Source organism: Shewanella japonica (assembly GCF_002075795.1).
GTDB lineage: Bacteria > Pseudomonadota > Gammaproteobacteria > Enterobacterales > Shewanellaceae > Shewanella > Shewanella japonica.
Genome location: NZ_CP020472.1, coordinates 910071 through 967741 on the forward strand (window position 1 = coordinate 910071; position 57671 = coordinate 967741).

At 41.6% G+C, this 57671-nt stretch carries 51 protein-coding genes and 1 other RNA gene (2 of these 52 cut by a window edge); 30 read left to right on the forward strand and 22 right to left on the reverse strand.

The genetic code is table 11. The features are described from left to right. The 8 genes from SJ2017_RS03865 to SJ2017_RS03900 all read right to left on the reverse strand — a co-directional run. On the reverse strand, positions 1-792 hold the 5' portion of the coding sequence (locus SJ2017_RS03865) for an ion transporter (protein WP_080914919.1). The gene continues 33 nt to the left of window position 1, outside the view; the window shows 792 of its 825 coding nt (coding positions 1-792); it begins with the start codon at positions 790-792; its stop codon lies beyond the left edge, outside the window. A 124-nt stretch (positions 793-916) separates the two neighbouring features. Next, complete coding sequence (locus tag SJ2017_RS03870) at positions 917-1240, reverse strand: hypothetical protein (RefSeq protein ID WP_055022628.1); 324 nt, start codon at positions 1238-1240, stop codon at positions 917-919. Between the two features lie 30 nt (positions 1241-1270). Next, complete coding sequence (locus tag SJ2017_RS03875; RefSeq protein WP_080914920.1) at positions 1271-1927, reverse strand: hypothetical protein; 657 nt, start codon at positions 1925-1927, stop codon at positions 1271-1273. A gap of 7 nt (positions 1928-1934) precedes the next feature. Continuing rightward, positions 1935-2624, reverse strand: a complete 690-nt coding sequence (locus SJ2017_RS03880) for a PspA/IM30 family protein (RefSeq protein ID WP_065109827.1) — start codon at positions 2622-2624, stop codon at positions 1935-1937. Positions 2625-2634: 10 nt separating this feature from the next. After that, complete coding sequence (locus SJ2017_RS03885; protein WP_055022625.1) at positions 2635-3048, reverse strand: YjfI family protein; 414 nt, start codon at positions 3046-3048, stop codon at positions 2635-2637. Between the two features lie 81 nt (positions 3049-3129). Beyond that, positions 3130-4878: a polyamine aminopropyltransferase gene (locus SJ2017_RS03890; protein WP_080914921.1), complete on the reverse strand. Its 1749-nt coding sequence runs from the start codon at positions 4876-4878 to the stop codon at positions 3130-3132. Positions 4879-4882: 4 nt separating this feature from the next. Further along, positions 4883-5782: a DUF350 domain-containing protein gene (locus SJ2017_RS03895; protein ID WP_080914922.1), complete on the reverse strand. Its 900-nt coding sequence runs from the start codon at positions 5780-5782 to the stop codon at positions 4883-4885. A gap of 9 nt (positions 5783-5791) precedes the next feature. Beyond that, entirely contained in the window at positions 5792-6760 is a 969-nt protein-coding gene (locus tag SJ2017_RS03900) for a hypothetical protein (RefSeq protein ID WP_080914923.1), read from the reverse strand. A 238-nt stretch (positions 6761-6998) separates the two neighbouring features. Here SJ2017_RS03900 and glnE point away from each other — a divergent pair, with 238 nt between their 5' ends. The 3 genes from glnE to SJ2017_RS03915 all read left to right on the forward strand — a co-directional run bounded on the left by glnE (position 6999) and on the right by SJ2017_RS03915 (position 11500). After that, the gene (glnE, locus tag SJ2017_RS03905; RefSeq protein WP_080914924.1) at positions 6999-9860 is read left to right on the forward strand and encodes a bifunctional [glutamate--ammonia ligase]-adenylyl-L-tyrosine phosphorylase/[glutamate--ammonia-ligase] adenylyltransferase; all 2862 of its coding nucleotides are present in this window, start codon (positions 6999-7001) and stop codon (positions 9858-9860) included. A gap of 210 nt (positions 9861-10070) precedes the next feature. After that, complete coding sequence (locus SJ2017_RS03910) at positions 10071-11039, forward strand: sensor domain-containing diguanylate cyclase (protein WP_080914925.1); 969 nt, start codon at positions 10071-10073, stop codon at positions 11037-11039. Positions 11040-11218: 179 nt separating this feature from the next. Beyond that, positions 11219-11500, forward strand: coding sequence for a DUF3081 family protein (locus SJ2017_RS03915; RefSeq protein ID WP_055022620.1), 282 nt, complete (start codon positions 11219-11221; stop codon positions 11498-11500). Between the two features lie 70 nt (positions 11501-11570). Here the strand turns inward: SJ2017_RS03915 and zapE are convergent, their stop codons facing one another. Together zapE and SJ2017_RS03925 are read right to left on the reverse strand one after the other, a co-directional pair. Beyond that, complete coding sequence (zapE, locus tag SJ2017_RS03920; protein ID WP_156003144.1) at positions 11571-12767, reverse strand: cell division protein ZapE; 1197 nt, start codon at positions 12765-12767, stop codon at positions 11571-11573. A gap of 293 nt (positions 12768-13060) precedes the next feature. After that, on the reverse strand, positions 13061-13681 hold the full coding sequence (locus tag SJ2017_RS03925; RefSeq protein WP_080914927.1) for a helix-turn-helix transcriptional regulator: 621 nt from the start codon (positions 13679-13681) through the stop codon (positions 13061-13063). A 226-nt stretch (positions 13682-13907) separates the two neighbouring features. Here SJ2017_RS03925 and SJ2017_RS03930 point away from each other — a divergent pair, with 226 nt between their 5' ends. The 6 genes from SJ2017_RS03930 (at position 13908) to aroG (ending at position 20637) form a co-directional block, all read left to right on the forward strand. Continuing rightward, the gene (locus SJ2017_RS03930; RefSeq protein WP_080914928.1) at positions 13908-15266 is read left to right on the forward strand and encodes a polymer-forming cytoskeletal protein; all 1359 of its coding nucleotides are present in this window, start codon (positions 13908-13910) and stop codon (positions 15264-15266) included. A gap of 450 nt (positions 15267-15716) precedes the next feature. Further along, positions 15717-16055, forward strand: coding sequence for a P-II family nitrogen regulator (locus SJ2017_RS03935; RefSeq protein ID WP_055022618.1), 339 nt, complete (start codon positions 15717-15719; stop codon positions 16053-16055). Positions 16056-16065: 10 nt separating this feature from the next. Beyond that, positions 16066-17316 (forward strand): ammonium transporter, encoded by a 1251-nt coding sequence (locus SJ2017_RS03940; protein WP_080914929.1) that lies wholly within the window; start codon positions 16066-16068, stop codon positions 17314-17316. Between the two features lie 191 nt (positions 17317-17507). After that, entirely contained in the window at positions 17508-17792 is a 285-nt protein-coding gene (locus SJ2017_RS03945; RefSeq protein ID WP_225442173.1) for a hypothetical protein, read from the forward strand. Positions 17793-17978: 186 nt separating this feature from the next. Next, on the forward strand, positions 17979-19199 hold the full coding sequence (locus SJ2017_RS03950) for a tetratricopeptide repeat protein (protein WP_080914931.1): 1221 nt from the start codon (positions 17979-17981) through the stop codon (positions 19197-19199). Positions 19200-19584: 385 nt separating this feature from the next. Next, complete coding sequence (gene aroG / locus SJ2017_RS03955; RefSeq protein ID WP_080914932.1) at positions 19585-20637, forward strand: 3-deoxy-7-phosphoheptulonate synthase AroG; 1053 nt, start codon at positions 19585-19587, stop codon at positions 20635-20637. A 41-nt stretch (positions 20638-20678) separates the two neighbouring features. On the opposite strand, the gene SJ2017_RS21400 is transcribed toward aroG, so the two are convergent. Continuing rightward, a complete protein-coding gene (locus tag SJ2017_RS21400) occupies positions 20679-20852 on the reverse strand; it encodes a hypothetical protein (protein WP_119967651.1) in 174 nt (57 codons plus the stop codon). 367 nt (positions 20853-21219) lie between these two features. Between SJ2017_RS21400 and SJ2017_RS03960 the strand changes: the two genes are divergently transcribed. Together SJ2017_RS03960 and SJ2017_RS03965 are read left to right on the forward strand one after the other, a co-directional pair. Beyond that, a complete protein-coding gene (locus SJ2017_RS03960) occupies positions 21220-23007 on the forward strand; it encodes an ABCB family ABC transporter ATP-binding protein/permease (protein ID WP_080914933.1) in 1788 nt (595 codons plus the stop codon). Positions 23008-23145: 138 nt separating this feature from the next. Continuing rightward, positions 23146-23394: a hypothetical protein gene (locus tag SJ2017_RS03965; protein ID WP_055022612.1), complete on the forward strand. Its 249-nt coding sequence runs from the start codon at positions 23146-23148 to the stop codon at positions 23392-23394. Positions 23395-23491: 97 nt separating this feature from the next. Here the strand turns inward: SJ2017_RS03965 and SJ2017_RS03970 are convergent, their stop codons facing one another. Further along, on the reverse strand, positions 23492-23692 hold the full coding sequence (locus SJ2017_RS03970; RefSeq protein WP_225442174.1) for a hypothetical protein: 201 nt from the start codon (positions 23690-23692) through the stop codon (positions 23492-23494). A gap of 212 nt (positions 23693-23904) precedes the next feature. Further along, a complete protein-coding gene (locus SJ2017_RS03975) occupies positions 23905-25386 on the reverse strand; it encodes an FMN-binding glutamate synthase family protein (protein ID WP_080914935.1) in 1482 nt (493 codons plus the stop codon). A 292-nt stretch (positions 25387-25678) separates the two neighbouring features. Here SJ2017_RS03975 and SJ2017_RS03980 point away from each other — a divergent pair, with 292 nt between their 5' ends. The 6 genes from SJ2017_RS03980 (at position 25679) to SJ2017_RS04005 (ending at position 32195) form a co-directional block, all read left to right on the forward strand. Further along, on the forward strand, positions 25679-26281 hold the full coding sequence (locus tag SJ2017_RS03980) for a DUF5610 domain-containing protein (RefSeq protein ID WP_080914936.1): 603 nt from the start codon (positions 25679-25681) through the stop codon (positions 26279-26281). 58 nt (positions 26282-26339) lie between these two features. Next, the gene (locus SJ2017_RS03985; RefSeq protein WP_080914937.1) at positions 26340-27089 is read left to right on the forward strand and encodes a ferredoxin--NADP reductase; all 750 of its coding nucleotides are present in this window, start codon (positions 26340-26342) and stop codon (positions 27087-27089) included. A gap of 323 nt (positions 27090-27412) precedes the next feature. Beyond that, on the forward strand, positions 27413-28432 hold the full coding sequence (locus tag SJ2017_RS03990; RefSeq protein WP_080914938.1) for a Fe(3+) ABC transporter substrate-binding protein: 1020 nt from the start codon (positions 27413-27415) through the stop codon (positions 28430-28432). A 53-nt stretch (positions 28433-28485) separates the two neighbouring features. Beyond that, the gene (locus SJ2017_RS03995) at positions 28486-30117 is read left to right on the forward strand and encodes an ABC transporter permease (protein ID WP_080914939.1); all 1632 of its coding nucleotides are present in this window, start codon (positions 28486-28488) and stop codon (positions 30115-30117) included. Between the two features lies 1 nt (position 30118). After that, positions 30119-31147: an ABC transporter ATP-binding protein gene (locus SJ2017_RS04000; RefSeq protein ID WP_055022605.1), complete on the forward strand. Its 1029-nt coding sequence runs from the start codon at positions 30119-30121 to the stop codon at positions 31145-31147. Between the two features lie 109 nt (positions 31148-31256). Beyond that, positions 31257-32195: a Dyp-type peroxidase gene (locus tag SJ2017_RS04005; protein ID WP_055022604.1), complete on the forward strand. Its 939-nt coding sequence runs from the start codon at positions 31257-31259 to the stop codon at positions 32193-32195. Between the two features lie 118 nt (positions 32196-32313). Here SJ2017_RS04005 and argR read toward each other — a convergent pair whose 3' ends face one another. Further along, positions 32314-32784 (reverse strand): transcriptional regulator ArgR, encoded by a 471-nt coding sequence (gene argR / locus SJ2017_RS04010; RefSeq protein ID WP_055022603.1) that lies wholly within the window; start codon positions 32782-32784, stop codon positions 32314-32316. A 316-nt stretch (positions 32785-33100) separates the two neighbouring features. Here argR and mdh point away from each other — a divergent pair, with 316 nt between their 5' ends. Next, the gene (mdh, locus tag SJ2017_RS04015) at positions 33101-34036 is read left to right on the forward strand and encodes a malate dehydrogenase (protein ID WP_055022602.1); all 936 of its coding nucleotides are present in this window, start codon (positions 33101-33103) and stop codon (positions 34034-34036) included. Positions 34037-34098: 62 nt separating this feature from the next. Here the strand turns inward: mdh and SJ2017_RS04020 are convergent, their stop codons facing one another. Both SJ2017_RS04020 and SJ2017_RS04025 read right to left on the reverse strand, forming a co-directional pair. After that, the gene (locus tag SJ2017_RS04020) at positions 34099-34959 is read right to left on the reverse strand and encodes an SDR family NAD(P)-dependent oxidoreductase (RefSeq protein ID WP_080914940.1); all 861 of its coding nucleotides are present in this window, start codon (positions 34957-34959) and stop codon (positions 34099-34101) included. A 3-nt stretch (positions 34960-34962) separates the two neighbouring features. Continuing rightward, positions 34963-35352 carry a thiol-disulfide oxidoreductase DCC family protein gene (locus tag SJ2017_RS04025; RefSeq protein WP_065109844.1) on the reverse strand — a complete coding sequence of 130 codons (390 nt, stop codon included), beginning with the start codon at positions 35350-35352 and terminating at the stop codon, positions 34963-34965. 141 nt (positions 35353-35493) lie between these two features. On the opposite strand from SJ2017_RS04025, the gene SJ2017_RS04030 reads away from it, so the two are divergent. The 7 genes from SJ2017_RS04030 (at position 35494) to SJ2017_RS04060 (ending at position 44350) form a co-directional block, all read left to right on the forward strand. Beyond that, complete coding sequence (locus SJ2017_RS04030) at positions 35494-36579, forward strand: efflux RND transporter periplasmic adaptor subunit (RefSeq protein WP_055022599.1); 1086 nt, start codon at positions 35494-35496, stop codon at positions 36577-36579. Position 36580: 1 nt separating this feature from the next. Then, positions 36581-37696, forward strand: coding sequence for an efflux RND transporter periplasmic adaptor subunit (locus tag SJ2017_RS04035; protein ID WP_244899768.1), 1116 nt, complete (start codon positions 36581-36583; stop codon positions 37694-37696). 67 nt (positions 37697-37763) lie between these two features. Next, complete coding sequence (locus SJ2017_RS04040; RefSeq protein WP_080914941.1) at positions 37764-40832, forward strand: efflux RND transporter permease subunit; 3069 nt, start codon at positions 37764-37766, stop codon at positions 40830-40832. A 129-nt stretch (positions 40833-40961) separates the two neighbouring features. Next, positions 40962-41318, forward strand: a complete 357-nt coding sequence (gene folX, locus SJ2017_RS04045) for a dihydroneopterin triphosphate 2'-epimerase (protein WP_055022743.1) — start codon at positions 40962-40964, stop codon at positions 41316-41318. Positions 41319-41385: 67 nt separating this feature from the next. Beyond that, the gene (gene folE, locus SJ2017_RS04050) at positions 41386-42030 is read left to right on the forward strand and encodes a GTP cyclohydrolase I FolE (protein WP_055022597.1); all 645 of its coding nucleotides are present in this window, start codon (positions 41386-41388) and stop codon (positions 42028-42030) included. Between the two features lie 115 nt (positions 42031-42145). Beyond that, positions 42146-42871 carry a dihydromonapterin reductase gene (folM, locus tag SJ2017_RS04055; RefSeq protein ID WP_080914942.1) on the forward strand — a complete coding sequence of 242 codons (726 nt, stop codon included), beginning with the start codon at positions 42146-42148 and terminating at the stop codon, positions 42869-42871. A gap of 186 nt (positions 42872-43057) precedes the next feature. Beyond that, the gene (locus SJ2017_RS04060; protein WP_080917391.1) at positions 43058-44350 is read left to right on the forward strand and encodes an O-acetylhomoserine aminocarboxypropyltransferase/cysteine synthase family protein; all 1293 of its coding nucleotides are present in this window, start codon (positions 43058-43060) and stop codon (positions 44348-44350) included. Positions 44351-44445: 95 nt separating this feature from the next. Here SJ2017_RS04060 and SJ2017_RS04065 read toward each other — a convergent pair whose 3' ends face one another. The 6 genes from SJ2017_RS04065 to SJ2017_RS04090 all read right to left on the reverse strand — a co-directional run bounded on the left by SJ2017_RS04065 (position 44446) and on the right by SJ2017_RS04090 (position 52291). Then, entirely contained in the window at positions 44446-45021 is a 576-nt protein-coding gene (locus SJ2017_RS04065; protein ID WP_372038079.1) for a 5-formyltetrahydrofolate cyclo-ligase, read from the reverse strand. A 461-nt stretch (positions 45022-45482) separates the two neighbouring features. Continuing rightward, entirely contained in the window at positions 45483-47369 is a 1887-nt protein-coding gene (locus tag SJ2017_RS04070; protein WP_080914944.1) for a hypothetical protein, read from the reverse strand. Positions 47370-47423: 54 nt separating this feature from the next. Then, positions 47424-49907 (reverse strand): hypothetical protein, encoded by a 2484-nt coding sequence (locus SJ2017_RS04075; protein ID WP_080914945.1) that lies wholly within the window; start codon positions 49905-49907, stop codon positions 47424-47426. 58 nt (positions 49908-49965) lie between these two features. Next, positions 49966-51417 (reverse strand): glycerophosphodiester phosphodiesterase, encoded by a 1452-nt coding sequence (locus SJ2017_RS04080; protein WP_080917392.1) that lies wholly within the window; start codon positions 51415-51417, stop codon positions 49966-49968. A 328-nt stretch (positions 51418-51745) separates the two neighbouring features. Next, positions 51746-51928: non-coding RNA, 6S RNA (gene ssrS / locus SJ2017_RS04085), on the reverse strand. Between the two features lie 57 nt (positions 51929-51985). After that, positions 51986-52291 (reverse strand): cell division protein ZapA, encoded by a 306-nt coding sequence (locus SJ2017_RS04090; RefSeq protein WP_055022592.1) that lies wholly within the window; start codon positions 52289-52291, stop codon positions 51986-51988. 542 nt (positions 52292-52833) lie between these two features. Between SJ2017_RS04090 and SJ2017_RS04095 the strand changes: the two genes are divergently transcribed. The 5 genes from SJ2017_RS04095 to gcvH all read left to right on the forward strand — a co-directional run. Next, on the forward strand, positions 52834-53409 hold the full coding sequence (locus SJ2017_RS04095) for a UPF0149 family protein (RefSeq protein WP_055022591.1): 576 nt from the start codon (positions 52834-52836) through the stop codon (positions 53407-53409). 76 nt (positions 53410-53485) lie between these two features. Beyond that, a complete protein-coding gene (gene ubiH / locus SJ2017_RS04100) occupies positions 53486-54826 on the forward strand; it encodes a 2-octaprenyl-6-methoxyphenyl hydroxylase (RefSeq protein ID WP_080914946.1) in 1341 nt (446 codons plus the stop codon). Between the two features lie 52 nt (positions 54827-54878). Continuing rightward, complete coding sequence (locus tag SJ2017_RS04105; protein WP_080914947.1) at positions 54879-56090, forward strand: FAD-dependent oxidoreductase; 1212 nt, start codon at positions 54879-54881, stop codon at positions 56088-56090. A 232-nt stretch (positions 56091-56322) separates the two neighbouring features. Continuing rightward, positions 56323-57417, forward strand: coding sequence for a glycine cleavage system aminomethyltransferase GcvT (gene gcvT / locus SJ2017_RS04110; protein WP_055022589.1), 1095 nt, complete (start codon positions 56323-56325; stop codon positions 57415-57417). A gap of 123 nt (positions 57418-57540) precedes the next feature. After that, positions 57541-57671, forward strand: partial view of a glycine cleavage system protein GcvH gene (gene gcvH / locus SJ2017_RS04115; RefSeq protein WP_080914948.1) — the 5' end (the start) only. 259 nt of this gene lie beyond the right edge of the window; 131 of the gene's 390 nt are visible here — the first part of the coding sequence; its start codon is at positions 57541-57543; the stop codon falls past the right edge of the window.

The window sequence follows — 57671 nt, forward strand, 5'->3', positions numbered from 1 at the left end:
TTCCCGTAATCGACTGATTTCAGCTAACATGACTTGCTGGTTTTGCTCCATTTGCTGCTGATTTTCTTCCATTCTCAATAAGGCTTTTTCAAGTTCAAATTTAATTTCTTTCTTATTATTCTCGCTACGTTCATGGTCATCTGGTGCGACAAAGACTGAGGCCATGTAGCCCGATATCACACCAAAAAAGCTTACGCCACTCATAATAACAAGGGCGCCAACGACATGCCCCACAGTGCTTACAGGGTAGTAATCTCCATATCCCACGGTTGAAATGGTAACCAAGGTCCACCAAATGGCTTGTTCAGCGGTCTCTATATTAGCGCCTTCAGTACCTGCTTCAACCAATAAGATGACAATAGAGGCAGTGGTTAAAATGAAGACCATTGCTAACAACAAGCTCGCTAAAGTGGTTTGTTTGCGTTGTCTAATCAGTGGAATAATTAAGGTGCGACTAACACGTATTAAGCGTATAACCCGAAGAATTTGGAATACACGCGCAATACGCAGTGCTTCAATGGCGGGAATACTGGCAACGAAGTCAATCCAATGATGTTGAAGATAGAATTTCTTGTTGTTGGCTTTTATGAGACCGTAAAAAAAACGCGACATAAAAATCATACAAATACTGAGATCGATAAACAGTAATAGCCTGCGTGTTTCTGCGTCAACGTTTCCAAATGTCAGGATTAGCACCACGATGACAGAGAACAGCGACAGGATCATCATAGCTAAGTCAAAAGGGCTCGGGCCATTTACTGCTTTTAGTGACCAACGTTTTTTTTCGATCATAGTAAAATCCGTTTTGAGAATATTGCGTTGTGGTGATGCTAACAATGTAACCTTTTAGAGACAATCTAAAGGTATAAAAAAACACGCCAAAGGGCGTGTTTTGCGTATAGGTTGGTTGTAGTGCTTATTCATCAACAAATTGAACTAAATCATCTAGCACACGTTTTTTGATTTCTAGCTGAGCATCAGCTTCTAAACCATATCTGTGTGCCAAAATTGCATAGTCATCTTGGCTTAATGACACTGTTAACCTTGGACGCTTAGGGCGTTTAGTCACTTCTAAGCCTAGGATTGAGCGAATTTGATCTGAAGGGCTAACACCTGCATCTAGCGCTGCTTTACGAATTAAGTATTGGAACTTTTCATCGAGGTCAAAAGCCACTTGTGTTGCTTTTGCTGCTTGCTGATTTTTAATCCATGTATCTGGTAATGATTTACCTTTACTCATGTCAGGTGTTACTCCTTTATACTGCCAGTGTTAACTCGCTGGCCAAAACTCACGAATGTCAGTTACTGGGCGGTACAGTGTTAACATGACATCGGTTTCGCCACCTTCGTAGACCTCAATATCGACAGCCTGAGAATCTTCATTATTGACTAAAGAATAGCTTTCAAAGGCATTTCCGCGATGTTGACTGCTATCATCTTGAGGTGGTTTTTGGCCACGATAATCTTCACGGTGGAAGTATCCAAAACAACCAAACTCTACTTGATGGTATGCGCTAGCAAGCCAACGTCCGTATTCGCTATCTAACTCATTCGACAATGAAAGTGTCGTGAGCTCTACATTGCCTGGTTCTTCAAATATTTGGCTAAACTGCTCCAAGTCAAACAGCTGCTCTACCACCGCTCGGTTTACTTTGATTGAAAAACTCAAGTAAGCCTCATCTTCTTGATGATACGAGAGATAAATTGCAGTACCGCTGTGGCCTCTAAGTAACCACTCACATTGCTGAGAGCGCTCATACTCATAAGTATGGACTTCTTCAACTTTAAGCTGCTGCCCACGTAGTTGCTCAGGTAAAGCAAAGCTATCATCAAGGGAGATCATATCTCCCTTGAGTAACTTGTTCACATGGTCAAGCTGACGTTTTGGGGCTTCTTTCTTGCCGAAAAGGCCACTTAGAAATCCCATAGCTTAATTAACCTTTTTTCGCTTTAAGGCGATCAAGTACTGCATTAGCACTAGACTTTTGCTCACCAATGCCTGCTTCAGCCAGCTTGGCATGTAATGACTTATCGCTGTTTTCTTCAGCTAATGCTTCAGAGGCTTGTAAGCGATCATCGAATGATTGCTGACGTGCTTTGATGCGCTCTAAAGAATCTTTCGCATTCATTAGCTTCGAGTTACTTGACGCAAATGAGTCAGTAATCGTGGCAGTGGCTTTTTGAACACTTTCAGTGGTTTTCACCATGCTCAGCTGACGCTGGTAATCCGTTAACTGACGTTCAGTTTTCTTAACTAAATCTTTAAGGCGAACGGCATGAGCAGAAAAGCTTGCGTTAGCGGCTTCTTGGTCAGCGAGTTCTTGATCCAGTTGAGCAATCTTTTCAGCAACTTCGATAGCCAAAGCTTCGTTGTCTTTTTCAAGCGCTTGTGTAGCGTAACCTTCGTGCTCAGTGATGCTGCGTTTTAAGCGGTCAACTTCACGGCTAGCTTGCATCTCTTTCGCCATTACGTCAGTTAATTCACGCTTAGCTTTGGTTAAATGCTTTTCTGCATCACGGATTTCTTGTTCAAAAATACGGGTAGAATTTGCATCGACAATGTTTTGGCCGACTTCATTAGCACCGCCGCGAAACGCCGTTAAAATTTTATTTAAAATGCCCATGTGTGGCTCCTTACTTCAAAAATTCGACGAGTTCGTCGATGACTTCTAAACAGTTATCAGACAATACTGATAATTCTTGTTCAATCTCTTCCATGCTTGAGGTGACTGAAAGTGCACCGTAAACCACATATTTATCGTCAATTTTTGCAAATGATGATAGTGGCATTGGAATGTTTAACTCCAACATGGTTTCAAACATTTGAGTGCGAGTTTCTTCTTTCACTTCGCTCTCATCCCATAAGTAACTGATACACAAAACTTGGTTGTCAGTTACTGATACAAATACTGGTAACTCTTCGCGACCAGCAACGTTGACTTGTAACACCTCAACATCACCATCAATTGGGAAACAATCAAACTTCAACCCTGTGTGGCTCTCATCGCCTAGTTCAGTTAAGTGGTTAGCAATCTTATGGATATTCATATTTGTCCTTATTGACATATTATGTCTTAGGTTTCAAAGATAGCACTTAGACATATTATGTCAAGGCTATTCTTTATTAGATTAAAAAAGATTCATCCCTTGGTTATCAGACCAAGACGCTAAGTGATAATGGTAAAGCTGTAATGAGCCAATTTTATTGGTCTTAATCTTATCTTTATCGTCATAAAAGTTGCCAGGAAACTCAAAAGCACCATGAATTAAGCCCGGTGTTAACCAGTCTTCTTCTATTGGCAGTGGCTGATTATGGGCTAAACGAGACTTGGCATCTTTTCCTGCGCGAGTTGCGATACTCCAGCCCCATTCACCAAAACTTGGCACATTATGATGATATTGCTGTACGGTAAAACCAGCCGATTCTATGGTTTTTCCGACAGAAATGAATGCCTGCTGCGCATGATATGGGGAGGTAGATTGTACTGTCATAGCGCCATCGGCGCTCAATAATTCAGCGAGCTTTCGATAAAATAAATCAGAGTATAGTTTGTTGAGATCGGGGTGACTTGGATCTGGAAGATCCACGATGATGACATCAAACTTCTGATTCTCTTTAATCAGGTTATCTACGCCATTAAATGCGTCATCGAACACCAAGTTGACTCTAGGGTCATTTAACGCATTGCCATTAAGTGACAGCATAGCTTGGCTGACATGGGCTGGCATTTTTTCATCAGGGGCTGTAAATAACTCGACTAATTTCTCGTCTAAGTCCATTAAGGTGACCGACTTAGGTTGCCATTTGAACACTTGCTTAAGGCCTAACCCATCTCCACCACCAATGATGAGTACCTTGTCTTGTCTAGCACTGGCTGCCATCGTTGGGTGTACTAAAAAGCTGTGATAAATATGCTCATCAATGCTGGAGAACTGCAAACGGCCATTAATATAAAGAGAGTAGACAGGTTCTTGGCCATTACCACGTAAGCGTTCAGTAAAGGTTAATTGCTGAAAACGGGTCGCTTCGGCATAAACAACCTTGTCTTTGTACAATAAATTATTGAAGTTTTGTTCCCAACTTGGGCCGTGCATCGCCAATAGCACCAGTACACCACTGGCAACAAAGTGACCAATAAGAATCAATTTAGCCCAGCGAATTTGTTGCCAAAAACGCCATATAAAAACAAATCCTGCCAATAAGTTAACACTGGCAGTTAATGCTGCTGCTAACTGAATGTCTAGCGAGAGCATAAACATTACCCATATTGCAGCGCCTGCACCAGCGCCGATGTAGTCAGCACCATAAATGGTACCAGCATTATGGAGAAGGTGTTCTTCAGATAGGGATTGGCGAACTCGAGCGATGAGTGGAATTTCCATACCAATCATCAAGCCTAAAATGACGCCCCAAATATAAGGTAAATACTCACTGAGATTTTGTAGTGTCCCGATAAAACCGCCATCAGGAATATGATCGGGTGGCAGGCCTAATGTGTTGGCGATTATCAAGGGTAATTGCTGGCCAAAACCAATAACGGCCGCTGTGATTAAAATGGCGAGCGAACCGCAAAAAGCGACGGTGAGTTCAAGCAAGGCGAAACCGGTAAACGTACAGCGAATTTTACGGGCGGCAAAAGCGCCAATACCCATAGATACGATCATAATGCCAATCATGGTATAAATCGCAGCTTCTAGTGCGCCAAGAATGCGGCCTGCATAGTGAGATAATAGGTATTCGTAGATAAGACCGCAGCCTGCAAGTAGCGCCATGATGCCCAGTAAAAGGGCATCATCGAACCATGCTAAGCTGCGTTTAGAAGGACTGCTTTGCTTGTTGCTGCCCTCCTGGCCATGTTCAAGCAAAGTATTATTCATTGAATTAAGCCATTAATGCCGCAAGAATAAGTGCGATACCAATACTGATAGCAAGCTCTACAGCTGCTACGCCAACGTTATGCTGCTTTTCAACTTCATCTGTGAGGTTAATTTGCGCTAACACTAACTTTTTGACGATGGCTAATAACACTGACAGTGCGATAAGCATGATCACTGAGAATGTCAGCCAGCCGACAATATTCATTAAATAAGCAGTCGGATCATAAATGATAAAGTGACTTGCTGCATTAAAAGTAAATGCCATTGCAATCATGTAACCACTATGACGAACAGCAATAGCAACTTGACCTTGCTCTAACGCCTTTTGCATTGAGTCACCCTGATTATGCTTAGCGTACTGGTGTTCACGGAATCGAGTTAGCAGCACTAGCATTAATTGAGAAATCAAGAATGCAGTGAAAATTGCGATAAAGGTGTCAACCGTAATATCTTCAGCCCACATTAATACTGAGCGAATAATGATAGCGGTTGCTATTGCAGCTGCTGCATCTACGATAGCAACAGACATATTGCCATTAACAATTTGGCTGTTTTTATCAAATTCATTGAGTGCCACTTTGTCATGTAAAAAACGGCCAAATTTAATTAGCACTAAACCAAATACGCCGTAGCAGGTCATGCCGATTGCTTCCATTGCGTATGAGTTTGCTGCTTCACCTGTAATGGCGCCAGTTAACACAATGCCTAAGGCTAATACTGCACCAGCGGTGCTAACGCCAAAGGCAAAATTATCACGGTCTGCTAATTCTGCACGGCTGTTAACACGCACACTCCAACCTTGTAAGTAGCGCATTAATGCTAACAAAATTACAGCAATGGTAATGTCGATAGCTAAAATAATCGCTAAGTCTAGGGTAAGTCCGAAGTCACTTAAAAATGTCATGATTGTTCCTTATTTGCCTCGGCGTACACCGCGAGTTGTGCGGCTAGATGAATTACGAAAACTGCTGTCTTTTGAATAGGTCGAACGGAATTTACTTGAGCTAGCACTTCTAGTGCCAGTGGTACTTGCTTTGGGAGCTGAAGTACTTTGACGTGATAAGCTCGTTGAGCCAGTACGGGATTTAGCGTACGGGCTATTAAATTGTTTACCCTGAGAGTTAAAGGTTTTCTTGGTGTTTTCATAAGTGCGATTTTGAGCACTTGCTTGTTTTGGAGACGTGTAGCGATAACGACCAACGTCATTGTAATAGCTGTAACCACGATTGTTTGACCAACGATCATAACGCACTGGGTTCATGATATTTGAAAACATCGAGTGCATGCCGTACCACGCCCAAAAAGACATGCCACTTGAATTCGTTTGCCAGCTACCATATGAAGGGTTACCGACGAGTTGACTACCTGCACCAAAATCTTCACTGCCATTAGCCAGTGCAGCAGCTTCACGACTTATTGAGTTCACCCGTGCTAATTGCCCGCCAGATAAGTCTGCTACAACGTTAACAGGATCAGACAACATGTCATTATAGAGACTTGAGTCTGCAGCTTGATAAATGTTCTGCGCTTCTTCGAGCTGTTGATCTAAATCGATAAAGTTAGCTGAATCAGAAAGCTCGCTTGTGCGTCGTTTTAGCGATTGAAACATTGGCCCTGTGGTGCCAGCATCTTTTGCTAACTCATCTAAAAGCGGCACCAGATCGGGTTTGCTGCTTTTTAATAATTGCGTGTATTGCATTAATAAAGTGGCATTACGCAATTCACCAGCATCTAGCATGGCGCCAAGCTGAGTTATTCGTTGTTGAGACAATTGCTGATATTGCGCAATTTTTTCAGGACGGTCATCGCCGCAACCTGAAAGTGAGATGCATAATATCAACCCGGAAAATACTGTGAGGACACGGGGTAACAAACCAGCCATGTTTTCTCCAATGCTATAAAAATCAAATTAAAATAATTAACAAACCGAATAAATATGTATTCATATTCGACCAAATATTTATACGGTTAGGTATAACTGCTATACAGGTTATAGTAATCTTAATGCTATATACAATTAAGACTTACATTAAACTTTTGTTATGAATGGTATAGCATAATTCGACATATTATGTCGAATTAAACCTGCCATATCATGTGTAAATTGCCGAAGGGATCGAATAATAATGCTAATCGAAAGTAACTCTATTTTATCTGCCGAATTATCAGAAATTGCAGAACGTTACTGGTTGAGGTTAGGTAATTCTTCGCCCGAAGTCATTGATGCGTTATCAATCGACGAGCAAAAGGCATTAAAGTCAGTCTTTGGTTTGAGTGACTACATTGCAGAACAATTGTGTCGCCACCCTGAATGGATAAGCTTGTTACTTGATGGCTTATTAACAGAAGTCGATAGGCAAAGCTTTGCGATTGAATTAGCAAATAAACTTGCTTCGATAAAGTCTGAAGATGAAGTTAAATCAATCCTGCGTCAATATCGTAACTTCCAGATGGTGAGATTAGCTTGGCGCGACTTTGGCAATTATTCAGCATTAGAAGAGTCATTACTGGATTTATCTGCGTTAGCTGAAGCCCTCGTTATTGCCGCGAGAGATTGGCTATATCAAGAAATGTGTCAGCAGCTTGGTACACCGTCAGATGAACAAGGTAATCCTCAGCCATTATTAATTCTCGGTATGGGTAAACTTGGTGGGCGCGAGCTTAACTTTTCATCTGATATTGATTTAATTTTTACTTTTCCTGAGCATGGCGAGACTGTCGGAGGCCGTCGTGCCCAAGCTAATCAGCAGTTTTTCATACGTATGGGTCAGCGATTAGTTAACCTACTTGATCAAGTGACCGTTGATGGCTTTGTTTTTCGGGTTGATATGCGTCTGCGCCCATATGGTGAGAGTGGCCCATTAGTGGTGAGCTTTAGCGGTCTTGAAGATTATTACCAAGAACAAGGCCGAGATTGGGAAAGATATGCCATGGTCAAAGCCAGAGTATTAGGCCCATGGACTCAATTTAGCGATGACTTACATGACTTATTAAGACCCTTTATTTATCGACGTTACATTGATTTTTCAGCAATCGATTCATTACGTAAAATGAAGCAATTAATTGCGCAAGAAGTGCGCCGTCGTCAGCTTACCAATAATATAAAACTGGGAGCGGGCGGGATTCGAGAAGTGGAGTTCGTGGTGCAAAGCTTTCAGCTTATTCGAGGTGGAAGGGAGCCAGCACTGCGTCAGCAAAGCCTTTTTGGTGCAATTGATACGTTATATAACTTAGGTCAACTCGAGTATCTTGCCGTTGATGAACTCAAAAAGAGCTATATCTTACTTCGCCGAGTAGAAAACTTACTGCAAGCTATTGATGATAAGCAAACTCAGACATTGCCAGATAATGATGTCGACTGGCAGCGTTTATGTTTTGCGATGAACTGCGAAAATGAAACGGTGCTGCGTGCTGACATTGATAGAGCAATGCGACAAATTCATAGACACTTCAACGATACTGTTGGTGGCGATGATGCACATGAACAAACGGAACATTGGACTAGTCAATTATGGGTCATTGAAGATCCCGACAACGCCGCAGCGCTATTAGAAGAACACTTAGTGAACGATGCTAATTTTTGGCCGACATTAACTGAGTGGCGATCTATAACGGTTAAACGTTCAATTGGCCCAAGAGGAAGAGATACCCTCGAAAAGCTGATGCCAAGATTATTGTCCGAGCTATTAGAGCATGCTTCACCTAGCGCGGCATTAACTGCCGTATCAGGGGTTTTAGAACAGATTTTAACCCGCACTACCTACCTTGAGTTATTGTGCGAAAACCCTGGTGCTCGACAGCAGTTAATTAGTTTATGTTGTGCTAGCCCATGGATTGCCCAAGAACTTGCCAATTTCCCAATGTTATTGGACGAGTTGATTGATCCTGCGCAATTATACGACACCACCTCTGTTGATGATTACCCTAGTGAGCTAAGACAATATTTGCTGCGGGTGCCAGAAGAAGATATGGAGCAGCAAATGGAAGCGTTGCGCCAGTTTAAGTTATCTCAACAATTAAAAATTGCAGCTGCGGATGTCACAGGTGTATTACCGGTAATGGAAGTCAGCGATCATCTGACTTTTTTAGCGGAAGCAATAATTGAACAAGTCGTATTGCAAGCATGGCACCAAGTGGCGAGTCGACATGGTGTTCCTGCTGGTACCAGCCCAGACAAAATGGGCTTTGCGGTAATTGGTTACGGAAAACTCGGTGGAATAGAGCTAGGGTACGGATCCGATCTGGATTTAGTGTTTCTGCGAAATAGCGTCAATACTGGTGAAACTGATGGCAAAAGACCCATAGGTATTGGCCATTTTTATTTGAAGCTTGCTCAACGAATTGTGCATTTGTTTGCAACACGTACGACATCGGGTGAATTATATGAAGTGGATATGCGTCTTCGACCTTCTGGTGCATCTGGTTTATTAATTACTGAAGTTGAGCAATTTAAAGAGTACCAACAAGCTGAGGCGTGGAACTGGGAGCATCAAGCATTAGTTCGCTCCCGTTTTGTTTATGGTGATAATGCGTTGGCCGCCCGTTTTAGTGAGATTAGAACTGAGATTTTATCTAAACCACGTGATTTACCTGAGTTAGCTAAGCTGGTTCGGGATATGCGAATTAAAATGCGCGATCATCTATTAAAGGTAAGTCCTGATAAATTCGATTTAAAACAGAGTCCTGGCGGCATCGCTGATATTGAATTTATGGCGCAGTATTTGGTGCTAGCCCATGCTAGCAGCCATAAAGAGTTGGCGATTTGGTCTGATAACGTGCGTATCTTTCAAATGTTAGCTGAACTAGAAATGATTCCATTTATGACTGCGCAGCACTTAACGCAGACCTACTGCTGGCTAAGAGATGAAAACCATCGACTGACATTGCAACAGAAAAAAGGACAAATTGAGGTTTCAGAGGCAGAAAAACACGTCGCTCAGGTGATTGATATTTATCAGCATATCTTGGGAGAAGCGGATTAATAATACGCTTAATACCAATATTGCAACCCGAAAGGCAATAATCGAATTCGCATATTCTAGTGGCTTTAACGTTTATATTGCTAGCTACATACTTGTTAGTTAGTCAATTCGTTCACCCTAACTAGTAAATTTAACCTATTGATTTATTGCCATATCTGCTATTTGATATTAACGTTAGTATATTGTGTTTAATATTGATTGGCAGGGATTATGCTTACCGCACCAATACCAGAAAATGACGCTGCGCGTTTAGCGACACTGCGAAATTTAAACGTGCTTGATACTGCCGCTGAAGAACGGTTTGACCGCATTACCCGCCTAGCAAAACGGTTATTTTCAGTTTCTATCTGTCTAGTCAGTTTAATTGATGAAAATCGACAATGGTTTAAATCCTGCCAAGGGTTAGTCGCGAATGAAACTCCTCGAGATATATCATTTTGCGGTCATGCCATCCAATACTCTGAAGCATTCGTCATTACCGATGCCTCAAAAGATGCACGCTTCAGCGATAATCCTCTGGTTACTCAAGCGCCTCACATTCGTTTTTATGCAGGTCACCCACTGACAATGCCAAATGGGATGAGAGTCGGGACCTTATGCATTATTGATGATAAACCCAAAGAGCTAGATAAAGACGAGATGCTGGCGCTACAAGACCTTGCAGAGATGGTCGTATCAGAGCTTATTTCTATCCAGCAAACAACCCTAGATCAGCTGACAGGTATTTCCAACCGTCGTGGTTTTGAAGTGCTAGCAAAGCAAGCATTATCGACATGGGATCGCAATCATATTGATAGTTGCTTAGTGTTTTTCGATTTAGATTATTTCAAAGAAATTAATGATAATCATGGCCACGAGGCGGGCGATCGAGCCTTAAACCAGTTTGCTCAACTGCTTACCTCAGAATTTCGCGATTCTGATGTGATCGCTCGTTTTGGTGGTGATGAATTTTTAGTATTGTTTAGTGAGTGCAGTAAGGGCCAGGTTGACGTCGTACTTGCTCGTTTTCAAACTGCATTGAACGCCCATAACTCACAGAGTGAAGACGTATTTGAGCTGGCTTACAGTGTGGGAGTTGCGACTCGACATGCTAATCAAAAACTTGATATAGCCGAGTATTTAGAAATTGCAGATCGAGAAATGTATCAAGTGAAATCCAAGCATCATCAACAACGTTGATTCAATTTGTTACACCTTAATCCCATATCATTGATGTTTTTTTGCTCTCTATCACTGTTCTGAATTGCGATTATTCTAGACTGATCTAACTATAAGCTCGCCTCGTATTCACCTCAATGGTGCAATCGTCGAGTCTGTTTATAGAAAGCATCATAGAGGTATCAATCAGGAGATGTAGCATGCGAAATGCAATCGATATTTATCAAGCGTTAAAGGTCTTTAATAAAATCGTTGAATGTGGTGAAAAGCATAAAGCTGAAAATGGCTACAACTCTCGCTATCATTTATGTGGACTGCAAGCTGAAACAGGCTTTGATGGTTACACAATAACGCTGAGTGATGGCAGAACTTCGCTTAATATCTACTTTCATAATAAATATCAATTTGATTACCCTGATAACGAAGCGTTTGAAAACTTCATGCGTCGCTTCGGTGATGTGATAAAACACACTGTGCAATAATCGACAGTATGAAACACCTTAGCTAGAGTTGTAATGCTTTATCAGTAAAATCACAAGTTACTGATAAAGCTTATTTGGTTGCTGGTTTGAGCCAGCGCTGCATTTCAACTAAGCGACTCACCGTTCTACGAAACTCAAATGATAAGGCGCCGCCTGAATACAGTTCTGTAATGGTCCATTCTGAGCAGACCGTTAACGATACGCGTTGATCGTAGAGTTCATCGACTAAACTAATAAACCGTTTAGCGGGATCGTCACTGGTTGCATATTCTAATTGACGCTCGCTAGTTTTATTACTTTCAGCCCCATCTTCCGTACCACGTGCTTTTATCCAAGTTCTAATTTCACCTCCAAGTTGGGGCACTTCATCAATAATCACATGCTTAAATAAGCCTGCGAGCTCGATATAGTCTAAAGCAGATCGAGGCCCGTCACACAGTTGGTCAAATTTAAACCAAATCACTTGATTCACTTTAGCTTGAAAAGCAATTGTACGATGACATATTTCGATATAGCTATGTGTTTCACAAACCGCGGCTTGATGGGGATAATGCTGTCCTGCAATAGTGACAAAATCTTGGTGGCTCATGTGCTTTGTTAACTGTATTTGTTGTTCAAGCGAACGGTCAGTTTGCACTGCTATTCGATGGTCAGTGGCGCCAGTTAAGTTAATTTCGTCTACATTAGTTTGTAAAATATCAATAAAAGGTAAAAATCGCTCACGCTGCAATCCACCTTCATATAAACGGCTAATTTCAATATTGGAGGTGGCGACTAAGATGACTCCATGAGCAAAAAGGTGTTCGAACAACCTAGCAAGAATAATTGCATCTGCAATATCATTGACAGAAAACTCATCAAAACAAATGACTTGATATTGAGCCGCATAATGACGAGCAATATGCACTAAAGGATCGGCAATCCCTTTTGTGAGGTTGAGTTCTTGATGCACCATAGCCATAAAGCGATGAAAATGTAATCTAAGCTTATTTTGCTGTTTAAGATGATTAAAAAATAAATCCATCAAAAATGTTTTACCACGACCAACATCCCCCCAAAGGTAAACACCTTTGGCAACTTGCTGCTGAAGACTGATATCAGCGAGTTCTGCTACTTCTTCATTAACATTCACATTATGTTGGAGTTGAATAAATAGCTCGTTGAGGGCAAGTAACGCTGTATGCTGTTCAGCATCATCGTGTAATCGCAACTGAGATGATTGAGATTGTGCTATTTTGCTTTGATAGAGTTCTAATAACGTTGTCACGCCAAGACCATATTGATTGGTTTATGAGTCACAATATATCAATTAAAAACAAGCTCAAGTATTTAAGGGAAATATAACTAGCGCTATGTGTGAGCCGTCGAGTTGAAAACAACTTGAAGTCGTTTGCTACCCTTATAGGCATACCCATGGTTCAGGCTTCATTACTATCTTGTCTATATCGAGCGAAATAAGACGAGAATAAGAAAGTGCTAAAACCAATCGGCTGCTAAAACGCGATCAACTTCGTAAACCTCGTTAGTAAGTCAGACATCTATATAAGCGACTAACCTAAATTACACTTGTGTAAAGACGTAAGAAAGCTGTCCACGGCTTGAAACATTTGTTTTTTTGAAAATGTTTTGAATGTGCATTTTGACTGTATTAATCGAAATACTTAAGTTTGCTGCAATTTGCTCATTGGATAAGCCTTGGCAAACCAAAGACAGCACTTGCTGTTCTTTTTTGGTGGTTAATGACAGTAGCTCAGTTTGACGTTGTGTAATAGGTTGGCGGTTTCTTGATTGAATATAATGAGACATCGCATCATGACTGAAATACAATTTATTGTTGTCCAGATTCTTAAAGGCTTCGATGATCTCAATAATCGATGCATCAAAAGACAGTCCACCATGAAACCCATTTGCGATGAGCAAACTTTCAGTGTCAGAGGTCAGTTGAGGGCAAAAAGCCAAATGTTTGCCGTCTGCAAGTAATTCTGCCGATAAGTTAGGGATGTGTAATTTTGGATCACTGACATAGTGCAGTAGAATTTTTTTGTGGTGCTCTGCTTTTTGCCACTGGAGGTTAAGCGGGTCGTGGCTAATGGTATTACATTTTAAAAGTTCAGTAATCTGGCAAAGCTGTTGGGTCAAACTTTCAGGTATTTCACCTAAAAAAATATCCGATACAATCATGTCACATCCTTGTTTATAAAACTCGACTATTGAAGATCCTTAACAATAGGTTCGTGAATAATAATTATTCTTAATCACAGTGTCCAGCAATAAGTGATGAGTTAGCAATTTAATTGATCCGAAATGTTTACAAGGTGAATTTTATGTAAACGCAATGTTATTTGTTGTTTTTAATTAGTTAGTTTACTATAAGTCGAAAATTTATAATAAAAGGATACTGCTGGGTATGAATAACAAAGGAAATGGGGTGACTTTTATCGGTCCCGAGACTTCATTGGATGGAGAAATGACGGTAAAAGGACCTGCTTTGATCGCTGGTCAAGTCAAAGGTGTTATTCGTTCAACAGACCAAGTTAAAATTGAAGTAGGTGGCGAAATTGACGGTGAACTTTACTGTCAAGAGTTACGTGTTTGTGGTGTTTTCAAAGGAAAATTACACTGTAACAGTCTCGTTATCGTAAGCTCTGGTGTGGTTGAAGGTGATGTTTCGAGTCATAAAATGGAAATTTATGATGGTGGTCAATTCTTAGGTGCAAGAACTAAAGGCCCTGAGCAAGGTGTATTACCTGAGCTAGCAGCTGATGAACAGCCTGTTGCTCCTTATTCTCAACCTTTTAATGACGAGCCGGCTTACGCATCCCCAAAGCCTGAAGCGCCTATTGCAGAGGCGCCGATAGCTCAGGCTGCAAAAGTGAGTAATGTTAACGTAATGGCCGAGCCTATTACTAACGTTGCTGTTGACACTCCTAAAGTAAAAACTGAAATAAAGCCTGATGTAACGCCTGAGATTAAGCCAGAGTTTGTCGCTGATGAAATGACAGTTAAGACTGAAGTCAAGTCAGAAAAACCGGCTCAAGCACAAGAGATTCGTACTCCTGCACCATTAAATAGCGTGCCAGAAAGCGAACCAATGCCAGCGCCTAAGCCGATGTCAAAACTTGAGATTAAGCCACAACCAAATCCTCAAGCTCAGTTAGCGGCAAAAGCAGCAGCAGAAAAAGCGCAACAAAAGAAATCAGGTGCGACTAAATTTGTTGTTGCCGGTGTGGTATTAGCTGCAGCCGCAGCTGGTGCAGTAGTTATAAAGCCTGAATTAGGCGAAGCCGTGATGGCGAAAATTAATTCAACGACGAACACGCAATCAGCAAAATCTGAACCAGCAGTAGAAGATGCAAGTATTGCCAACGTTGAAACTACTGCAGCAGTTGAAGTTATTGATGCTGAAACAGCCCTCGCTGAGTTAGATCAAGCTGCAGCAGCTAAAGCCGTTGAAGCTGAAGCGGCGACAGAGCTTGTTGCAGACGTTAGCGAAACGTCTTCTGACAGTGTTGATGAGTCTATCAATGAGACTTTGGCTGATGAACAAGCTGATTTATTAGCAGAACTAGAAGGCGTTGACAGTGAATTGACTGCCGACATCAATACAGAAGCTGATGATATTGTCGAAAGTGCTGCAGCGTCAGTTGAAGATGATAAAACAAAAGTTGATAGCCTACTTGCTGATTTATTAGCAGAAGAGCGAGCTGACTCTACAGAAGCGACTGAAGCGACTGAAGAAGCAACGACAACAGCGGGTAATTTATAAGCCGTAATGCTTAATTTTACATGTTTAAAGGCCCTCATTTGAGGGCCTTTTTTATGCCTAAAATCCAGTGTGACACCACTCAGCGCAACGCTTTTTCTTCTCAGATTTTGACAACATACCAACTTCTTTAGCCCATCCTTTAATCTATCGTTGTTTTGATTTTTATCCGTAAGTTTACGTTTCTTCTTGGAGTTTCAATTGTTATTGAGTGCTTATTTCTATTAGAACACGAATGAATTAATAGCACTTTTGAGTCAATTTTGGAGATGAGAAGGATGCGCTAATCTTGTGCGCACCGAAATAGCGCTGCACTTATATGGTGCGAAAGTTTGAGGTTATTGAATGCAATAAATTAAATATTTCAATAAAAACAGTATTTTACAAGTTTGGCCTGATGATTGAATTGTTATTGCAAACAAATTTATAACAATCACACTTTTGGAGGTCGAGATGAAACTCGTCAGCGCTATCATCAAGCCGTTTAAATTGGATGATGTCCGAGAAGCAATTGCAGGAATGGGCATTGAGGGAATGACTGTTACTGAAGTTAAAGGCTTTGGACGTCAAAAAGGTCACACAGAACTTTATCGTGGCGCAGAATATCAAGTTGATTTTCTTCCTAAAGTAAAATTAGAAATTGCGACAAAATCTGAAAATTTAGACATGTTAATTGAAGCTATCACAACAGCAGCTCACACCGGCAAGATTGGTGACGGCAAAATTTTCGTAACTGATCTTGAACAAGCAATCCGTATTCGTACGGGTGAGCTTGATAACGAAGCATTATAAGGGGGCTGAAATGGAAGAGTTAGCAGCGTTAGGAACAACAGTAACAGAATTACGATTTGCACTAGATACATTCTACTTTTTGATTTCAGGTGCGTTAGTGATGTGGATGGCAGCAGGTTTTGCCATGCTTGAAGCGGGTTTAGTTCGTTCAAAGAACACCACTGAAATTTTAACTAAAAACGTTTGTTTATATTCAATTGCCTGTGTCATGTACCTACTTGTCGGTTACAACATTATGTATGTTAATAATGTTGAAGCGGGTTGGTTACCTTCATTTGGTTCATTAATAGGGTCACAATCAGCCGATGCGGATCACGCACTTGAGTCAGATTTCTTCTTCCAAGTTGTGTTTGTCGCTACTGCAATGTCGATTGTGTCTGGTGCTGTTGCTGAGCGTATGAAACTATGGTCATTTTTACTTTTCTCAGTGGTATTAACAGGTGTTATTTACCCAATTGAAGGATACTGGACATGGGGTGGTGGTTTCATTTCTGCTGCTGGTTTTGTTGATTTTGCTGGTAGTGGTATCGTGCACATGGCTGGTGCAGCAGCAGCGATTGCTGGCGTACTGTTACTTGGGGCTCGTAAAGGGAAATATGGCGCGAATGGCGCAGTAAACCCAATTCCTGGTTCAAACTTACCAATGGCGACATTAGGTATGTTTATCCTATGGATGGGGTGGTTTGGTTTTAACGGTGGTTCTCAGTTATTAGTATCAGATGCTGAAAATGCATCAGCAGTAGCAAAAATCTTTGTTAACACAAACTCTGCAGCCGCATTTGGTGCAGTATCAGCACTCATTGTTTGTAAAATTGTTTGGGGTAAAGCTGATTTAACCATGATTTTAAATGGTGCATTAGCTGGTTTAGTAGCTATTACCGCTGACCCATTATCACCTTCATTATTGATGTCTGCAGTTATCGGTGTCGTTGCTGGTGGTGTGGTTATTTTCTCAATCGTTGGTTTTGACCGTATTAAAATCGATGACCCAGTAGGTGCAATTTCAGTGCATGGTGTATGTGGTTTCCTAGGCTTAATGCTAGTGCCATTATCAAATGCTGATGCAAGCTTTGGCTCGCAGTTATTTGGTGCTGTAGCAATCTTCACTTGGGTATTTGCCGCTTCATTTGCTGTTTGGTTTGTCCTTAAAGCAACTGTTGGTATTCGTGTTACTGAAGAAGAAGAGTATAACGGTATGGATGCATCAGACTGTGGTGTTGATGCATACCCAGAGTTTGTATCGATTAAATCAGCGGGTTAATAACTGAAAAATCGTTTATAAAATCGTTTATAAAATCGTTTATAAAATCGTGTATAAAAGCAGAGCTATTTAGCTCTGCTTTTTTGTTATACTGATGAAATACCAATGCTCTTATTTGAATAGGTCTCACTATAGCTAAGTCACTTAGGTTAACGCTTCTTATTAGTGTTATAGCACTTGCAGGAATAACGATGAGTACGCTAAGTCATGCGGGTAAAGTTGTGGTTCGTAAATCATCTGAACCTTTTGATGCCTTTGCCGTTAGAGATGCGGTTCAGCAAGATCATCAGTGGCAAGAAATGCTACGTATGCAACAACAAATTCAAATCCTTCAAGCGTTGCCTTTAGGGTGCCTCGCAGTCGCTGTTCCATACCATTATTATAATTGTGCAGGCAGTATGTACCGACCTTATATGCATCAAAATCAAGAGTTATTTATTCAAATTGACCCGCCTAAAATACCACAAGTAAAGTAATTACTATCTTCTTGGTAATGTGCTTCGCTATGTTCTTAGCGATATACATTGCCCAGTTTATTCCGTTTCAGTTTATTGTTGCTGAACAGCCTTAACCTTATTGAAAATATTTTTTGTCACATTTATATATCTCATTTTCGTACATGCATCTATGCTTAATAAAGGTGTTTTGAGCGGAGCATAAATATGTTTCAAAAATATGAAAATAACAAAAAAAATAATAATGCAATTTTACCTCGCAATAATATACAGCTAAGCCTTTGTTTGGCATTGCTATTACCTCTCTTTCTTTTTGGCTGCTCTAGCACTCAAACCCATCAAAGTTCAGCCAATGCCACGGAGTTGTTTAATGACAGCTATTTCACACCAACGGCAATACCAGCAACAGAAACAATCTATGAGTTACCTGAGGGCATGGTTAATGAGATTAAGAAAGCGTATGCCCGCTCAGGTGGAGTTGTTGGAAATAAAAAGCCGGTTAATGTTTGGCTTGCTGAGTACATTGATGCAGAAAATGGTGGATTTGAATATCGTGATCATTATACGCGAATGGCCAGCGTTACCGCACAAGAACGAGCAGGCAATTGCATGTCTTTAGTTGTGCTGTCCACTGCAATAGCTGAGGCATTAAATGTCCCTGTTAAGTATCAAGACATAGATGTCGAGCCTATTTGGGATAGACGTGGCGGTTTTTATCTTGTTAATGGTCATGTGAATATGAAGCTGCTCCATCGAGACGACATCAACTCATACAGCTTTAGAGGGTCTGAAATTTTAGTCGACTTTTTACCTGAGCGTTCAATTAGAGCCTATAGAATAAAGCAGATAAACAAGCAGACTTTATCGAGTATGTACTTCAATAACGTTGCAGCAGAAGCATTAGTTAAAAACGAGTATGACTTAGCTTATGCACTATCTAAAAGAGCGATAGAATTAGATCCATATTATGTAAATAGCATTAATACCTTAGCTGTGATTTATCGCCATAAAGGTTTAAACAAACTCGCAGAGCAAGCGTATCGGCATGTATTACAGCTTGAGCCTGAGAACATTACGACTTTATATAACTTAGCCTTGATATTAGGTGAACAAAACAGATTAGATGAATGGCAACAAGTACATAAAGTATTGGAGCTTGCACGGATTAAAAACCCTTTCTACTACTTTGATATGGCGCAACAAGCTTATTTTGAAAAGCAGTATCAAGAGGCGCTAGTCTGGTATAAGCGCGCGGTTGAAAGAGCCGACTATCGACATGAGTTTTATTTTGGCCTGTCTCGCGCTTACTGGGCGACAGGTGATGAGAGGCGTGCTAAAAAGAATATGAAAAAAGCACTGGATTTGAGTATTGATGAAGTAAACCAACATCGCTACAAAGGTAAGTTGCAAGCTATGATGCGCCATTAGTCCGAGAGCTCTACAAATAAGTGTGAAAAACAAAAGCCTAGTCGTGGCTCATTATAAAACCATGCTCAACGTGTGTTGCTCATGGTTTTTTCGTTTATGACTTTGAGCACGCTGTGCGATATTAACTCAATCTAGCCAAATAAGCGCAGATAATAAAAATTTCATATTTATTCAACTAAACCGAACTTAATGAATTTATTATATATTTTATTTTTGTTTATCTAAACTTATTGATTAACAGTCATTTAAATACATAAAACTAATAAAACCATAGATTGAACGAATTATTGTGTGGTACTGTTTGAATTATAGAGCTGATCGCTATGCTTTACTGCCAATGTTAAACGTTGGCATAAATAAACTGTTTGCTGGAGTTGTATAAACTATGTATTACCAAAATGATGACGTTAGAATTGATGAAATAAAAGAACTATTGCCTCCAATTGCCATTTTAGAGCGATTTCCAGCATCAGAAACTGCATCAGCAACAGTCTTTAACGCACGTGATGGCATTCACCGTATTTTAAATAGACAAGATGATCGTCTACTTGTCGTTATAGGCCCTTGTTCTATCCACGACCCTGTTGCCGCGTTGGATTATGGTAAGCGCTTATTAGCATTACGTGAAAAATATAAAGATCAGCTTGAAATCGTTATGCGAGTGTATTTTGAAAAGCCACGTACAACTGTTGGTTGGAAAGGTTTAATTAATGATCCTTACATGGACAATAGCTTTAAATTAAATGATGGTTTACGTACTGCACGCAAACTTCTCGTTGATTTAAACGAAGCTGGTATTCCTACCGCGGGTGAGTTCCTCGATATGATTACACCACAATATGTGGCGGATATGATGTGTTGGGGTGCAATTGGAGCTCGTACTACTGAGTCTCAAGTTCACCGTGAGTTAGCATCGGGTTTATCAAGCCCTGTCGGGTTTAAAAATGGTACTGACGGCACAATTAAAGTCGCTATCGATGCTATTGGGGCAGCAAGTGCACCTCATCACTTTTTATCAGTGACCAAGTTTGGTCACTCAGCCATTGTATCGACAAAAGGTAACCCTGACTGTCATATCATTCTTCGAGGCGGTAAAGAGCCAAACTACAGTCAAACTCATGTAGCAGCGATTGAAAGCCAACTAGAGAAAGCCAAGCTTGCAGCTAATATTATGATTGATTTTAGTCACGCTAATAGCAGTAAGGATTTTAAAAAGCAGATGTTAGTGGCAGAGGATGTGGCTAATCAGATTAGTGCGGGCAATCAGAATATTTTTGGTGTGATGGTTGAAAGTAATATCGAAGAAGGTCGCCAAGATTTAGTTGTTGGTAAAGCGCTTTGTTACGGTCAAAGTATTACTGATGCTTGTATTGGGTGGGCCGATACCGAAAGCTTATTAGAGACACTTAGCCAAAGCGTACAAAAACGTCGCAGCTAATTAAGTGCACTCATTTGATAAAAAAGGCGCTGAGAGGCGCCTTATTTATTGGTATTTGCTAAATATTCATTTGCTTTAGCTAGGCTTCCAAATGCCGAGATGAGGTTGTTTCTTCCTTTGTCTTGTAGCTCAGGGTTACCTGATTCGATCATCATCCATACCCAAGTTTGTATTAGTTGTAATGGTGGGTGCTGAACTTTTGTTGCGTCTAACATGTTACTTCCTTTGAGCTGGGAAAAAATGTTAATGGCTGGTAATAAATGCCAAAAAGAATCAAATAAAGAGTACCAAATTCTTTTTCGTTTCAGAACTAGAAACAAGCCAAAATTAGCTAAATCTGCGTTTTTTTCTAAAAAAATAGTCTTTTAGACTAGTCAAAAAAAGCAAAAGTAATTCTAAAGTATTATTTATCGGATATCTTACCGATATAATGCCGTAAAATCATGCAATTTTTATCGTGCTTTTTTGATTTTAAATAAGCTATGTAAAGCCGTTATAGTGTTAACGTTATGTAGAACTTAATGTCTTGCTTAACTGAAATTGTTGCATTGTGCTTGTATTCCCTCCCTATGGTGAAATTTAATGAGACCCTCTTTATATTTTGATGGCCCTGTTGGCAAACTTAACTGGAAAGTTGTGGGGCTATTGTGGCCTTACTTATTCGAGTTCAAAGGGCGTATTTTTCTGGCAATGTTATGTCTTGTTGTTGCCAAACTTGCCAGTGTGGGCCTACCGTTTATTTTAAAAGATTTGGTTGATAGCTTAGATGCTCAAAAAACGGCAACAATCGTGGCCGTGCCTATTGCTTTGGTGTTGGCTTATGGCTCGGTTAGGTTTCTTAATGTCATCATTGGTGAAATTCGAGATACGTTATTTGGCCGAGTCACTGAACGTGCAATTCGGCGCCTTGGTTTAGCGGTATTTGAGCATCTGCATCGTCTTGACTTGGATTTCCATTTAGATAGGCGGACAGGTGGATTGTCTCGGGACATAGAGCGTGGCACCAGTGGTGTTAGCTTTTTGATGCGCTTTATGGTGTTCAATATTGTCCCGACCTTGCTAGAAATCAGTCTGGTCATCATTATCTTTTTTATTAACTATGGAATCGGTTTTGCGTTAATCACTTTGATTGCGGTCGTTGCGTATATTGGCTATTCAATAGTGGCGACTGAGTGGCGTACCGGTTTTGTTCGTGATGCTGCCAATGCAGATTCATTATCCAATACACGGGCAGTTGATAGTTTACTTAACTATGAAACGGTTAAGTATTTCAATAATGAGCGCTATGAATCACAGCGTTACGATGAAGCATTGGATCAATGGGAAGTCGCCAAACGTAAAAACAGGTTATCGCTATTTGCTTTAAACGCTGGCCAAGCACTGATAATTGCGGTCGCGATGACAGCCATGATGGGGCTTGCTGCCTATGAAGTGACTGAAGGCAATATGACATTAGGTGATTTCGTATTAATTAACGCATTTATGATGCAGCTGTTTATCCCACTTAATTTCTTAGGTTTTGTTTATCGAGAGATTCGAGGTGCACTAGCCAATATTGAGCGAATGTTTTCTTTGTTAGATAAAGTACCAGCCATCCAAGATATTCCGTCAGCGTCTAATGTGACGCCTACTCAAGGTGAACTAGCGTTTAATCATATTTGCTTTAACTATGATGAGCGGTCGATCCTAAAAGATGTCAGTTTTAGCATTCCAGCAGGTCAAAAAGTGGCAGTTGTAGGAGAAAGTGGCGCGGGTAAATCTACCCTGATAAAGCTGCTATTTCGGTTTTATGACGTTGATAGTGGCTTAATAACCATTGATGGGCATGATATTAAACAGTTAACTCAGCAGGCGCTGCGTCAATCAATCGCCATCGTGCCACAAGATACTGTGCTGTTTAATGACACCATCTATAACAATATTCTTTACGGCCAGCCAACAGCAACTGATGAAGCGCTCAAAGAGGCGGTACATTTGGCTAACCTGACTGATTTCATCGAGTCATTACCCCAAAAATGGCAAACTAAAGTTGGGGAGCGAGGCTTAAAGTTATCAGGTGGTGAGAAACAAAGAGTCTCCATTGCCCGAGCTATTCTAAAAGCAACCCCCATTTTAGTGTTTGATGAAGCAACGTCATCACTAGATAGTCAATCTGAACAAGCCATTTTATCTGCCCTAAAAGTGGCGGCAAAAGGGCACACCAGTTTGGTGGTCGCTCATAGGTTATCTACGATTGTTGATGCTGATAAAATCGTGGTGTTAAGTGAAGGTCGAATTGCAGAACAGGGGACGCATAAAGCATTATTATCGCAAAATGGTGTGTATGCAAAGTTATGGCGAATCCAAAATGAGCAAACTATCACACATTGATCGCATGCTTGTGTGTGTTTTCTCTCTTTGAAAGTGCAGTTTTTGTGTATAATTAACTTTAATTGCCTGGAAAGGATTGAGATCGTTTAGGTAAATAGGGAATTATCGGGTAATTAAGCCTAAGTATGGAGGTCGTTAGTGCAAAACATTTCTTTAATAGCAGCCCTAGAGGGGACACAACATAAAGTGACCACCGATTGGTTTGCGATTATGGCTACGCTTGAAAAGCGAGAAATGAACCAAGATGAACTGCAGGCTGTTTATGATGAACTATGTGCAGGATTAATTGTGACAACCCGTGGACTGACATTAGCTAAAATTAATGACAATGAAAGCGAAGACAGTTTATTAAAAGCGGATGATAGCGCAGCCGATATCTTAGTGTAATGGCACTTTGTGCCTTAATGAAAGGCAAAGTGAATGGTATTTATCCAATAAAAAAGCAATCATAATGATTGCTTTTTTATTGGATAAACTGAGTCGGTTAGCTGTTTTTAGACCAACTGTTACACACCATTTTTATTATTGCATCGCTAGTATTTAATTCCGTTAGACGAGTAATCTTGCCATGATCGAAGCAGACTTTTTCACCTTCGATTTCTGAAAGGCGCTCACAATTGGTACAAGTTAATGACATTGCTTTATGGGTATCATTTTGTGCCATGATTGAATTTGTCTCTTTCAAATCTATATCCCTTCGCCAATATGCTTAACGTGATTAAAAGTGTGGTTTAAGTCACAATTTTATACTTAATCTAAAGATAGTTCAAAGTATTACCTTGTCAATATATTAGCAATTAGTCTAATAGTTTTTTCTAATAAACGGCAATACTGCTTAAGTTTATCATTCTACAGTGATTATCTATTAGGTTAGGACTTAGTTTGCGATCAATGTACTCAATACTGTTGATAAAACTTGTCCAATGACACCGATATACCGCTCTCTGTGACAATTCTGGCGTGGTGCCGTGTTAACTGTCTTGCTTCACTTACTCCACATGAATGGGCGATAATTTTCAAGTCATGATGCAAAGAGCGATTATAATTCGCCACCCTTGCAGATTTGTTATGGGGATCTAACCCTTGTTGAAGATGCTTATTATGGGTAGTGATGCCGGTTGGACAAGTATCTTTATTACACTGTAAAGCTTGTATACAGCCTAGTGCGAACATATTTCCCCGTGCAGAGGCAATAAAATCGGCACCTGTCGCCAAGGCCCAAGCAACCTGAGAGGGCAATATCATTTTGCCGCTAGCAATCACTTTGATTCGTTGTTTCAGTCCTTTTTGTTTAAACAGATTGATGACTATAGGTAAGCTTTCTTTAATCGGTAAGCCGACATGATCCATTAATGCTTGAGGCGCGGCGCCTGTTCCGCCTTCAGCGCTATCAAGGGTAAAAAAGTCTGGTGCACTCTCAATGCCTCGGTGTTTTATTTCTTCACATAAGTCGATTAACCACTGTTCATCACCAAGCACAGCTTTTATGCCTGTGGGCTTTCCTGTGATGTCACGAACATGGCAAATCATGTCAATAATATCCACGACGCTATTAAACTCAGCATGGCCATTAGGACTAATGGAATCTTGCCCTACCGGGATTCCTCTGATAGCTGCAATTTCTTCAGTGACTTTAACGCCAGGTAAAATGCCGCCTTTACCAGGTTTGGCACCTTGGCTTAGTTTAATCTCAAACATTTTGACGTTGTCATGGGCTGCAATGTTACGGAGCTTGTCATCATCAAGTTTTCCTTGCTCATCACGTACGCCATATTTAGCAGTACCGATTTGAAACACTAAATCACAGTTGCCTTTTAGGTGATGCTCGCTTAAGCCTCCTTCACCAGTATTAAGCCAGCAACCAGCTTGTGCTGCACCATGGGATAATGCTGTCACGGCAGGGCGGGATAATGCACCAAAGCTCATCGCTGAAATGTGGCAAACTGTTGCTGTCCTATACGGGGTTTTACAGTGCTCACCTACAGTAATAATGCTGTCTTGATGTTCATCTGAATCATATTTAGGAAATGCGGCATTAAGAAACATTACCGTGCCAGTTTTGTCGTGCACTTGGGTTGAGCCAAATGAGATGGTGCGATCGACATCTTTTGCGGCGCGATATACCCAGCTACGCTCAGCACGATTGAAGGGCAACTCTTCTCTATCTTGAGCAAAAAAGTATTGCCTAAAAAACTCACCTTGTTTCTCAAACAAATATCTAAATCGACCTATTACGGGGTAATTGTGACGAATAGCTTGTTTAGTCTGTAATTTATCTGCGATGTACATATAAATCACTGAGATAAATAAAATGGCAATACAGGCGAGAAATAACCCTGTAAATATCTCTAATCCGACGATAAACCAATGTGGCTGCATTTTTGTTCCTTAAAAATGATCGATTGATATTGAGTAGATAACAGTTATTAGTGATTGATATTCGCTAAATTGTTTATTTTTTGACTATCATCATTATGAATGAAGGTCGGTTTTTGTTCTAGGTAATTTAAAGGTACCGATAGCGACAAATGGAAATAATAACTCGCCACCATAAAGCTGCAGGTTTTTTGGTCGATAAACTCGCAAGCGTTTTTGGTTTTATCACATCATTTTTGACATCGGTATACCAAAGGTTGATACCCATTGTAAAAGTGATTATGAGGATACACAGATGGAAATTTATAACCCAACGCAGCTAAATGCTCAGGCTGCTAAAAATCAACAGCCTAGTAATGGTGCTAAAGATATTCCCAGCAACAACGATGTCTCTGGGAGTAAAGCATCAATCAGCGAGATAAGTAGGGATTTAAAAAATAGCAGTATTTTGGCTGCGCAAGAACAAGTGAGTATTCAATCTGGCGATAAATCCATGGCACTTCTTTATCGAGCAGCTATTGATTCAATTAACAGTGAATTGGCTCCAACCTTAGGCGAAAATGTCATTCAAAAAAATGCTGAAAATGAAGTGGATTATTCGCCAGAAGCCACTGCAGAGCGTATAGTCAGTTTTGCGACTAACTTTTTTTCGGTGCACCAGCAGCAAAACAGTGGCATGGAGTTTAATGAGCAATTAGATAGCTTTATGGACATTATTTCTGGTGCAATTGATCAAGGTTTTAGTGAGGCCACTGAGATTTTAACTGGTCTGAATGTATTTGAAGGTGACATTGAAGCTGGCGTGGATAAAACCTATAGCTTGATACAAGCTGGGCTTGAAACCTTCAAGCAAGATACGGCAAAACAAGCGGACGTAGAAAGCGAGCAACTAACATAGAATTAGCGCATAAAGTTAGCGAATTGACATAGAGAACTGATTTTCTAAGGAACAGCTTATGTGGACAACAGGTACTGTTATTGAACGTATTGAATGGAACGATAAATTGTTTTCGTTACGCATCGAAGCCGATGTTGAGCCATTTATAGCTGGGCAATTTATCAAGCTCAGCCAAATTCGGGATGAAAAACGTATCGCAAGAGCTTATTCACTGGTCAATCCGCCAGGAAAACCTTACATCGAAGTGCTTGCCGTCGCAGTTGAAGATGGTCAGTTATCGCCAGATTTACAAGCATTAAAAGTAGGAGAGCAAATCGAAGTCAGCACCAAAGCGGCAGGCTTTATGACGCTTGAAGAAATTCCCACAGGGGCAATACAAGGACCGCATCTTTGGTTTTTGGCAACAGGTACTGCAGTAGGGCCTTTCATTTCAATGATGGAAACTGATGAGCCATGGCAACGATTTGAAAAAGTGGTGCTGGTTTATGGCGTCCGGTTAATCGAAGATTTAGCTTATTTACCGCAAATTAAGGCGTTACAACAAAAGTACCCGCAACAATTTATTTTTATACCGTCAGTGACACGAGAGCATTATTCCGAGGGGTTGTCGTGTCGAATTCCCGATGGCCTACAAAGTGGGTTAATTGAACAAACAGCAGGCATCGCGCTTAGTGCCGATAACTCTCAAGTGTTAATTTGTGGTAATCCTGAAATGATTGTGGATGCGCAATCAACGTTAACTGAAAAAGGATTAGTTAAGAGCTTACGCCGAGCTCCTGGGCAAATTACGGTAGAGAAATACTGGTAAGACGCAGTGATAGCCTGCGTTGATAACGGTTATTTTTTTGCTCACTATTAGAGGCTGTATTTATCCTTAATACAGCCTTCAAAAAACCTTGTTTTACTCACTAATTAACTTACTTATTCCAAATAATACAGTCAGTAATCTTTAAAGAATACTTGCTCAAAAAGCGCCGATCTATTATCCTTTCCGCAATTGATAATTATTATCATTTCCATGGGTGATAACCTAATGCAATATAAGTAACATCTTAATTATTGGTTAAGAAAAGTGCTTAAATCAGGTTTTTGCAATAATAAAAAGCGCCGTAAGGGCAAGGAGAAATTGGAATGAAATCGTTAAAGAGTTTTGCGCTGTTAGGTCTTGCAGCTGTATCTTCAATGGGTTCTATCACAGCACAAGCAGCAGATGATCTTACTGTATATTCTTATCGACAAGCGTTTCTTGTTGAGCCGATTTTAGAACAATTTACTAAAGATACTGGCATTAAGGTTAACGTCGTATTTGCTAAAGATGGCATTGCTGAGCGTATTGCCCGTGAAGGTCGTCTTTCTCCTGCTGATGTTGTTCTTACATCAGATTTTTCACGTTTAATGGAATTGGTTGAAAAAGATTTGGTTGTTGACGTTAAAAGCGATACGTTGAGCAGCAATATCCCTGAGCAATATCGTTCTCCAGACAATGACTGGTATGCGTTAACCATGCGTGTTCGTAATGTTTACTCTTCAAAAGAGCGTGTGGGTAAGCTGGATCTAAACTATGAAGATTTAGCATCAGAACAGTACAAAGGTAAGATTTGTACTCGTAGTTTCAAGCATCCTTATAATATTGCACTAGTCGCTTCAATGATTGCTCACCATGGTGAAGCTGAAACTAAGGCTTGGCTTGAAGGCGTAAAAGCTAATCTAGCACGTAAACCTCAAGGAAATGACCGCGCGCAAGTGAAAGCGGTTAAAGAAGGCTTATGTGATGTGGCCATTGGTAACAGTTATTACTTTGGTAAAATGTTGACAGATCCTAAGCAAAAGAGCTGGGCTGATGCGGTTTACATCAACTTCCCGAATCAAAAGAATCGCGGTTCACACATCAATGTTTCAGGTATGGCTCTCGCTAAGTTTGCACCGAACAAAGATAATGCTATAAAATTAATGGAATTTTTATCATCTGATGTTGCGCAAAAGTCTTATGCAGAAGTGAACATGGAATATCCAGTAAAAGCGGATGTTGCACCTTCTGAAATGGTTGCATCTTGGGGAAGTTTTAAAGCTGATGACCTTCCGATTTACAAGCTAGCAGAAAATCATCAAGCAGCAGTTAAACTACTTGATGAAGTTAAATTTGACCTATAAGAATGCAGCATTTCACCGCATAGTCATTATGCGGTGCTAACTGGAATGTATTTATGATTTTAGGCTTAACCAGAAGCTGGTCGCTCACTGGTTATGCGATTGCGGCAATATTAATATTGCCGCTTTTTGCACTTATAGTACAAGCAACAATTCCTGACGAAGCAGTATTTAGTCATTTATTTGATACTGTTTTACCAACCTATATCAGCAATAGCTTGTTACTCATGCTACAGGTTTGCATCGGTTCTTTGGTCATTGCTGTGTCTGCGGCTTGGCTCGTAGCACGTTGTGACTTTCCTGGACGGCGCTATTTCCAATGGGCGCTACTGCTACCTTTAGCAATGCCTGCCTATATCGTCGCGTATGTTTATACCGACATGCTTGATTATGCTGGGCCTGTGCAACGTATGCTAAGGCAAGTCTTTGGTTGGTCATCCCCACAAGATTATTACTTCCCCGATATTCGTACGCTAACAGGCGCAGCTATCATGTTGTCTTTAGTGTTATTTCCGTATATTTACCTGTTAGCCCGCACAGCCTTTATGGAGCAATCGTCTAGCTTATTACATGCCTCTCGCATTATGGGTTGTAATCCATGGCAAAGCTTTTGGCGCTTAGGTTTACCCATGGCAAGGCCAGCCTTAGCGGTGGGAATGGCGCTAGTGGCAATGGAAACCGCTGCTGATTTTGCCACGGTAAGTTACTTTGCTGTGCCGACGTTAACGACTGCGGTTTATGATACTTGGCTTGGCTATGGCAGCTTATCTGCCGCAGCAAAACTCTCGGCAATCATGTTGTTGGTGATTTTTGCCATGGTAGGGGTAGAGCGCTTTGCTCGCCGTAAACAAGAGTTATTTCAAAAGCAATCAAAACTGACAGAGTCAGACCGTTATTATTTAACAGGCTTTAAAGCTTGGAGCTCATTTTCTTACTGCGCTTTATTGATTGTATTGGCATTTTTATTACCTTTTATGGTGCTTGCAGGCTATGCAATTGACTACTTTGACGAAAGCTGGAATAGCCGCTTTTGGCAATACAGTTTTAATAGTTTATATATCGCAGCCGTAGTGAGTTTTATCTGTGTTGTACTGGCATTAATTATGATGTTTGTTCGCCGTGTTAGCCCACGTAAAAGTGATTTGCTACCCTCACGATTAAGCAGCACGGGTTATGCAATACCTGGCACGGTACTGGCAATTGGCGTTTTGGTTCCACTGACTTATCTTGATTTTGCCATTAATGATGTTTATGCCTACATTGATAGCAGAGGACCTGGCTTATTATTTACGGGCAGTGTCATTGCGCTTATTTTTGCTTTTTGCGTTCGCTTTGTGGCGATTTCAATTGGCAGTATCGAAAATAGCTATAAGCGAATGTCTCCTTCGTTAGATATGGCAAGTATTACTATGGGGCAAACCCCAAGACAGCTGCTATGGCGTGTGCATTTACCTTTGTTACGTAAAGGCATATTTGCAGGAGCACTGTTAGTATTTATTGAAAGCATGAAAGAGCTGCCAGCAGCGTTACTATTGCGTCCTATCGGTTTTGAAAACCTTGCGACTCATGTTTTTCAGTTTGTTTCTGATGAGCAACTAGAGCATGGTGCTTTGGCTGCAATTGTCATCGTAATCGTTGGACTTATCCCATTGATTTACCTTAATCGTTCGCTGGAGCAAGAGAGCTAATATGTCCACACTGACCATTAAAAATGTTAAAAGTGACTACCAAGGGCAGGTCATACTTAATGGACTCAACTTAACGTTAGAGCAGGGAGAAATCGTTGCGCTGTTAGGGCCTAGTGGCTGCGGTAAAACCACGTTATTACGTGCTATTGCTGGTCTTCAAGCGATCAGTGAAGGTGAAATTATCATAAATGGTCAATCGCTAAGTGCTGATGGCGTATTTGTTCCCAGCGAAAAGCGTGGCATTGGGATGATTTTTCAAGATTATGCATTGTTTCCCCATTTAACCGTCAGTGATAATATTTTGTTTGGCGTTAAGGGGTTATCTGAAAAAGATCGCCAAGACCGCCTTGAGGATATGCTCGCTTTAGTTAAGCTTGAAGGCTTAGGGAAACGTTACCCTCATGAGTTATCAGGTGGCCAGCAACAACGTGTTTCGATTGCCAGAGCCTTAGCGTATCAACCCGAGATTTTACTTCTCGATGAGCCTTTTTCTAATATCGATTCTCAAGTGCGTAGTGAGATGATGCTGGAAATTAGACAGATCTTAAAGCAGCGTAATGTCAGTGCAGTTTTTGTCACTCACAGTAAAGATGAAGCATTTGTATTTGCAGATAAACTGGCTTTATTTAAAGAAGGTGGAATTGTTCAGCATGGTATTGCAGAAGACTTGTACGGTGCGCCAAACGATCGTTACGTTGCAGAGTTTCTTGGTGAAGGTAATTACATTACCGTCACCATTAAAAGCGCCACGCAAGTCGCCTCCATATTAGGCTTAATAGAAAGCACTAGCCTGATAAAAAACGTGGTTAATACTCAGGGGCAATTACTTCTCAGACCGCAGCAAATCGAGATTCAACCTGCAGCACAGGGGCAAGGTGAAATTGTCGAGCGACGTTTTCTGGGTACAATTTGTCATTATTGGGTTAAAGTAGGTCAACAGACGCTCGAAGTGAGAAGTCAGTTAACCGAACTGACATTAGGCCAGAAAGTTAATTTGTCCATATCAGCGCATCCGCTAGTGATTTTTTAGTGACCTAAGTCTAAATTGATTAAATATTGCATAGAGCAGTAAGGAATAAATTGCTCAATTGCCTTAAACTCTTTATATCTTATTATTGTTAAAGGTGATTGATTCCAACATGGAAACACAGAATATGCCTCGCGAACAGTTAGGGATTTGTGCTGAAGGAAATCTGCATAGCGTCTATTTGATGTTTAATGCAAATGATGGTGTCGAAGATCAGCTTCGCCCATGTTTAGCCAATGTAGCCCAATATATTTATGAATTATCTGACCAATATGCAGATAGTGCATTTAATGGCTTTGTTGCTATTGGTGCGAATTATTGGGATACCATTTTTGACGGACAAAGACCTGCTCAATTACGCCCTTTTCCTGCGATGAATGAAGGTAATCGAGATGCACCTGCAATCGAATACGACTTATTCATGCATATCCGCTGCGATCGTTATGACATTTTGCATTTAGTTGCCAATGAAATTAGCCAAATGTTTGAAGGTTTGGTTGAGTTAATTGAAGAAGAACGTGGCTTTAGATTTATGGACAGCCGTGACTTAACTGGCTTTGTCGATGGTACAGAAAACCCGAAAGGGCGCAGCCGTCAAGAAGTTGCTTTAGTGGCTGATGAGGATATCTCATTTAAAGGCGGTAGTTATGTTCATGTGCAAAAATATGCCCATAACTTGAGTAAATGGAATCGCCTACCGCAGAAGAAACAAGAAGATATCATTGGCCGTACTAAGCAAGATGATATTGAATACGCTTCTGAAGATAAGCCATTAACCAGCCATATCAAGCGAGTTAATTTAAAAGATGCAGATGGTAAGTCGATGGAGATTTTACGCCAGAGCATGCCTTTTGGCTCGTTAAGAGAGCAAGGGTTGATGTTTATCTCGACCTGCCATAACCCAACTCATTTTGAAGAAATGCTACGCAGCATGATTTATGGTGACGGTCATGGTAATCACGACCACCTCATGCAGTTTACTAAAGCACTGACGGGGTCATCATTCTTTGCGCCATCATTAGATTTTTTAGCGCAGTTTGCTAACGACTAATTTTGCAAGATACGCGTTCTTGTAAGCTTGGGTAGATTAAAACCAAAAAAAGCAATGCCAAGGCATTGCTTTTTTATTGCGTTTTCGTCCGTACTACAGACTCAACATAACGCTTGTTTTACTCGCTGTAGTTAAACAGTGATTTAACTGTTTCTAACGTATCATCGATGGTTTTAATGCTGGATGGACAAATGAAGATCGTGTCGTCACCAGCAATGGTACCTAAAATGCCTTCAGGCTTACCTATTGAATCAAGTAATCGTGCGATGAGTTGTGCTGCACCTGGACTGGTACGCACTACAATCATAGCTTGGTTATGATCAACATCTAATACTAAGTTTTTAACTGGGCTACCTGCTGTCGGTACACCTAATTCAGCGGGCAAACAGTACACCATTTCTTGCTTAGCATTTCGAGTCCGCACCGCGCCAAACTTACTGAGCATGCGCGATACTTTAGATTGGTTTATGTTGCCAAAACCTTCTGCTTGTAGTGCGTTGACGATCTCACTTTGGCTACCAAAGCGCTCTTCCTTTAATATCGACTTAAACGTTTTAACGAGTTCATCCTGATTCTTGGTCGCTGGCATATTTTTTTTCGTCTTATAGTAATTTTTAAATTGAATACAATATATTCACAAAACGGGTTCATTTTGAATATATAAACGTCACAAGTCAAGAAATAAGCTAAATCGGTGAATAAAAATTCACTTTACAGTGTAAGTGCTAAATCAGGGATTATTGATATATATATCATAGAATAAGTTAATTGCTTTACTCCACTAAGGGATAATTGAAATTGTCTCGCTGATGCAGTAATGTGACGCCACAAGAAATATGATCTATGTCACAGACTGAGAATCATAAACTTAGAAGTCAAACATAAGAACGTTATTGGAGATAATTATGAAAGTAGCTGTACTTGGTGCTGCTGGCGGTATCGGCCAGGCCCTAGCTTTACTATTAAAAACTCAACTTCCTGCAGGCTCAAAGTTGTCTCTGTATGACATTGCTCCTGTAACACCAGGTGTTGCTGTCGATTTAAGCCACATCCCAACAGATGTTGAAGTGGCTGGTTTTGCTGGTGAAGATCCAACGCCTGCGCTAGTTGACGCTGATGTTGTTCTTATTTCTGCTGGTGTTGCACGTAAGCCTGGAATGGATCGTTCAGATCTATTTAACATCAATGCGGGTATCGTACGTAACCTTATTGAAAAAGTCGCTGCTACTTGCCCTAAAGCATTGATTGGTGTGATCACTAACCCAGTAAATACAACAGTTGCTATTGCTGCTGAAGTACTTAAAAAAGCGGGTGTTTACGATAAGAATCGTTTATTCGGTGTGACGACACTTGATGTTATTCGTTCTGAAACTTTCATCGCTGAGCTTAAAGGCTTAAACGTTGCTGATGTTAACATTAACGTTATCGGCGGCCACAGTGGTGTGACTATTCTTCCACTTCTTTCACAAGTTGAAGGCGTAAGCTTTACTGATGAAGAAGTTGCTTCACTAACAACTCGCATCCAAAACGCTGGTACAGAAGTTGTTGAAGCTAAAGCCGGTGGCGGTAGTGCGACACTTTCAATGGGTCAAGCGGCATGTCGTTTCGGTCTATCTTTAGTTCGCGGCCTACAAGGTGAAGCAAACGTTGTTGAATGTGCATACGTAGATGGCGGCAGCGAGCACGCTGAATTCTTCGCACAGCCTGTTGTATTAGGTAAAAACGGCGTAGAAAAAGTACTTCCATACGGTGAAGTAAGCGCATTTGAAGCAAACGCACGTGATGCAATGCTTGATACGTTAAAAGGCGATATCGACCTAGGTGTTGAATTCGTTAAGTAAGCTCATCGTTTACGACAAAAAGCGAAGCCTAGGCTTCGCTTTTTTGTGTCTGTAATCTGCAGTTACCACTGCACTGTTTTACCTTGCCAATCAAGAAACTCTGCTTGGTTGTTAAATTCAATACCTTGGTGAATTGTGAGTAATTGCTGGGCGACGAAGTCTGCGGTGAACAATTTCCCTTCGGGAACGTTAGCCTGAAAAGGTTTAGATAACTCGGTATCGGTTGTACCAGGGTGAAACGCGATCAATTTTGTATTTTTAGCTCGGCGTGCATACTCAATTGCACTGGTTTTTATTAACATATTCAGTGCCGCTTTTGATGCTCTGTAGCTATACCAGCCTCCTAACTGATTTTCACTGATACTGCCAACTCTGGCACTTAACACACTGATGATGCATGCCTGCTTGCCGTTTACGAGTTTAACGAGATGTTGAAGCCACATCATTGGCACTAATGTGTTGGATTGAAAGACTGACAGCATAGATGCTGGGGTAATATCTTCAAGGCGCTTTTCTGGCGATAAAACAGTTGATGGCTCAATTTGTAGATTTTCTGGACTCTTTGAGGTCTGTGGATTATGTGTATGGACTGACATTTGATTGTTTAATGAATGCAATCTGCCATTACAAATAAACACCTTGGTGATACGCCCTTTAATTGATGATAGAGCAAGGCACACTCTTGCTATGTTTTCGTTAGCGTCATTACTGGCGCTATTGCCTGAGCCATTCATGGTGTAATCGCAGGAAATGTGGTGATGAATGTTATTGCTAACATTAAAAACCAGTTCTTTTTGACTGATGGTAATGATTTGCTCAATCTCAGCATTATCAGCGAGCTCGGTGAAAATCGCTTTTGCAATACCTGAAGATGCGCCGATAACAATGGCAGTGTTAACGGCTTGAACACGACAGATATCCATAGGCTACTTCAACTTACAGCTACCGTCTTCACAACGTTGCTGTCCTGTGAGTAGATAAGAAATTTGGTAGCGATTTTTCGCAAATCCACGATAAGCGATATCAGCAAAAGGTTTAACACAAGGTAAGCGTAATAATTGAATCCACTTATGCTTACCTGTTAATGCCCAAGCTTTAGCTGTCACATCTAATCCCGTTAGAATTGTGCCGTCATTTGTTTCTGCATGCAGGATGTTATTGGCCACAGATAAATCAATATGGGGGTATTTTTCTTCGAAATTGTCTTGGTTTAAATCAGCCAATTCAATTTTGTGTAATCGATCGTGCTTCTTAAGTTGCGCCATTTCGTTAGAACATAATGGACAAGCGCTATCGTAAAAAATTCGTAACTCCATAGTGCACCTCAGCCTGTTTGGGTTAAAAATCAATACGTCGATTGTCACAAGTTAGATCTTTTTTGTGCTCTAGTGCACCTATTATGGGGTGTCATTGAATGTTAGTATCGTACTAATTGCTCACTTTTGACGGAACAAAACATGAAGAAACTCAGCCAGTTTAGTTCTTTTTTAGTTATATTCCCCTCGATAATTTCCAGTGTTTTACTCAGTGTTGCCAACGCAGAAGAAGGCAGTGAAGCCACCAGTCGTGATATCCCTCGTCCAGTCAAAGTGCTGCAAGTTGATGTGGGCTCTGAATACCGTGAGCGCTTTTTACCAGGCGAAGTTAAAGCCTCAGAAAAAGCGGCATTGTCATTTCGAGTCTCAGGTGAAATTGCTGAAATCTTTGTTAGACCTGGAGATGCCGTTGAACCAGGAGATATATTAGCCACACTCGATAGTGATATTTATCAGCAACACTTAGCCATGGCGCAAGCACAATTCGAGTTAGCTAAAGTGTTGTTTGAGCGCAATGAGTCTTTGGTTGAGCAAGGGGTGGTATCACGTAACGATTATGACCAAGCTAAAAGTGATTTTACCGTAGCTCAAGCTGCACTGGATAAAGCCAAAACCGATGTGACCTACACTAAGTTGCGTGCCCCCTATCAAGGGGTGATTTCTAAACGCAGTAAGCGTGAGTTTGAGTTTGTCCAAGCACAAGAAGAAGTCATGGGGATTCGAACTGATGCATCTGCAGATATTAGTTTCCAATTGCCAGAGCAATTTATAGGTTTTTTACAAAAATCTGATAAAGGCTTAGAAGATATAGACAACATAGAAGTTAAGTTTGATAGCCGCGATCAATGGTATGTCGCTCGCTTAAAAGAGCTTAATACCGTTGCCGACCCTACAACTAGTAGTTACACCATTATATTAACTTTACCAATGCCAGATGAACTGAATGTTCTACCTGGCATGTCAGCACGAGTCAAAGTTAAGTTGCCCGCAAGAACGGCCGATGCCCATCCGAAAATCCCTAAAGGCGCAGTGGTCAAAGAAAACCAACAAGCCTATGTATTTACTTGGTCACCGACTCAGCAACGAGTCAAAAAGGTACCTGTTACCCTACAGGGAACTCGAATGATGTCAGGGCTAAATGATGGTGATTGGCTCGTCGTCGCAGGAGCCGCTGAGCTTAAAGATGGCCAAGCAGCGGTGAAGTGGATTAAAGAGCGAGGCTTATAATATGCAACGGATTCAACATTCTAGAATGAGTTTTATCATTAATCGTCTAGGGGTTGTTGCCTTAGGCCTATTGAGCTTATCTGCCTGTGAGCGCACTGTAGACATTGAGCCAACAAAAACCTTAGTGAAAACTTATACCTTGCCTCATGCTAATAATGAAGTGATGCGTGAATTTAATGGTGTGGCTAGAGCGCAAGATTTAACGAATCTGTCTTTTAGAGTTGAGGGGCGAATAGAGCGTATACCTGCAACCAAAGGCAAGTCGGTTGAAAAAGGTGAGTTACTCGCCGTACTTGAAAAACGTGACTACACCATTGCCTTAAGCGATCGTCAAGCACGTTTAGAAGTCAGTTATAAACAGGCCCAACGAGGCAAGCAGTTAGTTGAAAGTAAGCTAATGGCACAATCTGACTACGATGAAATGAATGCCCAATATTTAGTGGCCAAAGCAGAAGAGCGCCAAGCTGAGTTAAACCTGCAATACACAGAATTGCGCGCGCCATTTTCAGGGATTGTCAGTGATGTATTTTTAGAGTCTTTTGAAAATGTGCAGCCGGGTGTATCTGTACTCAGTATTCAAAAAGTTGAGCGTATTGAAGTTGATGTGCAAATTCCAGATATGCTGATTGCTGTTTCAAAAAAGCAAGAAGACAGAGAGAGTCAAGCCAAGTTGAATGTCAGCTTTGAGGCTTTTCCTAATACTCAATTTAGCGGCCGTTTATTAGAGGTCAACACCGAAAAAGATCCCACGACATCAACTTATATTGCCACCATTGCAGTGGACTTAGACCCCAAATATAAAGTGTTAGAAGGCATGCCAGCAAAAGTACAAGTTAACTTGAGCGACATGACTTACACCTATCATCGAGAATATTTAGTGCTAATCGAAGCGGTTGTTATGCAAGATGGTAGTGATATTGATGCACAAAATAGTGGTGTTTGGCTTTACAACGCTGCCGATAATTCGATTCAGTATCAACCAGTAACACTGGGGGTTATTGTCGGTGATGAAATTGAAGTGATCAGTGGCCTTGATGATGGCCAAACCATTATCACAACAGGCGCAGCCCGTTTAGTTAAAGGCCAGCAAGTACAGTTACTAGAGGAGGGAGCATGATGACTCGGTATCCAAAAGTACTCCTTAATAACGCCAATCACTCAACTGATACAAGGGAAAGTGTGTAATGAATATAGCAGGCTACTTTGTTAAAAATACTGTGATCAGTTGGATGTTTACCCTAATACTGCTTATTGGCGGTTTGATGGCATTTACTGGACTAGGCCAATTGGAAGATCCGCCTTTTACCATTAAAGATGCTGTGGTTGTCACCTTATATCCTGGTGCAACGTCCACAGAGGTGGAAGAAGAAGTCACCTACCCAATTGAAAAGGCAATTCAAGCATTGCCCTATGTCGACTATATTCGCTCACTCAGTACCTCGGGTATGTCGCAAATTACGGTAACCATGAAGAACATCTATGGCCCTGAAGAATTGCCGCAGATATGGGATGAACTGCGCCGTAAAGTCAACGACATGTCATCAAGTTTACCGCCAGGAGTACAAGCGCCTATCGTCAATGATGATTTTGGCGATGTGTACGGCATCATGTTGATGGTGAGCGGCACGGACTACAGCTATCGAGATATTCTCGATTACGTCGACTATGTAAAACGTGAGCTCGAATTGGTGCCAGGTGTCGGTAAAGTGTCATTGGCAGGGAACCAGCAAGAGCAGGTGTTTGTTGAAATGTCGTTGAACAAAGCGGCGAGTTCTAACATCGACCCCTCATTGATTCAAAATCTACTTAACTCGCAAAACATGGTGTCAGATGCGGGTAATATTCGGGTATCTGCCGATAACTTAAAAATTCGTACCAGTGGCGGCTTTAAGTCTGTCAGTGAGCTTGAAGAGTTAATCATTCCCGGTACCCAAGGTGACAAGCTAATTTATCTAAAAGATGTCGCTACTGTTTCTCGTGGTTTTCAAAATATCCCGACCAATTTACTCAAGTTTAATCAGCATGACTCCATCAACATAGGTATATCGTTTTCGACTGGGGTCAATGTTGTTGAGGTGGGTAAAGCCATTGACGCAAAACTTGCCAGCATTGAAAGTGTACGCCCTGCAGGTATGGTGATTGAAACCATGTACAACCAGCCTAATGAAGTTGATGCCTCCGTCGGCAGCTTTGTGTGGAACCTCATTGCAGCAGTGGTGATTGTTGTAGGGGTATTGCTGGTATTTATGGGCTTTAAATCAGGGATATTAATTGGATTAATCCTATTTTTAACCTGTTTGGGCACCTTTATGCTGATGTTGCAGGCTGAGATTGAACTGCAACGTATCTCCCTCGGGGCATTAATTATTGCCTTAGGGATGCTGGTGGATAATGCCATTGTGATTGTTGAAGGCATACTCATCGGTCGGCAACGTGGACAAACAACCCTAGAGGCAGCTCAAGGCATCGTTAAACAAACAATGTGGCCATTACTTGGCGCAACTGTCATTGCGATTACAGCTTTTGCACCCATTGGGCTCTCTCCAGATTCGACGGGTGAATTTGCAGGGTCGTTATTCTGGGTATTACTGTTTTCGCTGTTTTTATCTTGGATTACTGCGATCACGATTACGCCATTTTTCGCGCAATTATTTTTTGGCTCGGAAGCTGAAAAAGTGGAAGGTGAACCAAAAGATCCGTATGGCGGTGCCTTCTTCATGTATTACAAGGCACTACTTGACGTGTGTATGCGCTTTCGTTGGGTCAGTGTGATTGCCGTTGTTATTGCGTTTTGCGCCTCTATTTATGGCTTTGCTTACGTTAAGCAATCCTTTTTCCCGCCTTCTACCACACCTATATTTTTAGTCGATGTGTGGATGCCAGAAGGGACCGATATTCGTGAAACTCAAACCGTCGTTGAAGGGATGGAGGCCATCGCGTTTAACCTTGATAATGTCGAGTATGTGGCATCTACCATAGGTAAAGGTTTTCCTCGTTTCTTATTGACTTATTCGCCTGAGAAAAATTACGCATCCTATGCGCAAATTGCGTTAAGAACATCAGATTTTGAAACCTTATCTGATGTGATGGTGACCTTTCGCAGGGACGTAGAGCGCAGTTATCCGCAAGCGCAGCTTAAATTTAAGCGCTTAGAAATTGGTCCATCAACGGATGCCAAAATCGAAGCGAGGATCAGCGGCGCCGACCCTGATGTATTGCGTAGTATTGCAGCACAAGTGATGGAGATATTTAATGCTACGCCAGCCACAGTCAATGTACGTCACGACTGGCGTGAGCGGGTGAAATACATTGCCCCTCGGTTTAATGAAACCCAAGCTCGCCGTCTAGGTATTGTAAAAAGTGAAGTCGATGAGGCATTAAAATTTTCGTTCACTGGCTTACAAATCGGGGTTTACCGTGAAGGAACAACCTTGCTGCCGATTATCGGTCGCTTACCTGAAGATGAGCGCATTGATATCGAATCCTTAGAGAGTATTCGTATTTGGAGCCCAGCGCTAAGTGCCTTTGTACCTCTGCAACAAGTGGTTGATGGTTTTGAGGTGAAGTTTGAAGATCCTATTATTCAACGTCGGGATCGTAAACGTACCTTAACTGTATTTGCCGATACCGATTTTGAATACGGTATTCTCCCAGCTGAACTGTTTGCCAAAATCAAACCTAAAGTAGAGGCACTCGAGTTACCAGTAGGGTATGAGCTGCAATGGGGAGGGGAATATGAATCATCGACAGATGCGCAAGAGTCATTATTTGCGACCTTGCCATTAGGCTTTTTATTCATGTTTTTGATTACCGTGTTCTTGTTTAATTCGGTAAGAAAACCCTTGGTTATCTGGGCTTGTGTACCATTAGCTATTATTGGTATTACATCTGGATTGTTAATCCTTGATAAACCATTTAGCTTTATGGCGTTGTTAGGCATGCTCAGCTTATCGGGCATGCTACTGAAAAACGGGATTGTTTTATTGGATCAAATTAACACTGACATCAACGAAGGAATAGAAACCTTTGAAGCTGTGTTTAACTCAACGGTGAGTCGTGTGCGACCTGTTTGTATGGCCGCCATAACCACGATTTTAGGTGTGTTGCCACTGTTAACCGACGCTTTCTTTGAGTCGCTTGCAGCAGTAGTCATGTTCGGTTTAGGGGTAGCAACCATGCTGACTCTGATCATTGTTCCAGTGTTTTATATCATCTTCTTCAAAGTTAAGTACCGAAACTATAAAGAGTTTTAGTTAGCAAAATTGGCGTTTTATCGCTATAACTATAAGAGTCAGCCATTAACGGTTGACTCTTTTTTATGTGATCTAACTTGCTCATTGTCACGTACTACCCAGTGAATTTATAAGAGGCTCACTATGTCCATTAGCCAAGCAATCATTAAAGTGACCAATCTTCGTTTACGAACGTTTATTGGTTTTAATCCTGACGAACGTGAAAAGCAGCAAGATGTTGTGATTAATATCGAAATCCAATATCCCGCCGACAAGTCATTTGAAACTGACGATGTTGCAGATGCACTTAACTATAAAGTCATTACTAAAAAAGTTATCCAACATGTTGAAGAAGGGCGCTTTTTACTGCTCGAAAAGTTGGTGGCAGACGTGTTGGCTATTTGTAGTGAGCACCCATCAATCACGATGTCACGGGTGACAATTGATAAACCTCATGCTTTACGTTTTGCCGACTCTGTTTCGCTGTCTTTAGAGCAACGCAAATAATCGGTAGCCGCTGGCTATCACGTAATAGTGTGGTTTTATTTGGCACGGGTTGCCATAAGGAAAACACATGATTTCAGATGAAGCACGCAAGGTGCAGCAAGTTCTTATTGAGCGAGGTCTTGAAACGCCATTGGTCGAAAATCAGATGACCAGTGACCAAAAAATAGAACGCATTCAAGGATTGATGACTGAAGTTGTCTCAACATTAGGTCTGGATTTAACCGATGACAGTTTGTGTGAAACACCACATCGAATTGCCAAAATGTACGTGAATGAAATTTTTTCGGGGCTCGACTATCAGCATTTCCCTAAAGTGACCCAAATCGATAATAAAATGGGCGTTGAAGAAATGGTTAAAGTCAGCGATGTCAGTGTTGTGAGTACCTGCGAGCATCACTTTATCACCATAGATGGCGTTGCCAATGTGGCTTATATGCCTAAATCAAAGATTATTGGTCTGTCTAAAATCAATCGGATTGTGCGCTTCTTTGCCCAGCGCCCCCAAGTGCAAGAGCGTTTAACGCAACAAATTTTAGTCGCACTGCAAACGCTTTTAGAAACTGAAGATGTCGCAGTCAGTATGAATGCCACTCATTATTGTGTGAAATCTCGTGGCATCATGGACACCCAGTCGCACACCACCACATCAGCATTAGGTGGCTGCTTCAAAAGCAACCCTGCGACCCGAGCAGAGTTTTACTCAAAGGCTTGATTCACTCAGCTATCTCATGAATGATGGATAACAGACACGAGGTCATTAGTCGCTGCTAATGACCTTTATTATGTGAGTTTAACTACTGGCTCAATACAAGAATAAGAGAACTCAAATGAAACACACCATATTGATTACAGGGGTTGGTAAACGTATTGGCTATGCGTTAGCAAAGCATTTTATTGCCCAAGGCCATCAAGTGATTGGCACCTTTAGAACACATTACCCAAGTATTGATGAGTTGGCTGAACTTGGGGCTGATTTATACCAGTGTGACTTAACTCTCACAGAAGAAATAAACGATATGTTACAGCGCATTGTTGCGCAATATAGCGAGCTAAATTGCATCATCCATAATGCATCTGATTGGCATAATGATAAAACCTCAAATGAGGTGAGCTCTGCGGATATTATGACAAGAATGATGAATATTCATGTGAGCGCACCTTATCAAATTAACCTTGCTTTAGCGCCATTATTAACTGCCAGTGCTAAGCAACAAGTTGGTGCCAGTAATATTATTCATATCACCGATTATGTCGCCGAAAAGGGCAGTAAAAAGCATATTGCTTATGCGGCCAGTAAGGCGGGATTGCATAATTTGACGCTATCTTTTGCGGCAAAACTTGCGCCTGAAGTTAAAGTGAACTCTATTGCCCCTGCGATGATTTTATTTAACGAAGGTGATGATGACGACTATAAAGTGAAAGCTTTAGCAAAAGCGATTTTGCCTGTCGAGGCCGGTAATAATGAAATGATATCGCTGGTAGATTATTTAACCTCCAGTCATTATGTGACAGGCCGAAGCTATGCGGTTGATGGTGGCAGACAATTAAAATAATGGATTGCGGTACTGATAGCACTAATTAAAAAAAGTTTTAGACTTCTAGATGGCTAATTGCTAATGTGGATATAGGTTTGATTGAGCACTGCGATAAACAATCAGCAATGTTCAATCAATTTTCCGTTATCAACGATGAACGATTAGAAGGGGTCTATCATGGCAGCAGACAATAATGCTCAAGGGATGAAACTGGAGTCGCTGGCTTTACACCACGGCTATCAATCAGAAGCCACCACCAAAGCCGCCGCAGTGCCCATTTACCAAACCACTTCTTATACCTTTGATGATACCCAGCATGGTGCTGATTTATTTGATTTAAAAGTGCCTGGTAACATTTATACTCGTATTATGAACCCCACTACAGATGTGCTAGAACAGCGACTTGCAGCAATCGAAGGTGGCATAGCAGCTCTAGCTGTAGCATCAGGTATGGCAGCCATTACCTATGCGATTCAGGCGCTGACACAAGTGGGTGATAACATCGTTAGTACAAGCCGGCTTTATGGCGGCACCTATAATTTATTTGCCCATACGTTACCTCGCCAAGGCATTGACGTGCGGATGGCTGCTTACGATGATTATGAAGGGCTTGAAGCATTAATTGATGACAATACCAAAGCACTTTTTTGTGAATCTATTGGTAACCCTGCTGGTAACGTTGTTGACCTGCAGCGGTTAGCAGAAATTGCGCATAAACACGGTGTACCGTTAGTCGTTGATAATACCGTTGCGACCCCGGTACTGTGTCGTGCTATTGATCACGGCGCTGATATCGTTATTCACTCATTAACCAAATACATTGGTGGTCATGGCACCACCATTGGTGGGGTGATTATTGATTCGGGTAAGTTTGATTGGGTAGCGAATAAAGCGCGGTTTGCTTTACTGAATGAGCCAGATCCTTCCTATCATGGTGTGGTGTATACCGAAGCTTTTGGGCCTGCAGCCTTTATCGGTCGATGCCGTGTTGTTCCCTTACGCAATACTGGTGCAGCCTTATCACCGCAAAGTGCATTTTTATTACTTCAAGGGCTAGAAACACTCAGCTTACGAATGGAGCGCCATTGTGAAAATGCATTGGCACTTGCTGAGTATCTAGCGGATCATCCATCGGTTAGTTGGGTGAATTACGCCGCCTTAACCGACAGTCCCCAACACGAGCGCTGTCAAAAGATTACCCAAGGTAAAGCCTCGGGTATCATTAGTTTTGGTATTAAGGCCAGTGATGCACAAGCGGGTAAAATTGCTGGTGGAAAATTCATTGATGCACTGCAAATGATTTTGCGTTTGGTCAATATTGGTGATGCTAAGTCATTGGCATGCCATCCTGCTACGACGACACATCGACAGTTAGACTCAGACGAGCTGGCTAAAGCTGGAGTATCTGAAGACTTAGTTCGTATCTCTGTCGGTATTGAGCACATTGACGATATTATTGCTGACGTATCTCAAGCATTAGCGGCAGCAACGCAATAGGCCGTTAACCATCAATATTCGCTGAGTTGGCGATTAGCTGAAATAAAAAACCGTTATGAAAATAACGGTTTTTTTATGTGAACTGCAGCCATTGGTCAGTCGTTGGCGATACGTTTGGTTGGGGTAATGATGATTGGTAATGGAATATCCCAATACTCCACGGGTAAATAACTCACCTGTTGGCAATCATGGGCATAGCCCACTGCTAATGGTTTATTGTCTTTTACCTGAGCTAATGTGCGATCGTAAAAGCCGCCGCCCATTCCCATTCGATTGCCATTATCATCAAACGCGACTAATGGCGTGACGATCATATCTAGTTTATCTACCGTAATAATATGGCGAATATCCAGTTTAGGTTCGGCAATATCAAAGCGGTTATTCACCATTACGGTATCAGGGTTGTAGCGGACAAATAATAAATGCCCTTTAGCAAAAGGATGTATACGAGGTAAATAAACTTCTACATCTAGTTTCCACAATGCTTCAATTAATTTGTTGGTGGCAAGCTCGCCATCAAACCCCAAATAAATGGCCACTCTTTTGGCTGAAATTTGCTGTATTTCCGACAATAAATGGCGACTGGCAATTAACGCTAACTGATTTTGCTCTGCTTGGTCCATGCTATTTCGTTCTTGACGAATATGGCGACGAATACTATCTCGGCTCATATTTCTACTATCGAATAACGGTTCAGCATCCCTTGGGCTATTAAAAGAATGCGGATAAATGACCTCGGCAGATGCTGATGGTTCTGCTGATGCTGGGCTAGCTGATGAAAAATATGTTATTGAAGGTTGTTTCGCTGTTGTAGCAGACTGATATTGGTTCGAACCAGTCATAAAGCGCGTCATGCTCATCGGTGAGAAGTTCTCCATCACTTACAAATGAAAGATAAAATAGCGATATGAACAAATGATGTTACAAGATGCAGATTATCCTGATATGTGAAAATATCAAAGAAGATAATCAATGGATTGACCAGCTTGAGTGTAAATGGGGAAAAATCAGCCGCTGGTATGATAAAAAACGCCGATGATAACCATCATCGGCGTTGTCTTATATTGCATGCTGTAACTCAGGTTTGTAATGAAAGCGGTAAGTTAGCTCTCTACTCAAACCTTGTTTCTCGCTACTTTTCCATGTTCATTGATTTTAATAATACAGGGCTGTCGTAATCAGCGACTTCAGTTTTTGCTTTTAACCAGAACTGACGACGAGTTAAGAAGTAGGCAAAAATGACAGTCAACATTGCCCATTCAATCAGGTTTTCCGCCATAAACAGGGTGCCAGGGCGTAAGGACTGCAGCATCTCGTACGGGTATCTGTCATGGTTTTCGATAAAACCAATACGTGAATTGAGAATAAATAGGCCATAGTGCAAGCCGCAATACACGCCAATACCAGCGATAAATCCAGCTACTTTTGTGTACCACTTATTCGGCAATTTTGTGCCAATGACGACAACATATAGACCGACTAATAACGATGCAGCCATCAATGCATTGGTGATTTCTAGGGTATGTTGAATCACTTCAATACCGTTGTAGTACAAGGTGAATCCAATATGAGGTACCAATAAGGTTAAACTGAGCGCCAAAAGCCATATTTTGCCCTGACCAATGTTCTTCCAATACCACTTTTGAATACCTTTATAGCTTAACCAGAATAAACCAATGATGAACAGGTAGTTACACCATGCAGGTAAGCCAAATAAGCCAAACTTCATGGTGACTAATGCCAGCATCCATTCAGGGATTTGAGTCACACTCATACGATAAGCCGTTTCTTGGGTAAACGTTGGGTACATGACAGCAAACAATATTCCTATTGTTAGGAATAGAAAGGCGAATTTAAACATACTGCCAATCATTTTAGGCGCAATGCCTTTCACACTTTGCTTTTTAAGCTGAGTCACTAAGGTTTGATAATTAGAAACAACCGCATCTTTAATATCACTTGAAACCCAGTTCTCCTCTAATAATGCAATCGAGGTGTTAGTTTCATTGGCTTCAATAATGTTTTTAACTGCGGGTGTTGAAAGGGCTGCTTTATCATTAGATTTACTGCCGCCAGCGAGTTTTTGTGCCACGCTCCATACCGCAGGATCGTATACCCCACCTGCATCATGCGTGCTGTTTTTGTTACCACCAAAACACAACGTCGTATCGACGTTATCAATGTTGGCAGTAAATTGTAAAGTCGGTAATTTGGCCTTAAAAGCATAAATAAAGGTGCAACCGTCCAAAGCGCCTTTAACATCGACTTCGGTGATATCATCTAAGTGGTGAACGATTTTAAGTCCCGTCTTTTTGACGTAATCAGACGTCCACTCATGGTAATCACTGGTGTTATATTCCCACTTTGTACTCCGTTTAGCTTCACCATCAATGGTGTAACTGAAATAGAGGTAACCACCACCATCACAGGTACGACAGGTCACCTTGCCTGAACCACTGCAGTTATAGCAGGTTTTACTACCACTGCCCCAGCATGATGAACATGTCTCAGTGGTATGAACCGTGCGGTTATTCTCGTAGCGAGTCACATGATTTCGGCCACTGCCACTACAACCGCTACAGGAAGTGCTACCGCTGCCATGACAACTGCCGCAGTTTTGTTTACCAGAGCCACTACAGTTATAACAAACCTTGCTACCGACATAGGTTTCTGGCGCAGACTTTAAGCCACGATCTTTGATTAAAAAGTTTTCAGCAACGTCAGGGCCAAGTATTTTGATGAAACGATCGTTAAATAATGAATTTTGACCGCTGACATACTCTTTTGCTTTATTGTTAGCATCGTCGTAAGCGTTCGAGGCGCTGCCACACTTGATGCCTGATGGACAATGCCCGCCATGTTCATGTTCGCTTACACCAATCTCAATGGTCCAGCCAAAGGTAAAGTTAAGCTCTGGTAACTTAGCTTCTTCATTACTCAATACAACTGGTACATCAACACCAGTTAAGTCTTTACCATTACTTCGTATAAAGTCCTGGAATTGCGTTAGTTTACTCACGTAATACTTCCTATCAATCAATGCGTGAATGGTGATTTAACTCAGTTAAATACGTTATAAATTAATCGTGAATTCGGTTTCTTCGGGTTTTAAATAAACCCAGGTTCGAATAGCTTGATGACCACTGGCAGAGACTTTAATGTCATAGCCTCCTGGTGGCAGCATCATGCCTGTTTGATATTTGGGTTTAATATTCATTACTGCGATGTTGGCATTAGCCACATTGGTATTAATGGTTAATGGTAATAAGGCTTTTGCTGCTGAAGCAGGGCTAGACTGAGCACTCGTGTCATGCTCAGGTAATATGGCTAAATCGAATCGATTAATTGGTTCGCTAATCGCATCAAAACCTTTGGTGATAAACAGGTATTCATCAATGCTGGCACCAATAGGTTGCACTATCGGTTGAGTGACCAGTAACCATTTAAGCGCAAATGAAATACCGGCTGAATCATTGTTTTCCATTTGCTCAAAAAAGTAATGCATAGCAGAGTCTTTAACTGTGTATTGATTGCTACTTAGGGTAACTGGCACCACAAAAATCGATAACAGTAGCGCAGCAGAAATCCCCGCTTTGATATAGCCATCTTTGGCCTTATTTTGGCCTTCTTGCGACTCACCATCATCCTTGGTTTTTCTTTTGGCTTGTACTAACTCAGCAGCTTTCATTGGCAGCTTTAACACGGTTAACAACACCAAGGCTAAACTAATCGACATCGATATTGGCGGCACTATGGTCGCACGTAATGCCGACTTACCTGTGGACTCAAAGGCGCCGCCATCTGCAAATTCGGCTTGTTGGGCTTCAAGTACATTGAGATATTCAGTGGTTTTACGCTGAATATTGGGCTCAATAATGCGCTGTTTAAATTCTCGGTTATTCCAGTCAGCAAGCGTTGGGCTGATATACAGCTCTTTCATTTGGCGCTCAATACGTTTTTGAATATCTCCTTGTTGCTGGAATTGCTGCCAACTTAAATTAGGTGGCATATCCAAGCCTTTGTTTTTCATAGTCGAGCGCCAGCGATTATCCGCCTCTTGGCGGACTTTGTTTGCTACGGCATTATCAAAGCTTGTTCGGTCTGCCATCACCCAAGTTGAAGGTAATGTCAGCCCTTTTTGTTTAAGGGTGTTATTGACCTTAGTGCTAGTCAGTTGATGATGTCTAAATTCATGAATAGTGCTGATACCTAGCGGGTAGCCGCCAGATTCTTTAACAAAATCAGGCTCCATTTTGACCATTAAGACATTTTTATAATGGTTAACATCATTGGTATACACCATGCGATGATCTTTAAAGCCACCATCACCGCCCGTTGCAGCATCAGCGGCTTGCATTGCAGTGAATAGACCAAAGGTCATAATGCCAGTGATAATAGAATTACCTACGTTTTCAGAGGTTGATATTTCTTCTCGGATTAACCAATCATCAGGTGGAATATAAGGAATGCTGTATTTGGCGATTTCCTTGTCATAACCGTTTTGTAGACGTTCATAACAATTGTCTTTGCGACTGCCTTTTTTCATGTCAGCGCATTTATTACGTCGCTCAAAAAAGTCATACATTTTAGGGGCAATTTTTTGCGCTCTCGACTCGACTCTTCCTTCGTAAGCACTGACGCCTTTTTGATACTTTTCCCAACCTTGTTTAACTTGGTTTTGGGTATCTAACCAATATTCATCAGAGCGGCTTGGAGCGGTACTTAGAGCTTGGTTATAATCGTTTGAACCTTGAGCATATTCTTTATAGTGGCTACGTAGGGTTTGACGAAAATCATCGTAGTTTGCGTAGTGTTCATCAAATCGAGACAGGGCACGATCACGGACAAATTTCTCCATGATCATCCGTTTCTTTTCTTTGATATCATCAACTAACTTATCGTCAGCATAAACAAGGCCACCAAAAACCGATAAGAAGGTTTTTTCGGTCGCGTTATGTTCTGAATCGGGATCGTAATTAATCCCTTCAAATTGAATCGACTTTTCAATGAGTGCGCTACGCAGTATTTGCGACAAATAAGCCTGCTGGCGTTCAGCAGGGGTTGAGGCATCAATGATAAAATGATCAACCAACCATTTTTGTCCAAAAAATACTGTCGGCCACACCAAAATCGCAATCAATGCAAAGTGGCCCAAGGCTCTACCGACTCGAGCGACACGCTTACCCTTGAGCAGCATATCGGCGAGTAATAATGTGACACCAATACCACTGATAGTACGACCAAATAGCTCCACTGCGCGTAAGTCTTCTTCTGACGAGTTTTTACCGCCTGCGACTTCGGTTAAAGCCGCATTGAACACGGCTTCTGGAAACAGATACAGGATTGAGCAAATAAACATGAAAAGCATCCACCAAAAAGGCTTACCTAATTTGGTGATTTGCGCTTCACGCTCTTTATGGATTGCCGCTTTTGTTGCCTGAGAATGCTGTTTCTTTTGTACTTTTTTTAATTGTTTTTCAGCAGCCTGCATTTTTTGCTGTGTTGGTGTTTGGTCGAGTAAACTCGTCGCAAATGGGCTTTTTTTATTGTCAGTCATTTTTTAGTTTTATTATTGTTTGTTGTTTTTATTGGTTGTTTATCTAACAGCTAAACGGCTATTGAGTGCCATTTTCTGGCAAGGTTAAAATAATGGTTTCACCCGTTTTGTGTTCCAGCTTTTCATCTGTAATGGTTGGAAAACCATGCTCTAATAGCGGTGTTGGTGTGGTGTTTTTAGTAGTCACTTTCTTGGCCTTAACAATGGATTTAAGCCCCGAATTGAGTGATAAATAATACCCTTCTTGTTGGTAGCCCAACATTTCTTCAAAGCGATCAAAGTCAGCATCTTGTGGCAACGAGGCAATATAACGGCCGATATTACTTAATGGTTGGTAGCGTTTAGCGGGGACAGAAGCCTTAAACAGTCGCTGACAAATTTTGTATGGCGTAGCATCAACAATGACGCCGTCAGGCAAAGTGTTACGGCTAAGCGTTAAAAGCTGTTGTTGATGAAAATCGGTGCCATTAATCGAGTAGGTATACACCTTCATACCTAAACCCTTAGCGCGACTTTTTACCCCTGGGTTTTGCATATAACTACGAATATCAAGGTGTAAGCCTGAGTTAGTCCCTAACTTACTTTGCAGCTTTTTAAGCGCACTTGTGCTTGTATAATCTTGATAACGAGAGCGATAGCGCTTCGTTCCGTATCGACCCGCTAATTCAAGATCGTCTTGATTATCTAAGTAGTAAGCATCGTTTTTGACCCCTTTGCGTAAATCGCTGCGAAGCTTTTCTACGCTAGTTGGGTGACCGCCTTGGACAAAGCCAAGGTAAACATATGGGTTAATACCTCGTAGTTTATATAAGGTATCTTTATCTGCTGCGGAGTAGTAAAAGCCACTCAAGCCAATGTACTTACGCAACATGTTATCAAGATCAACTAACGCTTGGCCGTTAGCGTCGGATTTTATTTCCACATTTAGCTTTTGTGATGGGGCACGGTATGCCGCAAAAACCTTAAATGATTCAGCAGCGGTGATCGGGCGTTCATTTAAAAGCGCGTTAGTGTTTTTATCACGCAATTTTAATTGGCCGAACTCCTTGCGGTTCATGCGCTCAATCTTGTATCGCTCACCTGTATAATGCACTGTTGCGCGCCCAGTTTGGCTATCGTGATGATTGACCCAAGTGCCATCTTTAAGCAGCATGACGTCAATTTCGACACTGTTAAAATTGTCATTAAGCGCCGCTGCTATCGCATTATAGCTACTTTCTGGTTGACGAAAGTCACCGCGATGGGCTGAAATATCGAGCGGACATTGCGCCGTCGATATCATTTTGATGTTACCGTTTGCAGCAAGGTATAAGTTGCGATCGCCAAGGGCTAATTGTATGTCGACAATGTCTAAGCCTTGATTTGCAGCATCAAGGGGTAAATGCGAGATTGCAGCAGGAATAACATAAGCGGGTTGTTGAGGTTCTGGCGTTGACTTACATGCGGTTAAAAACAACGTTGAAGCTAAAAGTGAATAAAGAACGGCAGAATTTAAGAGGCGACTTGTCATAATCCCTAAGTGCAAGTTATTAATTTTGAAAACTTTATACCGCATTGTTTTATGTAAAACAATATTAACCTTAACTTTAACAAGTGTATTTAAAAGTACATTCCAAGTTGCTTACTTTGTCTCACATAGACTTTATCTTTTGATACATTTTATTATCAAGCTAGGTGTTTTAATAAGCGATGTTAATCGGTGCTTTATGATTGCCCTTATAGATGACAGATTAGGGCAGGTGAAGCGAACTATCGTATCTCGTTAGGGCAAACATTGATTCGCTTGGCTAACCACAGATATAAAAAAGCCACCTAGTTAGGTGGCTTGTTTTATTAGGATGCTCCCCAGAATACCGACCGTCGGTGTAGCCCTTGAACCGTAGGTTCAAGGCGGGAAAATGTTCATCTCCTAAGGTTTCTCGGTACAAGCCGAGCATACACAATGTCAATGAAAACATTCACCCTGGGTTTGTAAATATCGGCACAGGGACATAACCTACAAGCGCATACCCCAGGGAGCAAAACCAGTGCGAATCATGTTGTTAGTCATCAAACTAGCAACACAAGTCAAAATTTATTTAATCTTCCTTGGTACGTTCCAGTAACGAGTTTTCCAACGTTGACTGAAGTAAAGAAATACGCTCATCCATTTGCGCCATGTATTGTTTATTTTTTTGCTGCTCTTCATGTAACTCGTAGCCAATATTCAGCGCGGCCATAATGGCTAATTCTTCACGGCTTAAATTATTGGTACGTGCCTTCAAGTTAGTTAGCTGTTGCTCAACGCCTTTGGCAATCGAGCGCAACGCTTCCTCTTGTCCTTTCGGGCAAGCGATAGAGTAGGTGCGCCCTAATAGGGAAATATCAATAGCACTGTTACTCATAAGTCGCTGAAGATCCTTATTTGTCTAAAATAAAAATTGTAGCAGTTTACTCTTCCCTCTGACTGTAACGCTTTAGCATGAAAGCGTTTATCGGTGTGATCCAGCAGTTGTTTTGCATCACTAATAGAGGAACGAGCCTGTTTGCGGACTATATAGCGCCCATATTAAAAGTGCAAGGTAACTTGCCCGCTTTAGCGCTATTTGCTTGATGAATGAGCATTTACTGTTTGTTCACTCTCGTTTAGCCGCCAAGCGCTTTTGTTTTAGACACCATTAAGGATACGTTGTTTATTGAAAATCGTTTAGTTCATCGAGTTATATTTGAGACCGTTAATATTAGCTTTTGATTTATTAAATCCCTTTTAGCCAAATGCTGATTCTTGGCGGCATTGTAAAACGAGCCTGAATTACGCTAATTGGCTTAAGGTGCTTTATACTTAACAGATTGACGAATTATTTTAACGACTTTCGCTGTAGCATTTGGTGGCAGTTATTAACTCTGCTAGCATTGCAGCAGATTGTTTATTTATTGGAAAAATACCATGGCAACCCCTCCTTCTTTATGTATCGAAAAACTAAAAAAAGCCCTAGATTCTGCAGAAATAGGTCAGCACCCAGTTGAGGTGCATGGCGCATTAGTCGGATTAATTTGTGGTGGGGTAGAGCAAGCGAATACGGCTTGGTTATCACCGTTACTTGAACTGATGAATGACGGCCAACCTTTAACCACAGAGCTGCAGCAATTAATTGGCGAGTTATTTAAAGATACTGCAACCCGTTTAAGTGATGCTGAATTTGGTTTTTCGCCATTACTACCTGAAGAAGAAGAGCCATTAAGCCAACGTTTAGAATGTTTAGCTTTATGGGTTCAAAGTTATTTAACTGCCATTGCACTTATTCAGCCAAAGCTCAATGGCGCATCATCTGATGTACGTGAAATCATTCAGGACTTAGGTGCAATTGCCCAAGTTGAATTTGATGTCAGTGATGATGATGAATCAGAAGCCGCTTTCATCGAGCTACACGAATTTGTCAGAATGGCTGCGGTATTATGTTACTCAGAATTTGGTCCAGAAATACCACTTGATGAAACAGACGCGACCTCACCATTACATTAATGGTGCGAGTAAGGCATAGATAACCTATGCCTTTTATTGCTAAAAGTACGCCCTAATAATAAAAAGAATTCGTGTTATGACCCAGTCAATAAACCAAGCTGACAACGATGCTACTGAGCTATCCCATTCTTGTTCTAGTACCGAGCGTCGCGCTAATTCAGCACCCGCAGTAACGCACGTTGATATCACCATTGTTGGCGGCGCAATGGCAGGCGCCAGTTTAGCTTTAGGGCTTGCGCAGCTATCGGCTAAATACCAACAGCAATTAGGGCGTCCGTTATCTATCGCCATCATTGAAGCCCAGCAACCAGACTCACAGCACCCAGGTTTTGATGCTCGCTCAATTGCAATAGCGCATGGCTCCGTGTTTGAGTTAACGCGGTTAGGCATTTGGCCAAAGCTTGCCAGTCTTGGCACAAGTATCGAAAACATTCATATCTCAGACCGTGGTCATTTTGGTATGACCGAACTGAATGCTGAGCAGTTTTCTTTACCTTCAATGGGACAGGTGGTGGAACTGGCTAAAGTCGGCAAAGTGCTGTTTGATGAGTTAAAGCAGCAGGATATTCAACTGCATTGTCCTGCAAGGCTTGAGCAATTAGAAACAGATACCAGTGGCCATACCCTAACATTAAATAACGGTCAGAAAATTCGTACCGCCTTGCTGGTGGCTGCTGATGGTGCACAATCAAAAGTGCGCCAAGCATTAAAGCAAGAAATCGAGAAAGTGGATTTTGAGCAAGTTGCTTTGGTTGCCAATGTGCAAACTGATAAGCCACATGATGGCTGGGCGCACGAGCGCTTCACAGGCTCTGGCCCATTAGCCTTACTGCCAATGTCGTCCGTATCGCTTGAGTCAAATGCACAACAGCCAAGGCTTTCTTTAGTATGGGCGCTTGATAGCGAACAAGCGCAAGCAATGAAAACCGTCTCTAAAGCTGAGTTTTTAGCCAAGCTGCAAAGTGCTTTTGGCAATCGAGCAGGGCGTTTTACCGATGTAGGAGAGCGAGTCAGCTACCCGTTAACCCTATCGTATATGCCAAGGCCGATTTACCATCGCAGTGTATTTATTGGTAACGCCGCGCAAACGTTACACCCAATAGCAGGTCAAGGTTTTAACTTAGGTTTACGTGATGTGGTTGGGTTAATTGATGCCATCGAAACGGTTATTTGTGACAGCATCACAGCTAAACAGGCATTAGATCTTGGTCAACATTCGCTGATCCATCATTATTTGAATCTGCGTGAAGAAGATCGCCGTAATACCATTAACAATGTTGAATTTTTAGTGCGTGGCTTCTCAAATCAGTATTGGCCATTAGTGGCAGGGCGCAGTTTAGGGTTAAGATTATTATCATGGTGCCCACCGTTGAAAACGCCAATTGCCCATAAAGCCATGGGCTATAAAACGGCATAAGCCAGTTAACGTATATTGGGTTTACACTCGCTGAATCAAATGAAGGACTAACATGTTTCAAACTCAGACCTATGATGTAGCCATTGTTGGTGGCGGTATGGTTGGTTTAGCCACTGCCATTGGTTTAGCTGAGGCCGACTTAAACGTCGTGGTGATAGATGCTGGCCAAACACAGGCCGTAACAGGTGAGCCACGCCTTCGAGTAAGCGCGATTAACAAAGCCAGTGAGCGATTACTTACTAACTTAGGTGCTTGGCAATACATTGACTCAGCCCGCATTGCCCCTTATCAAAAAATGGCCGTTTGGGACAAAGACGGTCTAGGCAAAATTGCTTTTGATGCAGCGAGTATTAGTGAGCCTTCTCTTGGTGCAATTATCGAAAATCAGGCTATTAGTTACGCCTTAGCTAAGCGCACCGCGGAGCTTGCTAATATCACCCACCTTGAAGGCCAGCGATTAGAACGTGTGGCTTTTGGTGAACGTGAATCTTGGCTGACGCTAGATAATGGTGATAATTTAAGTGCAGCCTTGGTGGTTGCAGCAGATGGTGCAAACTCTTGGGTGCGCAGTCAATGTCAAATTCCACTGACATTTTGGGATTATGGTCATCATGCCATTGTGGCAACCATTCGCACCGCACAGCCCCACGAAGATACCGCTCGTCAGGTCTTTCTGGCCGACGGCCCGTTAGCATTACTGCCGCTGTATGAAGATAACTTGTGCTCAATTGTCTGGTCAGTATCACCGCAAGAGGCAGAAAGGCTCCTTGCTTTATCGCCTGCAGAGTTTTCGAAAGCATTAACTGCCGCATCTGATGGTCGTTTAGGCATTTGTGAACTGGTTAGCGAGCGTCAATCACATCCATTACGTATGCGCTATGCTCGCCACTTTGCCCGCCATCGTTTGGTGTTAGCTGGCGATGCGGCGCACACCATTCATCCATTAGCTGGACAAGGGGTGAACCTAGGCTTTTTAGATGCCGCGAGCATTGTTGACACTGTCACCAACTTGCATGAGGCAGGTAAAGATATTGGTGACTACGCCAATTTACGAGCACTGGAGCGATACCGTAAAGCCGAAGCCATTGAAATGATAACCGCGATGGAAGGGTTTAAACGACTCTTTGCTGGCAGTAATCCATTCAAAAAAGCCTTTCGTGATCTGGGCTTAAACCTCATTGATAATGCCGCTGGACTAAAAACAGTGTTCATCAAACAGGCTATAGGCAATAAACTCAAACTTCCTAAGTTATGTCGTGACTAAAATATCACCTTCCCTTCGGCCTAAAACTTGTTATATATCAGGGGATCGGCCGAAGTGGATGAAATACTTGTAAAAAAACTACACCCTTCGCATTAGTTAAACTAATGTTAATTCCCTCGGATTAGAAAATTTCCTACTATACAAAATTAACCCTATGGGTATAATTTTGGCGCATTTATAAAATGCCTTCATTCGTTTCACCTCCAGAAGGCTCATAAAAAAAGAGATAATAATGGCTAATAAAACTGTACTCTTTAACAAGCACTTAGAATCAAATGGCAAGATGGTCGATTTCCACGGTTGGGATATGCCACTTAACTATGGTTCTCAAATTGAAGAACATAACGCTGTGCGCCAAGACGCAGGTATGTTCGATGTATCACACATGACGGTTGTCGATGTGACAGGTACTGAGGCTTGTGCATTCCTACGTAAATTATTAGCAAATGATATTGCTAAGCTTAAAGTGCCTGGCAAAGCCCTATACAGTGGCATGCTTGATGACAACGCAGGTGTTATCGACGACCTTATTACTTATTACCTTAACGATACTCATTACCGCGTGGTGGTTAACTCAGCGACGCGTGTTAAAGACTTAGCATGGATGGACAAGCAATCAGCGAGCTTTGATGTGACGATTACAGAGCGTCCAGAGCTGGCAATGATTGCCGTTCAAGGCCCAAATGCTAAAGCGAAAGCGGCTGAAGTGTTTAGTGCTGAGCAAAACGCTGCAGTAGAAGGCATGAAAATGTTCTTTGGTGTGCAGTCTGAGTCATTATTCATTGCGACTACTGGTTACACCGGTGAAGCAGGTTACGAAATTATCGTCCCAGAAGCTGAAGCTGAAGCTTTATGGCAAGCACTATTAGAAGCAGGCGTTAAGCCATGTGGACTCGGTGCACGTGACACCCTACGTTTAGAAGCAGGCATGAACCTTTACGGTTTAGATATGGATGAAACCATTAACCCATTAGCCGCCAACATGGGTTGGACGATTGCGTGGGAGCCAGAAGATCGTGACTTTATTGGTCGTGAAGCATTAACTGCGATTAAAGCGGCAGGCCCAGACAAATTAGTCGGCCTAGTGATGGAACAAAAAGGTGTCCTTCGTCACGGCATGCCAGTGTTTTTCACTGACGCAGACGGTGTTGAACATGAAGGTTCGATCACCAGCGGGACTTTCTCGCCAACTTTAGGCTATTCTATTGCCATGGCACGCGTACCTAAGGGTATTAGCGACACCGCAGAAGTTGAAATGCGCAAAAAACGCGTAGCGGTTAAAGTTATCGCACCAAGTTTTGTACGTAACGGCAAACAAGCATTTTAATATCGTTCAGATCAAATAATTAAGAATTAATCCTTTGAGGATTAAAAACTTAAAATATTATCTATAACAGTAGATAACCGTATTTGAACAATATGCAGAACATGAACTAAAGGAACAACGACAATGAGCAACATTCCAGCTGAACTTAAATATGCTTCATCTCATGAGTGGATCCGTAAAGAAGAAGACGGCACCTTCACAGTGGGTATCACTGAGCATGCACAAGAGCTATTAGGTGACATGGTATTCGTAGA

Excerpts from the sequence above, each read along its gene's own strand:
- SJ2017_RS03870 (WP_055022628.1), bottom strand. The coding sequence starts at position 1,240 with ATGAGTAAAGGTAAATCATTACCAGATACATGGATTAAAAATCAGCAA.
- SJ2017_RS03875 (WP_080914920.1), bottom strand. The coding sequence starts at position 1,927 with ATGGGATTTCTAAGTGGCCTTTTCGGCAAGAAAGAAGCCCCAAAACGT.
- SJ2017_RS03880 (WP_065109827.1), bottom strand. The coding sequence starts at position 2,624 with ATGGGCATTTTAAATAAAATTTTAACGGCGTTTCGCGGCGGTGCTAAT.
- SJ2017_RS03885 (WP_055022625.1), bottom strand. The coding sequence starts at position 3,048 with ATGAATATCCATAAGATTGCTAACCACTTAACTGAACTAGGCGATGAG.
- SJ2017_RS03890 (WP_080914921.1), bottom strand. The coding sequence starts at position 4,878 with ATGAATAATACTTTGCTTGAACATGGCCAGGAGGGCAGCAACAAGCAA.
- SJ2017_RS03895 (WP_080914922.1), bottom strand. The coding sequence starts at position 5,782 with ATGACATTTTTAAGTGACTTCGGACTTACCCTAGACTTAGCGATTATT.
- SJ2017_RS03900 (WP_080914923.1), bottom strand. The coding sequence starts at position 6,760 with ATGGCTGGTTTGTTACCCCGTGTCCTCACAGTATTTTCCGGGTTGATA.
- SJ2017_RS03910 (WP_080914925.1), top strand. The coding sequence starts at position 10,071 with ATGCTTACCGCACCAATACCAGAAAATGACGCTGCGCGTTTAGCGACA.
- SJ2017_RS03915 (WP_055022620.1), top strand. The coding sequence starts at position 11,219 with ATGCGAAATGCAATCGATATTTATCAAGCGTTAAAGGTCTTTAATAAA.
- SJ2017_RS03925 (WP_080914927.1), bottom strand. The coding sequence starts at position 13,681 with ATGATTGTATCGGATATTTTTTTAGGTGAAATACCTGAAAGTTTGACC.
- SJ2017_RS03930 (WP_080914928.1), top strand. The coding sequence starts at position 13,908 with ATGAATAACAAAGGAAATGGGGTGACTTTTATCGGTCCCGAGACTTCA.
- SJ2017_RS03935 (WP_055022618.1), top strand. The coding sequence starts at position 15,717 with ATGAAACTCGTCAGCGCTATCATCAAGCCGTTTAAATTGGATGATGTC.
- SJ2017_RS03940 (WP_080914929.1), top strand. The coding sequence starts at position 16,066 with ATGGAAGAGTTAGCAGCGTTAGGAACAACAGTAACAGAATTACGATTT.
- SJ2017_RS03945 (WP_225442173.1), top strand. The coding sequence starts at position 17,508 with ATGAGTACGCTAAGTCATGCGGGTAAAGTTGTGGTTCGTAAATCATCT.
- SJ2017_RS03950 (WP_080914931.1), top strand. The coding sequence starts at position 17,979 with ATGTTTCAAAAATATGAAAATAACAAAAAAAATAATAATGCAATTTTA.
- aroG (WP_080914932.1), top strand. The coding sequence starts at position 19,585 with ATGTATTACCAAAATGATGACGTTAGAATTGATGAAATAAAAGAACTA.
- SJ2017_RS21400 (WP_119967651.1), bottom strand. The coding sequence starts at position 20,852 with ATGTTAGACGCAACAAAAGTTCAGCACCCACCATTACAACTAATACAA.
- SJ2017_RS03960 (WP_080914933.1), top strand. The coding sequence starts at position 21,220 with ATGAGACCCTCTTTATATTTTGATGGCCCTGTTGGCAAACTTAACTGG.
- SJ2017_RS03975 (WP_080914935.1), bottom strand. The coding sequence starts at position 25,386 with ATGCAGCCACATTGGTTTATCGTCGGATTAGAGATATTTACAGGGTTA.
- SJ2017_RS03980 (WP_080914936.1), top strand. The coding sequence starts at position 25,679 with ATGGAAATTTATAACCCAACGCAGCTAAATGCTCAGGCTGCTAAAAAT.
- SJ2017_RS03985 (WP_080914937.1), top strand. The coding sequence starts at position 26,340 with ATGTGGACAACAGGTACTGTTATTGAACGTATTGAATGGAACGATAAA.
- SJ2017_RS03990 (WP_080914938.1), top strand. The coding sequence starts at position 27,413 with ATGAAATCGTTAAAGAGTTTTGCGCTGTTAGGTCTTGCAGCTGTATCT.
- SJ2017_RS03995 (WP_080914939.1), top strand. The coding sequence starts at position 28,486 with ATGATTTTAGGCTTAACCAGAAGCTGGTCGCTCACTGGTTATGCGATT.
- SJ2017_RS04000 (WP_055022605.1), top strand. The coding sequence starts at position 30,119 with ATGTCCACACTGACCATTAAAAATGTTAAAAGTGACTACCAAGGGCAG.
- SJ2017_RS04005 (WP_055022604.1), top strand. The coding sequence starts at position 31,257 with ATGGAAACACAGAATATGCCTCGCGAACAGTTAGGGATTTGTGCTGAA.
- argR (WP_055022603.1), bottom strand. The coding sequence starts at position 32,784 with ATGCCAGCGACCAAGAATCAGGATGAACTCGTTAAAACGTTTAAGTCG.
- mdh (WP_055022602.1), top strand. The coding sequence starts at position 33,101 with ATGAAAGTAGCTGTACTTGGTGCTGCTGGCGGTATCGGCCAGGCCCTA.
- SJ2017_RS04020 (WP_080914940.1), bottom strand. The coding sequence starts at position 34,959 with ATGGATATCTGTCGTGTTCAAGCCGTTAACACTGCCATTGTTATCGGC.
- SJ2017_RS04025 (WP_065109844.1), bottom strand. The coding sequence starts at position 35,352 with ATGGAGTTACGAATTTTTTACGATAGCGCTTGTCCATTATGTTCTAAC.
- SJ2017_RS04030 (WP_055022599.1), top strand. The coding sequence starts at position 35,494 with ATGAAGAAACTCAGCCAGTTTAGTTCTTTTTTAGTTATATTCCCCTCG.
- SJ2017_RS04035 (WP_244899768.1), top strand. The coding sequence starts at position 36,581 with ATGCAACGGATTCAACATTCTAGAATGAGTTTTATCATTAATCGTCTA.
- SJ2017_RS04040 (WP_080914941.1), top strand. The coding sequence starts at position 37,764 with ATGAATATAGCAGGCTACTTTGTTAAAAATACTGTGATCAGTTGGATG.
- folE (WP_055022597.1), top strand. The coding sequence starts at position 41,386 with ATGATTTCAGATGAAGCACGCAAGGTGCAGCAAGTTCTTATTGAGCGA.
- folM (WP_080914942.1), top strand. The coding sequence starts at position 42,146 with ATGAAACACACCATATTGATTACAGGGGTTGGTAAACGTATTGGCTAT.
- SJ2017_RS04060 (WP_080917391.1), top strand. The coding sequence starts at position 43,058 with ATGAAACTGGAGTCGCTGGCTTTACACCACGGCTATCAATCAGAAGCC.
- SJ2017_RS04065 (WP_372038079.1), bottom strand. The coding sequence starts at position 45,021 with ATGAGCCGAGATAGTATTCGTCGCCATATTCGTCAAGAACGAAATAGC.
- SJ2017_RS04075 (WP_080914945.1), bottom strand. The coding sequence starts at position 49,907 with ATGACTGACAATAAAAAAAGCCCATTTGCGACGAGTTTACTCGACCAA.
- SJ2017_RS04080 (WP_080917392.1), bottom strand. The coding sequence starts at position 51,417 with ATGACAAGTCGCCTCTTAAATTCTGCCGTTCTTTATTCACTTTTAGCT.
- SJ2017_RS04090 (WP_055022592.1), bottom strand. The coding sequence starts at position 52,291 with ATGAGTAACAGTGCTATTGATATTTCCCTATTAGGGCGCACCTACTCT.
- SJ2017_RS04095 (WP_055022591.1), top strand. The coding sequence starts at position 52,834 with ATGGCAACCCCTCCTTCTTTATGTATCGAAAAACTAAAAAAAGCCCTA.
- ubiH (WP_080914946.1), top strand. The coding sequence starts at position 53,486 with ATGACCCAGTCAATAAACCAAGCTGACAACGATGCTACTGAGCTATCC.
- SJ2017_RS04105 (WP_080914947.1), top strand. The coding sequence starts at position 54,879 with ATGTTTCAAACTCAGACCTATGATGTAGCCATTGTTGGTGGCGGTATG.
- gcvT (WP_055022589.1), top strand. The coding sequence starts at position 56,323 with ATGGCTAATAAAACTGTACTCTTTAACAAGCACTTAGAATCAAATGGC.